Origin of the sequence: Streptomyces sp. Ru62, from assembly GCF_002920615.1 — a bacterium.
In the GTDB taxonomy this organism is placed as follows: Bacteria; Actinomycetota; Actinomycetes; order Streptomycetales; family Streptomycetaceae; genus Streptomyces.
In genome coordinates this window covers 1-57,671 of sequence record NZ_PQSU01000005.1, presented here as the reverse complement: position 1 = coordinate 57,671, position 57,671 = coordinate 1, and the positions used below count along the sequence as shown (strand labels likewise).

Below are 57,671 nucleotides of genomic sequence, written 5' to 3'. Positions count from 1 at the left end.
CCTCGGTGTCGGTGGCGGGCTGAGTTTCCGACACCAGCGGGACCGCGCCCCGAAGGGGGCGCGGTCCCGCTGTGCGGCTCCGCCGCGTGGGCGCGAGCGACCACGACCGGCCCGCAGTCGCCGACGATTCCGGCCTCCCGGCCTCGGAGGCGCACCGCAAAGCCGGCGCAGCTATAGTGCGGAGATCAGCAGACCCCCAGCGTGAGGCCCCGCACGTGTTGACCCAGACCACCTCACGAGTGCTCGAACCGGGCGACCTGGACGCCGCGCTCGCCGTCCTCGACCGCGAGCCGGTCGCGAACGCCTTCGTGACCTCGCGGGTCCAGGTCGCGGGCCTCGACCCCTGGCGGCTCGGCGGCGAGATGTGGGGCTGGTACGAGGACGGCATGCTCACGTCCCTGTGCTACGCGGGCGCCAACCTCGTGCCGATCTGCGCCACCCCCCGCGCCGTCCGCGCCTTCGCCGACCGTGCCCGGCGGGCCGGCCGGCGCTGCTCCTCCATCGTCGGCCCCGCCGACGCCACCGCCGCGCTGTGGCGGCTGCTGGAGCCGCACTGGGGCCCGGCCCGCGAGGTCCGCGCCCACCAGCCGCTGATGGTCACCGACCGCATGCCGGCCGACATCACCCCGGACCCCTACGTCCGCCGCGTCCGCAAGGACGAGATGGAGACGATCATGCCGGCGTGCGTCGCGATGTTCACCGAGGAGGTCGGCGTCTCGCCCCTCGCCGGCGACGGCGGCCTGCTCTACCAGGCCCGGGTCGCCGAACTCGTCGGCTCCGGCCGCTCCTTCGCCCGCGTCGACGACCAGGGCCGGGTCGTGTTCAAGGCCGAGATCGGCGCGGCCACCCCCCAGGCCTGCCAGATCCAGGGCGTGTGGGTGGCCCCCGAGTACCGGGGCAGGGGCCTGGCGGCCCCCGGCATGGCGGCCGTACTGCGCTACGCCCTGGCCGATGTGGCCCCGGTGGTCAGCCTGTACGTGAACGACTTCAACACCGCGGCGCGCAGGACGTACCGCAGGGTGGGCTTCCATGAGGTGGGTGCCTTCATGAGCGTGCTGTTCTGACCGCCCTGTACGCTCCCGGCATGGACCTCGTGATCGGCCCCCTGGACCTCACTGCCCACGTGGACGAGGCCCTGGCCGTCCAAGCCGTCGCCTTCGGGCTCGGCCCGGACGAAGTCGCCGTACGCCGCCAGATCGTCCAGCGGCACATGCAGTACCGCGGTGCGCGCGCCTACGGCGCCACCGTACGGGGACGGCTCGTCGGTTTCGTCTACGGCATGCCCAACAGCCGTACGCACTGGTGGTCCACCGTCGTCGAGCCCTACCTGCGCGCGGGCGGCAACGACTTCTGGCTGGACGACTCCTTCGTCATCACCGAACTGCACGTCCACCCCGACCACCAGAACCGCGGCATCGGCCGGCGTCTGATCACCACCATCACCGACACCGCCGACGAACCCCGCTCGATCCTCTCCGCGATCGACACCGACAGCCCCGCCCGCGGCCTCTACCACTCCCTCGGCTACGTCGACCTCGCCCGCCGGGTCCACTTCCCGAGCGCGGCGAGGCCGTACGCCGTGATGGGCGCCCCCCTGCCGCTGCGCCGGCGATAACCGATTTCCACCGGCACAGGCGGCCCGGCTAACCTCCATGCCATCACCCTTTCCCGGCAGGAGTACGAGAACCATGGCCAACGCACCGGTCCAGCGCATGTCCCAGTTGATGGCGAAGACGCTGCGCGACGACCCGGCGGACGCCGAGGTCCTCAGCCACAAGCTCCTCGTCCGCGCCGGCTACGTCCGCCGCACGGCCGCCGGCATCTGGAGCTGGCTGCCCCTCGGCAAGAAGGTCCTCGCCAACATCGAGCGCGTCGTCCGCGAGGAGATGGACGCCATCGGCGCCCAGGAGGTCACGCTGCCCGCCCTGCTGCCGCGTGAGCCCTACGAGGCCACCGGCCGCTGGGACGAGTACGGCCAGGAGCTGTTCCGGCTCAAGGACCGCAAGGGCGGCGACTACCTCCTCGGCCCCACCCACGAGGAGATCTTCACCCTCCTGGTCAAGGACCAGTGCACGTCCTACAAGGACCTGCCGGTGATCCTCTACCAGATCCAGACCAAGTTCCGTGACGAGGCCCGGCCCCGCGCCGGCATCCTGCGCGGCCGCGAGTTCCTGATGAAGGACTCGTACTCCTTCGACCTGGACGACGAGGGCCTCGGCCGGTCCTACGCCCTGCACCGCGAGGCCTACCAGCGCGTCTTCGCGCGACTCGGCCTCGACTACCGCATCGTCGCGGCCACCGCCGGCGCCATGGGCGGCTCCAAGTCCGAGGAGTTCCTCGCCCCGGCCGAGGCGGGCGAGGACACCTTCGCCGACTGCCCGAACTGCGACTTCGCCGCCAACACCGAAGCGATCACGTACGAGCTGAAGCCGGTGGACGCCTCCGGCGTGCCCGCCGCCGAGGACATCCCGACCCCCGACACCCCGACCATCGAGACGCTGGCCGCCTCGCTCGGCGTCCCGGCCTCCGCCACGCTGAAGAACCTGCTGGTCAAGGTGGACGGCGAGATCGTCGCCGTGGGCGTGCCCGGAGACCGCGAGGTGGACCTGGGCAAGGTCGAGGCGCACTTCGCCCCGGCCACCGTCGAGATGGTCACCGAGGCGGACTTCGCCGAGCGCACCGACCTGGTCCGCGGCTACGTCGGCCCGCAGGGCCTGGGTGAGAAGGTGAAGTACATCGCCGACCCGCGCGTGGCCCCCGGCACCGCCTGGATCACCGGCGCCAACAAGGAGCACACGCACGCCAAGAACGTCGTCGCCGGCCGGGACTTCGAGGTCGACGAGTACGTGGACGTCGTGGTGGTCCAGGAGGGCGACCCCTGCCCCAGGTGCGGCACCGGTCTGAAGCTGGACCGCGCCATCGAGATCGGCCACATCTTCCAGCTCGGCCGCAAGTACACCGACGCCCTCAAGCTGGACGTCCTCGGCCAGAACGGCAAGCCGGTCCGCGTGACCATGGGCTCCTACGGCATCGGTGTCTCCCGTGCCGTCGCCGCGCTCGCCGAGCAGACCGCCGACGAGCACGGCCTGGTGTGGCCCAAGGAGATCGCCCCGGCCGACGTGCACGTCGTCGCCGCCGGCAAGGCGCTCCAGACCGAGCTGGCCCTCGACGTCTCCGACAAGCTCGCCGCCGCGGGCGTCCGTGTCCTGGTGGACGACCGGGCCGGGGTCTCCCCGGGCGTGAAGTTCACCGACGCCGAGCTGATCGGCGTCCCGCAGATCCTGGTCGCCGGCCGCCGCTCCGGCGAGGGCGTCCTGGAGCTGAAGGACCGCAAGACCGGCGAGCGCGAGGAACTGACCGTCGAGGACGCGATCGTCCGCCTGACCGCACAGTGAGCGACGAGCAGCGGTAGGGGAACACCCCGGGTCCTCCCGGGGTGTTCGGAGGTGGCGCCAGTCGTCCGGGGGCGGCTCGCGCAGTGGCCGGGCTCACTCGGGGTTGGTTCGTGAAGTGGCCATGGTCGTCCGGGGGCGGCCCGCGCAGCGGCCGGGCTCGCTTGGGGCCGGGCTCGCTTGGGGCCGGGGTCGTGAAGTGGCCGCCCTCACCTGGGGCCCGGCCAGCGACATGGCCACGCGCACCTCTCGCGACATGGCCACACTCACCTAGAGCCAGCTCGCGAACTCCAGCAGGAGTTCCGCGTCCTTCTCGCGGCCGACCCGGCGCGCCCGCACCCCGGACTCCACCGCCCGGAACAGCGTCCAGCCCCGCAGCCGTTCCTGGTCGACCTCCAGCGACTCGGCGAGCCGCTTGATCCGGCGCCGGGTGGTGGACGGCCCGGACGGTGTCGCGATCAGATCCTCCACCCGGTCCCGCACCAGCCGCGCCAGATCGAAGGCGCTCTCGCCGACCACCGGGTCCGGGCCCACCGCCAGCCAGGGCATCCGCTCCCCGGAGAGCACCTTGCTCTGCCGGAACGTGCCGTGCAGCAGCAACTGCTCGGGCGGCGCGGCCAGCAGCTCCGCACGGGCCGCGAGGGCCGCCTCCACCAGCGGGGCCGCCTCCGGATCGGTCCCGGCGCCCGCCCGTATCGCCACCGCCTGCCGCCCGGTCCGCTCGGCGACGGTCTCGAAGACATGGCCGGCCGGCGGCGCCACCCACAGCCTGCGCAGCGTCCCCGCCGCCTCCAGCAGCGCCTTCGCCTCCGGCAACGACCGCACCGACACGTCCGGGTGCAGCCGCTCCAGCAGCAGCGCCCCGTCCTCCGCCTCGGCTTCCAGCAGCTGTACGGCACCCAGCCCGCCCCAGTGCGCCAGCGCCGCCCGCTCGCTCTCCGGGCGGGCCCGGGGCGGCGCCAGCTTCAGTACGGCCGGGGTGCCGTCCGCCCGCCGCACCAGCACCACCAGACTGCTGCGCCCGCCCGGCACCTGCACCCGCTCGACGGTCAACTCGCGCCGGGCGACGGCCCGCTCGGCCGCCGCGGGCAGCCGCGCCAGCCAGTCGTCCCCGGCCGGTGCCGTCTCACCGAGCGCCCGCACCAGGCGCTGCGGCGGTTCGAAAGCCATGCGCGAGTCGTTCCCTTCGTCTCCTGTGCTGCCGGGACCCCGCCCGAGTCTCCCGTCCTGATCCTGCTCCCGATCGTGACCGGTGCCTGCCCGCCGTCCTGCCGTCCTTCCGTTCCGCCCTCGCGCCGTCACGGGCCGTCCGGGGAACGGCCCCGGGCGGCCGTGCCGGCGGTCAACGCGCCGGCGACCCGGACGGCGACGGTGCCGTGCCGGCCGCGCCCGTCCGTTCGCCGGACCGCTCGGCCAGACCAGGGAAGGCTACGCTCCCCCCGCTCCAGCGCACCGCCCGCACCGCGGCTTCCCGCAGCGCGCCGGCCGCGTCGGTCCGCCGGGCGCCGCTCGTGGCCCGCACCAGGTCCGCGTACACCCCGGCCAGCCGCTCCTCCAGCCGTGCGGCCAGCCGCAGCGCGGCCGCCCCGTCCTCGACCGGGAACGGCAACGCGTACGCGGCGCTCGCGGCGACCGGCGCGCCGCCCAGGTCGCGCACGGCGCGCACCAGCGCGTCCCGGCGCGCGCGGTGGGCGTCGTACGCCGACCGCGCCTCCGCCCGGCGCCGCTCGCCGATCCGTCCGCCCACGACGCCGTACCCGTACACGGCCGCGTGCTCCGCCGCCAGCGCGGCCTGCAGTGCGGTCAGCTCGGCCTTCCCGGCCTGCTCGGTCCCGTCGCTCACCTGGCCCCCTCCGTCAGCAGGTACGCGTGCGCCGCCCCGGCCGCCGCGACCGACGCCAGCAGCCGCGCCAGCTCGCCCGGCGCCTCCAGCAGGTCCTTGGCACGCTGGTCGGCGAGGGCGCGCTCGGCGGCGGCCAGCCCGGCGACGGCGTCCTTCTCGCCCGCCGGCACGGGAGCGGCGGAGGCGGTGGCCGTCGCGGAAGGCGTGGGCGCCGTACGGTCCGTGAAGGCCGCCGCGTGCGCCGCGACCTGGGCCCGCAGCGGGTGCAGCCGCTCCGCCAGCCCGGGATGCGCGGCGAGCACGGCGTCGTACCGCGCCAGCAGCACCCGGCTGTCCCGCGCCGCACGCGCGCGTGCCCGCTGCGTGGCCGACGGGCCGTCGTCGCCGGACTCCGGCCCGGCCGAGCAGCCCGTCAGCAGGGCGCCGCCGGCGGCCGAGGCGAGCAGGGTTCTTCTGCGCGGCCCCGAGGGCACGCGCGAGGGCGGGGGGTACGGCACGGCTGACGTCCTCGGGGGCTCGTACGAACATACGGGCGGGAACGCCGGCCCGCCGTTGATCACGGTACCCGCGAGTCCCTCCGCCTCGCGTCACCGGCTCGACGGCCGACCCGTGCACGGCGGCACCCCGGGCCTCTCGTGCGAACCGGCCCCCGTCGGAGGCAGTACCCTTTGATCAGACACGCGACCCATCCCACAACAGCACACGCGGCCGAGGAGTCACCCGGATGAGCACCACCCAGAGCGAGAGGCTGCGAGAGCTGCTGGAACCGCTCGTCACCTCCCAGGGGCTGGATCTCGAAGAGATCGCCGTGGACTCCGTCGGACGCAAGCGGGTGCTGCGCGTGGTCGTCGACTCCGACACCGGGGCGGACCTGGACGCCATCGCCGATGTGAGCCGCGCGCTCTCGGCGAAGCTGGACGAGACGAACGCGATGGGTGACGCCGCGTACGACCTGGAGGTCGGAACCCCCGGCGCGGAGCGCCTCCTCACCGAGCACCGGCACTTCGTGCGCGCCACCGACCGGCTCGTGAGGTTCCAGCTCACGGAGGGCGGCGAGCTGGTCGCGCGGATCCTGAAGGTCGACGACGAGGGGATCGACGTCGAGGTGCCCGGCGTGAAGGGCCGCAAGGCCACCGCCCGCAGACTCGGCTTCCCGGAGATCGCCAAGGCGCGCGTGCAGGTCGAGTTCAACCGCAAGGACAGCGCCGGCCCGGCCGGCGAGAAGGACATGAAGGAAGAGGAGGAGGCGTAGCCGTGGACATCGACATGAGCGCCCTGCGGGGCTTGGTTCGGGAGAAGGAGATCTCCTTCGACCTGCTGGTCGAGGCGATCGAGTCGGCCCTCCTCATCGCCTACCACCGCACCGAGGGAAGCCGCCGACACGCGCGCGTGGAGCTCAACCGGGAGACCGGGCATGTGACCGTGTGGGCGAAGGAGGACCCCGAGGACCTCGCCGAGGGGCAGGAGCCCCGCGAGTTCGACGACACCCCGTCCGGCTTCGGCCGCATCGCCGCCACCACCGCCAAGCAGGTCATCCTGCAGCGGCTGCGCGACGCCGAGGACGACGCGACGCTCGGCGAGTACGCCGGCCGCGAGGGCGACATCGTCACCGGTGTGGTCCAGCAGGGCCGCGACCCGAAGAACGTGCTCGTGGACATCGGCAAGCTGGAGGCCATCCTGCCGGTGCAGGAGCAGGTGCCCGGCGAGACCTACCCGCACGGCATGCGCCTGAGGTCGTACGTCGTCCGGGTGGCCAAGGGCGTGCGCGGGCCGTCCGTCACCCTCTCCCGCACGCACCCGAACCTGGTGAAGAAGCTCTTCGCCCTGGAGGTGCCGGAGATCGCCGACGGCTCGGTGGAGATCGCCGCGATCGCCCGTGAGGCCGGTCACCGCACCAAGATCGCCGTACGGTCCACCCGTTCGGGCCTGAACGCCAAGGGCGCCTGCATCGGCCCCATGGGCGGCCGCGTGCGCAACGTGATGGGCGAACTGAACGGCGAGAAGATCGACATCGTCGACTGGTCGGACGACCCGGCGGAGATGGTCGCGAACGCCCTGTCACCCGCTCGGGTGAGCAAGGTGGAGGTCGTCGACATGGCCGCCCGGTCCGCCCGGGTGACCGTGCCGGACTACCAGCTGTCGCTGGCGATCGGCAAGGAGGGGCAGAACGCCCGCCTGGCGGCCCGGCTGACCGGCTGGCGGATCGACATCCGGCCCGACACCGAGCAGGCCGGGGAGTAGACCGGGGAGCAGATCGGGGCGCCGGGGGAATAGATCCAGGCCGCCCGGCGCTGAGATCACGACAACAGCCGTTCGATTCTTGCCCCGAAGGGGTGAGGTCGGTACGGGGAGGTAGACTTAACTGTGTCTGGCCGGACGCACGCCCGAGCATGCCCTGAACGCACCTGTGTGGGGTGCCGGGAGCGGGCGGCCAAGAACGATCTCCTGCGGATCGTGGAGATCGAGGACGCCTGCGTCCCCGATCCTCGCGGTACGCTGCCCGGCCGGGGTGCCTATGTACACCCCGCCCTGGTCTGTCTCGACCAGGCGGTACGCCGCCGGGCGTTCCCGCGGGCACTGCGCGTCCCGGGACCGCTCGACACAAAGGCGTTGCGCCGATACGTCGAGCAGACAACAGTTGCCGAGCAGGCAACGCCGTAAGACAAGCCGCACGGAACCCCGTGCGGTCTGGTACCTCGCGAGTCGAAAGCAGGTCGAGATTGCGATGAGCACTCGATGAGTACGCGATGAGTACGCCCATGAACTAGCGACGGTCCGGCTTCAACCCGGACCTCAAAGGAGCGAAGTGGCTAAGGTCCGGGTCTACGAACTCGCCAAGGAGTTCGGTGTCGAGAGCAAGGTCGTCATGGCCAAGCTCCAGGAACTCGGTGAATTCGTCCGTTCGGCGTCTTCGACCATCGAAGCGCCGGTTGTACGCAAGCTGACCGACGCCTTCCAGGGCGGTGGCAACGGCAAGTCCGCCGGCAAGCCCGCCCCGCGCAAGGCTGCCCCCAGGCCCGCCGCGCCCTCTCCGGCGCAGGCGGCACGTCCGGCTGCCCCGGCCCCGAGGCCGGCGGCCCCCAAGCCTCCGACGGCGCCCGCTGCCCAGCAGCCGGCCGCCCCGTCGGCCCCCTCGGCGCCCGCCCAGGCCCCGACCCCGGGCCCGCGCCCGGTGCCGGGTCCCAAGCCCGCGCCGCGTCCGGCCCCGGCCGCCCCGGAGTTCACCGCTCCGCCGGCCCCGGCCGCGCAGACCCCGCAGGCTCCGGCCGCCCAGGGTCCGCGTCCCGGCGCCCGTCCCGGCGCCCCGAAGCCCGGTGGCGCCCGTCCGGCCGCCGGCCAGGGCCAGGGTGCCCGTCCGGGTCAGGGCGGCGCCCGCCCCGGTGGCCAGGCCGCGCGTCCCGGTGCCCGTCCGGCCGGTCCGCGCCCGGGCAACAACCCCTTCACCTCCGGCGGCAACGCCGGTATGGCCCGTCCGCAGGCCCCGCGCCCGCAGGGCGGCCCGCGTCCCGGCCCCGGCGGTGCCCCCGGCGCCGGTCCCCGTCCGCAGGCGCCCGGCGCCCAGGGCGGCGGTCCGCGTCCGCAGGCTCCGGGCGGTCCCCGTCCGTCGCCGGCCGGCATGCCCCGGCCGCAGGGCGGTCCGCGTCCCGGCCCGGCCGGTCCGCGTCCGAACCCCGGCATGATGCCGCAGCGTCCCGCTGCCGGTCCGCGTCCCGGCCCCGGCGGCGGTCGCGGCCCGGCCGGTGCCGGTCGTCCCGGCGGCGGCGGTCGTCCCGGTGGCGGCGGCTTCGCCGGCCGTCCCGGTGGCGGCGGCGGTGCCCGTCCGGGCGGTGGCGGCGGTTTCGCCGGCCGTCCCGGTGGTGGCGGCGGCTTCGGCGGCGGTCCCGGTGGTGGCGGCGGTGGCCGTCCCGGCTTCGGTGGCCGTCCCGGCGGTCCCGGTGGCCGCGGTGGCACGCAGGGCGCCTTCGGCCGTCCCGGCGGTCCGGCGCGTCGTGGCCGCAAGTCGAAGCGGCAGCGTCGCCAGGAGTACGAGGCCATGCAGGCCCCGAGCGTCGGCGGCGTGATGCTGCCGCGCGGCAACGGTGAGACCATCCGTCTCTCCCGCGGCGCGTCGCTCACCGACTTCGCGGAGAAGATCAACGCCAACCCGGCGTCCCTCGTCGCGGTCATGATGAACCTCGGCGAGATGGTCACCGCGACCCAGTCCGTCTCCGACGAGACCCTCCAGCTCCTCGCCGACGAGATGAACTACACGGTTCAGATCGTCAGCCCGGAGGAGGAGGACCGCGAGCTGCTCGAGTCCTTCGACATCGAGTTCGGCGAGGACGAGGGCTCCGACGAGGACCTGGTGGTCCGTCCGCCGGTCGTGACCGTCATGGGTCACGTCGACCACGGTAAGACGCGACTGCTCGACGCCATCCGCAAGACGAACGTCATCGCGGGCGAGGCCGGCGGCATCACCCAGCACATCGGTGCCTACCAGGTCGCGACCGAGGTCAACGACGAAGAGCGCAAGATCACCTTCATCGACACCCCGGGTCACGAGGCGTTCACCGCCATGCGTGCCCGTGGTGCGAAGTCGACCGACATCGCCATCCTGGTCGTCGCGGCCAACGACGGCGTCATGCCGCAGACGGTCGAGGCGCTCAACCACGCCAAGGCGGCCGACGTGCCGATCGTCGTCGCGGTCAACAAGATCGACGTCGAGGGCGCGGACCCGACCAAGGTGCGCGGTCAGCTGACCGAGTACGGCCTGGTGGCCGAGGAGTACGGCGGCGACACCATGTTCGTCGACATCTCCGCCAAGCAGGGTCTGCACATCGACTCGCTGCTGGAGGCCGTGATCCTCACGGCCGACGCCTCGCTCGACCTGCGGGCCAACCCGAACCAGGACGCGCAGGGCATCTCGATCGAGTCCCGTCTCGACCGCGGCCGTGGTGCCGTGGCGACGGTCCTCGTCCAGCGAGGCACGCTGCGGGTCGGCGACACGATGGTCGTGGGCGACGCCTACGGTCGTGTGCGCGCCATGCTCGACGACAACGGCAACAACGTCGCCGAGGCCGGCCCGTCGACGCCGGTCCAGGTCCTGGGCCTGACCAACGTCCCGGGTGCGGGTGACAACTTCCTGGTGGTCGACGAGGACCGTACGGCCCGTCAGATCGCCGAGAAGCGTGCCGCCCGTGAGCGCAACGCGGCCTTCGCGAAGCGCACGCGCCGCGTGTCCCTGGAGGACCTGGACAAGGTGCTCAAGGCCGGCGAGGTCCAGCAGCTGAACCTGATCATCAAGGGTGACGCTTCTGGTTCGGTCGAGGCCCTGGAGTCCTCCCTGCTCCAGCTGGACGTCGGCGAAGAGGTCGACATCCGCGTCCTGCACCGCGGCGTCGGTGCGGTCACGGAGTCCGACATCGACCTGGCGATGGGCTCGGACGCCATCGTGATCGGCTTCAACGTCCGCGCGGCCGGCCGCGCGGCGCAGATGGCCGAGCGCGAGGGCGTGGACGTCCGGTACTACTCGGTCATCTACCAGGCGATCGAGGAGATCGAGGCGGCCCTCAAGGGCATGCTCAAGCCGGAGTACGAAGAGGTCGAGCTCGGCACGGCGGAGATCCGCGAGGTCTTCCGTTCGTCCAAGCTGGGCAACATCGCGGGTGTGCTCATCCGCTCCGGCGAGGTCCGCCGCAACACCAAGGCGCGCCTCATCCGCGACGGCAAGGTCATCGCGGAGAACCTCACCATCGAGGGCCTGCGTCGCTTCAAGGACGACGTCACCGAGATCCGCGAAGGCTACGAGGGTGGTATCAACCTCGGGAACTTCAACGACATCAAGGTCGACGACGTCATCGCGACGTACGAGATGCGGGAGAAGCCGCGGGCGTAACGCCTGTGGTTCGTGCTGGCCGGCGGGACTGCGGTCCCGTCGGCCAGCGCGCCGTTTTCCGCCCGGGTGCCGGCCCGGCCGACCGCACCGAAACCCTGTCGAGCCACCGGCGGGTACGCGGTACGGTTCTTGATGTCCCCGGCCACACGGACCCGGGGCCATCGATCCCGTACCGGCGGGTGAACCGGTTGCACACATGTACGTGGGGACTCTGTCCTTCGACCTCCTCCTCGGCGACGTCCACTCGCTGAAGGAGAAGCGCTCCGTCGTCCGCCCGATCGTCGCCGAACTCCAGCGGAAGTACGCCGTGAGCGCGGCCGAGGTGGACCACATGAACCTCCACCGGCGGGCGATCATCGGCCTCGCCGCGGTCTCCGGCGACGCCGCGCACCTCACCGACGTACTGGACCGGTGCGAGCGGCTGGTCGCCGGCCGCCCAGAGGTGGAGCTGCTGTCCGTGCGACGGCGCTTCCACGGCGACGACGACTGACCACGAAACGCAAGCAAGAGAAAGAACGGGAGACGGACCAGTGGCCGACAACGCGCGGGCTAAAAGGCTGGCGGACCTCATCCGGGAGGTGGTGGCCCAGAAGCTGCAGCGCGGGATCAAGGACCCGCGGCTCGGCTCACACGTCACCATCACGGACACCCGGGTCACGGGTGACCTCCGGGAGGCGACCGTCTTCTACACGGTCTACGGCGACGAGGAGGAGCGGAAGGCGGCGGCCGCGGGCCTGGAGAGCGCCAAGGGCATCCTGCGCTCCGAGGTGGGCCGCGCGGCCGGGGTGAAGTTCACGCCCACCCTGACCTTCGTGGCGGACGCCCTGCCGGACACCGCCCGGACCATCGAGGACCTCCTCGACAAGGCCCGGCAGTCCGACGAGAAGGTGCGCGAGGCGGCCACGGGCGCCACGTACGCCGGCGGCGCCGACCCGTACCGCAAGCCGGCGGACGACGACAGCGACACGGACGGCGACGCCACCGAATGACCCAGAAGCACACCACGCCCGACGGCCTCGTCATCGTCGACAAGCCGTCGGGCTTCACTTCGCACGACGTGGTCGCCAAGATGCGCGGGATCGCCAGGACCCGCCGCGTCGGCCACGCCGGCACCCTCGACCCGATGGCGACCGGTGTCCTGGTCCTCGGGGTCGAGCGCGCCACCAAACTCCTCGGACACCTGGCGCTCACCGAGAAGGAGTACCTGGGCACGGTCCGCCTGGGCCAGAACACCCTCACCGACGACGCCGAGGGCGAGATCACCTCGTCGACCGACGCCTCCAAGGTGACCCGGGACGCCATCGACGCGGGCATCGCCAAGCTGACCGGCGACATCATGCAGGTGCCGTCCAAGGTCAGCGCCATCAAGATCGACGGCGTACGGTCGTACAAGCGGGCCCGTGAGGGCGAGGACTTCGAGATCCCCGCCCGGCCGGTGACCATCTCCTCCTTCGCGGTGTACGACGTCCGGGACGCGGTCGCCGAGGACGGCACGCCCGTGCTCGACCTGGTGGTGTCGGTGGTCTGCTCCTCCGGCACCTACATCCGCGCCCTCGCCCGCGACCTGGGCGCCGACCTGGGAGTCGGCGGCCACCTCACCGCGCTGCGCCGCACCCGCGTCGGCCCGTACAAGCTGGACGCGGCCAAGACGCTGGACCAGCTCCAGCAGGAGCTGACCGTGATGCCGATCGCCGAGGCCGCCACCGCCGCGTTCCCGCGCTGGGAGGTCGACGCCAAGCGGGCCCGGCTGCTGCTCAACGGTGTCCGGCTGGAGATCCCCGAGGAGTACGCGGGAGCCGGTCCCGTCGCCGTGTTCGACGCCGAGGGCCGCTTCCTCGCACTGGTCGAGGAACACCGGGGGAAGGCGAAGAGCCTCGCCGTGTTCGGCTGAGGCGTGGAGGCGCGGAGGCGCGGAGGCGTTCAGGTCTGAGGCCTGAGCCGTCGGCCCTGAGATCGGGCCCGCACGGATCGGCGTCCGTTGTGGAGTGGCTGTCTGCCGGGGACTGGCTCTCCGCTGTGGAGTGGCTGTCTGCCGTGGAGCGGCGGCCGGCGGCCACACGGGCCCGGTCCTGCCGCCGCTCCACGGTCCCCCCTCGGTTCCCCCACCCCTAGGGTTATCCAGCAACTTCCGCCTATTCACCCGTCCGGGCAGGCGCTCGGAGTGAACCGGGGGAGCGGAAGGGGGCGCGTTCATCACGCGATCTGTCCCGCCGATCATCCCGCGCCTACCGTCGGAACCAGGGCACGGGGACGGGCGGGGAGGTACGACCATGACGGAACGGGGCCCGCGGGGCGGAAGCGGGCGCCGGGGGCACGACTGCGCGGAGCCGCCGTTCGAGGGACGCGCCGAGGGGGAGCGCGCGGGCGGGGGCGGCGCACACGGGGAACGGCCGTCCGGAGCGCGCGCGTACGAGGAGTGCGCCGGCGGTGGGCCGGGCGAGGGCCCGGGAGACCCTGCCCCGGCCACCACCCCGGCCGACGGCACGGGCGCAGGCGCCGGAACCGGCCGCCTCGACGCCGCCCTCGTACGCATCCGGGACCTGGCCGGCCGCCCGCGCGGACTCGGCTTCCTCGCCGATCACGAGGGCACCCTGCTCACCAGCCACGAGGCTGTCGACGGCCTGCCCCGGCTGGTGCTGCACGCCGGCGACCGTACCTGCGTGGTCGGCCCCGACGCGGTCACGGCACTGCCCGGTCTCGACCTCGCCCTGGTGCGCACGGAGGGGCTCGGCGTGGAGCCGCTGCCGCTGACCGTGCGGGAGCGGATCGACGCCGGCACCTACGTCCAGGTCGCCGCCGGCTGCTGGCGCGAGGCGCGGGTGCTGGCCGCCACGCAGGTGACGTACACCGCCACGGACCGCTTCCACCTGCTGGACGAGGCGCTGGAACTGGCCATCGGCACGGCCGGCCGGGACGCGCTCCGGCTGGGCGGCGGCGCGGCCGGCGGACCGGTGCTCGACGCACGCACCGGCGCGGTCGTCGGCGTCCTCGGCACCGCCCTGCACAGCGCTCAGCGCGACGCGGGATTCGCGGTGCCGCTGCGGCCCGCCGACGGCGCGCTCGCCGACTTGCTCGCCCGCAACGCGGCCACCGTGCCCGCGTACGGCGCCGACCTCAACCTCGCCGGCACCCTCCAGCTCACCATGACCCCGGTCGGGCAGAACGTCCCCCCGGGCGCCGTCGAACCGGTCGAACGCCCCGGCATCGTCCGGGAGTTGGCCGCCTTCACCGTCGGTGACCGGCCCGTGCTCGGCCTCGTCGGCGCGCCGGGCAGCGGTCGTACGACGGAACTCGCGGCGCTCGCCGCCCGCCGTGCCCGGGGTGAGCGGCCGGCCCCCACGCTGTGGCTGCGCGGTGCCGATCTGAGGGGCACCGACGACTCGGTGGCCGACGTGGTCCGCCGCACCTTGGCGCGTGCCGCCCGGATCATCGCCGCGTCCCGCTCCGGACGACCCGAAGACCTCGGCGACATCACGCCCGAACGCGTGGCCCGCCTCGCCGCCCGGGCCGGCCGCCCGTTGCTGCTCCTCCTGGACTGCCCCGAGGAGATGCCTCCCGCCCTCGCCGACCGCCTGCCCACCTGGGCCCAGGGCACGGCCACCTGGCTGACCGAGACGGGAACCCGCCTGGTGCTGGCCTGCCGGGAGGAACACTGGGAACACACCGGCCGGGCCTTCCCACCGGCCGTCCTCCACATGCCGGGCGACCCGGGCGACCCGGGAGAGCAGGTGCGAACACCGCCGGACCACGGGGTGCGTACGCCGGCCGACTCCGCGGTCGAAGCCGGCGGTGCCGGTGCGGTGTGTGCGTCGACTGGGTGTGCCGTTGAGGCAGAGGCTTCCGCCGTACCCGCCGAGTCGGTCCCCGGCGAAGCGCCCGGTATCCCCTCCACCGACCCCCTTCCGCCCTGTCTGCGGATCGGGGGCCTCACGTCCGGTGAGGCGCGGTGGGCTCGGGTGCGGTACGGGATTCCGGAGGGGGCGCTCGGTGAGCGGGACGCACGGCATCCGCTCGTACTGCGGCTGTTGTCCGAGGTGCGGGCCGCCGTACCGGACGCGCCGGTCGCCGGGCCCGTCGACCGGCACGACGTGTTCGCCGCCTACCTCGATCTGATGTGCCTGCGCGTCGCCGTCCGCCTCGCCGCCGTCGGCGGTCTGCGCGGAACGGCCGTGCGGCGGCTGGCGGCGCGGGTGGCCGGGCAGGTGCACGAGGCCGCCCGGCGCTGCCTCGGGCCGGGGCAGGGGGAGCTGGACGGGGAGTCGTTCGAGGCGGTGTTCCCCCGGGGTCCGGCCCCGGCCCGGCTCGGCGGCGGTACCGGCTGGGCCTCCGCCGTGCTGGCCGAGGGTCTCCTCGTGCCGGCCGGTACCGGCTACCGCTTCGCCCACGAGGAACTGGCCGACTGGATCCAGGGCACGCACCTGGACCTGGACGCGGCGCTGCTGGCCCTGGTGCACCACGTCGGCGAGCCGGGCGCGCCCCGCCCGGTGCCGCACCATCGCGTCGGCCCCGTCGTCCAGGCGCTGCTGCTCCTCGCCCGCCAGCAGGGAACCGGGCAACTCGCCCTCCGGCTGCGGGAGCTGGTCGACGCCCTGGACCGTGACACCGGCTCCTGGTGGGCCGCCCGGCTCCTCGCCCGGACCCTGCTCCAGGTCCCGGACGCGACGCCGTACACCGAGGTGCTGCGCCTGCTCGCCGACCGTGTCGTCGCCTGGCACGGCGCCCAGCGGCCCGTACCGGCCGACTTCCGCCCCGCCTTCTGGACCGGCCTGCCCGTCCCCGACACCGAGCGCCTGGACCTGCTGCGCCGCCTCGTCCTGGCGGACCCGGCGCCACCCGCGGCAGGCGACCGGTACCTGGACGCCGTCGCCGGACTGCTCGCCGCCGCCCCCACCGTCGTACAGCCCCTGCTCACCCAGTGGTTCGCGGACGAGCGGCCGCTGCCCGCGACCCCGCACGCCACCGTGGCCACCGCCGCGCAGGCGCTGCTGCATACCCACCGGCACGGTGCCCTGGACGTTCTCATCGAGGTACTGGTGGCCAGCGCGCACCGGCGTGCCGACGAACTGCTGGCCGTCCTCGCCGAGGAGGAGCCGTCCGCCCTCTGCCGGGCGGTGGACCGCTGGGCGCACGACGAGCGCACCGCCCGCCGGGTCGCGGCCGTGGCCTTCGCCCTGCGCGCGGCCCCCCACGCCCGCTCGGACGCCGACCGCGAGCTGCTGCGCTACGCCGCCCTCACCCTGCTCGCCCGCCCCGCCGACCGCACCCTGCACGGCGCCGCCCTGGCCCTGCTGGTCCGTGACCCGCGCTCCCGGGACCGGCACCTGCCCGCGGCCCTGCGCCACTTCGCCGACGGCGACCCGCAGTTCCCGCCCAGCGCCCTCGTCCCGGCCCTGACCACGCACCCGGAACCGGTCCTGGAGGCCTTCCGCGCCCGCCTGTGCGCCCCGGGCGCCGGCGGCCCGGACACCGCAGCGGTCCTGCGCAGCCTCACCCAGGTCGCTACCCCGGCCCTGACCCGCCGGGTCGCCGCCCTCGTCCGGGAGGCGCTGCGGCTGCGCCCGGAGACCGCCGGACCCGTCGCGGGCCAGGTCGCCGACCAGGTCGAGCGCCGCCTCGAAGAGGGCCCCACCGCCCGCCCGGTCGTGCTGCCCCTCGTCACCGGCCTGCTCGACGGCGGCCCCGAACCGCTCCGGGCGGCCCTCGCCACCGTCCTCGCCGCCCCCGGCAGCCCCGCCTCCCGCCCGCTCCGCCGCGAACTGCTGGAGTTCCTCCTCGCCCGCGAAGAGGACCCGTCCGTCCTGCTCGCCGTCCTGCATGCGGCCACGGAACACGGCGGCCGGGCGGAGGAGGCCCGCGGCCTGGTCCACCGCACCGGCCTGCTCCTCGTCCGCACGCCCGAGGGCGCCACCCGTTTCGACCGCGCCCTGGTCGACATCGCACGGCACGTGCCCGGCTTCGCCGCCCGCATGGCCCGCTGGCTGACCGAGGCCCCGGACGACTGGGCGGCCGTGGTCGGCCCCAGCACCCGCCGCATGATCGAGAGCATCGCGGGCGTACGCGTACCGGCCTGAGCCGCGGTGGGAACGTGCGCCCCGTCACAGCCCCCATGCCGATGCCGGCCCGGGGCACCCGGCATGGCACCCTTAGACCTGCACGACGAGGTCAAGGTAGACACGGACAAGGGTTCGAGGAGCGGTCACAGTGCAGCGCTGGCGTGGCTTGGAGGACATCCCCGAGGACTGGGGGCGCAGCGTCGTCACCATCGGTTCCTACGACGGCGTCCACCGCGGCCACCAGCTGATCATCCAGCACGCCGTCGACCGGGCCCGCGAGCTCGGCGTACCGGCCGTCGTGGTCACCTTCGACCCGCACCCCAGCGAGGTCGTCCGCCCGGGCAGCCACCCGCCGCTGCTCGCCCCGCACCACCGCCGTGCCGAACTCATGGCCGAGCTGGGCGTCGACGCGTGCCTCATCCTGCCCTTCACCACCGAGTTCTCCAAGCTCTCGCCCGCCGACTTCGTGGTGAAGGTCCTGGTGGACAAGCTGCACGCCAAGGCGGTCGTGGAGGGCCCCAACTTCCGCTTCGGCCACAAGGCGGCCGGCAACGTCGAGTTCCTCGTCGAGCAGGGCAAGATCTACGACTTCGAGGTCGAGGTCGTCGACCTGTACGTCAGCGGTGAGGCGGGCGGCGGCGAGCCGTTCTCCTCCACGCTGACCCGCCGCCTGGTCGCCGAGGGCGATGTCGCGGGCGCCCGCGAGATCCTGGGCCGCCCGCACCGCGTGGAGGGCGTCGTCGTCCGCGGCGCCCAGCGCGGCCGGGAGCTGGGCTTCCCGACGGCCAACGTCGAGACGCTCCCGCACACCGCCATCCCCGCCGACGGCGTGTACGCCGGGTACCTGCACGCCCAGGGCGAGGCCATGCCGGCCGCGATCTCTGTCGGCACGAATCCGCAGTTCGACGGCACCGAGCGCACGGTGGAGGCGTACGCGATCGACCGCGTCGGCCTCGACCTGTACGGCCTGCACGTCGCCGTCGACTTCCTCGCGTACGTGCGCGGGCAGGCGAAGTTCCAGTCGCTGGAGGCCCTGCTGGAGCAGATGGCCGCGGATGTGAAGCGGTGCCGGGAGATCGTGGCGGCGGAGGAGTAGTCGCCGTTCCGGCGGGAGTCGTTTCAGCGAGGCTCCTCACAGCGAGAAAGGGCGGCCGGTGCGGTGAGCACCGGCCGCCCTTTTCCGTGACCCCCTACTGCTGGGGCGGGGCCGGAGGAGCCTGCGGAGGCTGCTGCGGCTGCTGTCCCGGCTCGGGCTGCTGTCCCGGCTGCGGTTGCGGCTGTGACGAGGGCTGGGGCTGAGGCTGCGGCTGTCCGGCCTGCGGGTGGCCCGGCTGCTGCGGCGCCCCCGGATGCGGCTGCGGCTGGCCCTGCTGAGGCGGGTACGGCTGCTGCGCGGGGGCGTACGCCTGACCGGCGGCCGGGGCGTACGGCTGACCGGGGGCCGGGGGATACGGCTGACCGGGGGCCGGGGGATACGGCTGACCCGGGGCCTGGGGATACGGCTGCCCGGCGCCGTACAGCTGTTCCGGCATGGGCTGGCCCGGCATGGGCTGTCCGGGCACGGGCTGGCCCGGCATCGGCGTTCCCGGCACGGACGCTCCCGGCATGGGCGGGGCGGCCACCGGCGGCGGGTTGCCGTCGCTCGTCCACAGCCCGTGCGCCTGCTGGTGACGGGTGAAGTCCTCGGCGACCATCGCGGCGAGGTTGAAGTACGCCTCGCGCGTCTTCGGCCGCATCATGTCGAGGTCCACCTCGGCGCCGGCCGCCAGATGCTCGTCGAAGGGCACGACGATGACGCCGCGGGTGCGGGTCTCGAAGTGCGCCACGATGTCCTCGACCTTGATCATCTTGCCGGTCTCGCGGACCCCGGAGATCACGGTGAGGGAGCGGGAGACCAGATCGGCGTACCCGTGCGCGGACAGCCAGTCCAGCGTCGTACTGGCGCTGCTCGCGCCGTCCACGGACGGCGTGGAGATGATGATGAGCTGGTCGGCGAGGTCGAGCACCCCGCGCATGGCGCTGTAGAGCAGACCGGTGCCCGAGTCGGTCAGGATGACCGGGTACTGCCGGCCGAGCACATCGATCGCACGCCGGTAGTCCTCGTCGTTGAACGTGGTCGAGACGGCCGGGTCCACGTCGTTGGCGATGATCTCCAGACCGGAGGGCGCCTGGGAGGTGAACCGCCGGATGTCCATGTAGGAGTTGAGGTACGGGATGGCCTGGACGAGGTCACGGATGGTGGCCCCGGTCTCCCGGCGCACCCGCCGCCCGAGCGTACCGGCGTCCGGGTTGGCGTCGATGGCGAGGATCTTGTCCTGCCGCTCGGTGGCGAGGGTGGAGCCGAGCGCGGTGGTGGTCGTGGTCTTCCCGACACCGCCCTTGAGGCTGATGACCGCGATCCGGTAGCAGGACAGCACCGGCGTACGGATCAGCTCCAGCTTGCGCTGCCGCTCGGCCTCCTCCTTCTTGCCACCGAGCTTGAACCGGCCGCCCGCCGCCGCGGGCCGTCCGCTCTTCGCCTTCTGCTTCTTGTTGTTGAGCAGCCGGTCCGAGGACAGCTCCACGGCGGCGGTGTAACCGAGCGGCGCGGCACCGGGGTTGGTCGGCTGCCGCTGATCGTGCTGAACGGGCTGCGGCCACGCGGCGCCGGAGCGGGGGTCGACCGGGGCGTGCGGGGGCTGCGGGGCGCCGGGGGCACCGTCCGGATTCTGAGGCGGCTGCGGGAAGCCGTAACCACCGGGCTGCGGCTGCGGGTTGTGATTCCCCGGCTGCGGGAAACCGTATCCGCCCGCCTGAGCGGTGGAGTTGGGCAGGCCCGGCTGCGGGAAGCCGTAACCGCTCGGCGGTGTGGGGCCGTTGGGGTGCGGCTGGGGCGCCGGGGGTTGCGGGAAGCCGTAAGCGCCGGGCTGGACCGGGGGGTTGGGAGCGCCGGGCACCGGGGCGCCGGGCTGGGGGAAGCCGTAGCCGCTCGGAGGCGGGGTGGGGCCGGGAGCGGGGCTGTGGGGAGCCGGCTGCGGGCCGGGCGCCGGCGCGCTGGTCGCGCCCGGCTGCCCCGGTTGGCCGGCGGGGTTGGCCTGGCCGGCGTGGTTCGGCTGGTTCCACCCGGAGGGCGCGGGCTGCGGTGCCTGCGGCTGGAACGGCGGCTGCTGACCGGGCATGCCGGCGGGGCCCTGGCTGCCGGTCGCCTGCGGCTGCCGGCCGGGCATCGGACCGGGCTGCTGCGGGGCGGCGGCCGGCTGCTGCCCGGGCTGTGCGGGCCACTGGGCGGCGGCGGCCGGGGCGGCGGGCTGGTACGAGGGCGGCAGCGAGGGCAGCCCGTTCTGCGACGCGGACGGCGTCCAACCAGGCTGGGCACCCTGCGGGGCCGGGGGAGCGGGCGGTACGGCGCCGTAGGGGGCGCCGGGGGCGGGCTGAGCCGCGTGCGGCTGGGCGCCGGGGTGGGCGGCGTCCGGCTGTGGGAAGCCGTATCCGCCGGGCTGCCCGGGGGCGGGCTGAGCCGCGTGGGGCTGCGGGGCACCGGATGCCGGGTCACCGGGATGGGCCGCGTCGGCGTGCGGGGCCGCGCTGGCCGACGCACCGCTGTCCGCAGCACCGTCACCCGGTGATGCGCTGTCTTCCGCCGCACCGGGCCGGGGCACACCGCCCGGGGTGGTCACGCCCGCTGCCCCGGCGTCCGCGGGCTTCGGCGCATCGGACCGTGCCGAGTCGGCGGAGCCCTCCGACAGGGCGGGACGCACGGCGTCGGCCGCGCCCCCGTCAGCGCGGCTCTCCTCGGCGCCCCCCTTCTCGGGGTCACCCTCCCCGGTGCCGCCCTGCTCGGCGGCGGCCTGCTCGGCGACGCTCGATTCCGTCGCGGTCTTCTCGTCGGCGGTTGCGTCGGTGGCGGAACCCGCCGGAACGACGGCCTCCGCGACCGAGCCGTCCTGTGTGGCGGCCTCGCCACCAGATTCCTCGGCGCCGTCCTCGTCACCGGACTTCCCGGCGCGTTGGGCGTCGCCCTCCGCAGCGACGAACCCCTCGGCAGCGACGGACCCCTCGGCAGCGGTGGACCCCTCGGCAGCGGTGGGCCCTTCGGCAGCGACGGACCCGTCGGCGCCCGAGGCACCGAGAGAACCCTGCGAACCGCCGGCACCTTCCGCACCGGCGGAGCCCTCCGCAGCGCCGGAACCCTCCGCACCCGATGACTCGTCGGCACCGGCGGAACCCTCGGAACCGGCGGAGCCCTCATGGCCGGCCTCGGCCGGCTCCCCGGCGGCACCAGCGCGCTCGGCGATCTCCGCCATCTGCCGCTTCAGCGCGACGGCGGAGAACCGCATGGTCGCCCCGCTCTCCAGATCCCCGTTGTCCGTCTCCGGCTCGACCACACCGGAAGCGGCCGGCGCCTCCGACTGGGCAGACTGGGCCTTCTGTGGCTCGAAGCCCTCGGGCAGCCGTGGCATCGGAACGGGGTCACCGGTCGGCGGCGCGGGGTGCGCGGGCCCGGCCGGGGGAGCGTACGCAGTCCCCTGGGGCGGAGTGAACGAAGCGCCCTGCGCCGGACCGTACGGAGTGCCCTGCGCCGGACCGTACGAAGCCCCCTGCGCCGGAATGAACGGAGTTCCCTGCGGTGGCGTACCCACCGGCGGGCCGGCCACCGGCGGAGTGGCCGGCGGGGGCGGCGTCGGACCCGGAACCGGCGTGCCCGTGGGGAACGGCAGTCCAGGAGCCGCCGGAGTGCCCGAGTCACCGGCAGCAGCGGACCCGGTGGACCCGGTCGACCCGGCGAAACCGCCGGCACCGCTCGTACCGCCCGCGCCACCGGCACCCGTACCGCCCGCCCCCGACGCGTTCTGCGTGTACCAGGCGGGGGGAGCGTAGTCGATGGTGAACTCGCCGGTGGTCTCGACGGCCTCCGCGTCGGGCTGGTCATCGCCGGGTGTGCCCCAGCCCCCGCGCATCCCGTCCCGATCGCTGCTCACAGTTCCTCCTGGTGTGGTCGAGCACCCTCATGCCGTGCCGGGGCGACCATGTCGTGTCGTACCGAGTCGTCCGTAGTCGTTCGGGGGCGGTCCGAAGCACCGGCTCTCCCCCCGGGACACCGACGCCGGTTCACGGGTCCTGTCATCGCGCCCGCTCCCAGCCTAATCACCAGGAGCCACACCTCGGCAGGCCCGCCCACCTCTCCGTGCCCGCACACCAGGCCACGGCACGCGCACAGACACCGGTCCGCGCTGTGCGACCGCGTACGACGTCCTGAACAAAAGGGACGGAAAAGGGTAGTTCAGTCCATCCGCCGGGGTGTGCCCAACAATCCGATCTCGGCGTCGGTGGGTTGCGTCAGCACGTACTGCCGGTCACGGTCGGTACACCACAGGGTGACGCCGTCGGGCAGCCCCGGCAGCGACTCCACCTCGGTCCGCGACAGCCCCATCGTGCGCCCCAGTTCGGCCGCCTCGTCCGGCGAGACCCGCTGGATACCGGCGAGCCGCGCCTGCCGCAGCAGCCGGGGCGCGACGGGACTGAGATACGGCAGCAGGGTCAGCACGGACTGCCAGGGACCGGACACCACCCGGCCGCGCGGGGGCCGCATCCCGCAGTCCCGCACCACCAGCACCGGCGTACCGGCGGAGGCACCCTGCGGCGGCACCCGCCCGACGTCGTACACGGACAACCCGTTCTGCCCACCGCCCATGGCATGCACCATCTGCATCCAGGCCTGCGGCCGCCCGGTCTCCACCGCGACCCGGGCACCGGTGGCGGCGGAGCGCAGTGCCATGACCTGCGCGGTCCACAGGCCGCCGATGAGCACGATGTCGTACGGCGTCGGGCGGTTCACCCCGAGGATGGCGGGCTGTCCCTCGTTGTTGACGCCGACCACCACGCCGTCGTCGCCGATGGGCAGGTTCAGCGCGTCCAGCTGCTCCACGGGCAGAGTGTGCCTGGGGTGACGGGGACCGAGCAGGCCGAAGCCGGTGCGCAGCCGCTCACCGAGCCCCGGACCGGACGGGGTGGGCGAGGTCGTCGTGGTCATCAGCGGGCACCTCCGAGCGGCAAGGTCGCCAGAACGCCGGGGAGTTGTTCACGGTCCAGGCGCGCCAGCCCGGTGCGCGCCTGCTGTGCCGCACGCTCCAGATCGCGCCGCGCGTCGGTCAGTTCCTGCTTGCTGCGGCCGGTGATCCGCACATGGCCGGTGACGGTCACGTCCTGCTGCGCGCCCTTGGCCAGCGTCAGGCTGAAGGTCGTCGCGAGCGCGGGCACCGCGGTCAGCTGTGCCACCAGCTGGGCCAGCGAGCCGCCGGAGCCGCCGAGCTGGGGCCAGCGCCGCACCCAGTAGGTGGTGTGCCGGCGGTTGTCGCAGCGCCAGCTGCGACTGGACTCCTCGGTCCGTCGCTGCGGTGCCTCGCCCCGCCCGGCCTGGGCGGTCACCATCGGGTTGGCACACGCGGAGGTGGCGATGGCGGCCGTCAGCTCCTCCTCGGTGAGCACGTTCGCCCGGAACCCGGCGCCGGTCAGCCGGCTCGACAGGTGTTCGGCCGAGCGGGCCAGGCACTTCTGTGCCCCCAGCAGCCCGCCGCCGCGCGCGGCCACCGCCTCCGGGCACAGCTCGGGGTCGAGCTTCAATGCGATCCAGGTGATGCGGACCGCGGGGGAGCCGGTCTGGGCCTGCAGCGGCGCGTAATTGCTGACGACGACGGACTGCTGGGGCAGGTGCAGCGCGGGCGCGGGCTGGGTGTGCACCACGATCTGCGCCGACTCCAACTGGATGCCGTCGACTTCGAGGACGTCGCGGACGAGCGCCATCGGCAGCGGTCGCCTCCCGTGCTCCGCGCGCAGCGCGTCGACGTCCGACTCCACCTGGAGCACCGCGGTCAGGAAGCCGCCGTCGCCCACCATGCCGATCGGCCGCTGATCGCGGTCGTCACCGCGGTTGAAGCTGAACGTGCGCAGGGTCGGGTCGCACTCCACGGCGGGCGCGAGACCGGAGTCGGTCCCCGGCGGCACCGGAGTGCCGGCGGCCCGCCGTATGCGGGCCCGCATGGCCAGCAGGGTGCCGAGCCATTCCGGCAGGGAGCGTCCCCGGCGCCGTACGACGGCGAGCACCACGAACACCAGGGAGACGGGGGCGACGGCGATCAGCGCGACCGTGCCGATGAGCCAGCCGCACAGGGCGAGGGCGCCCGCGATCTCCAGCAGCACCAGCCGCTGCACCGCGAACGAACCGCCACGGCCCGAGCGGGACTCCGGACGCGGGGCGAAGGCGCCCTGGTAGGGCGTGGGCGCCTGCTGGGCGCCGCCCCGCCCGGAGGAAGAGCCGCGGGCACCCGACCGGCGCGCGCCACCCGATCGTGATCCCGATTGCGATCGCGACCGGGTCCGCGTTGCGGAAGCCATCACTTCAAAACCCCCGAACTCTCCCGAAATCCCTTGCGCTCCGGTCCCTTCAAGCCCTGAGCACCCTACCCGTGCCACCAGCACGTCCTCGCAACAGGCATAGTAGGGGCCGGGTCTGACAGTCGAGGCACCAGAGGAAAACCGAGGACGGGGGACGGATCTTCACAGGTCCCCCACGGCTCCGCAACGGGGAGAGAGCGGACACAGATGGCATCACGGCGGGACGAACTCAACGCCTACACCTTCGCGAAGCGCCGCACGCTCGCGTCCTTCCTGCAGCCTTCCCCCTCCGGCTCGGAGGAGGGCGCTCCCAAGCCGCTGGGCGCACTGGTCCCCGGCGTCGTCGTCGGTGTGGTGATCCTCGCGGTGTTCGGCGCGATCGGCATGTTCAGCCCGACGGCACCCAAGGGCTGGGACACCCCCGAGGAACACGTCATCGTCGCCAGCAAGTCGACCACCCGGTACGTCGTCCTCAAGACGGGCAAGCAGAAGCAGCTCCACCCCGTCCTCAACATGGCCTCCGCCAAGCTGCTCCTGGACCCCAGCAAGGCCAGCGTCATCACCGTCGACGAGAAGATCCTGGACAGCGGCAGGCCTCCGCACGGCGCCACCATCGGCATCCCGTACGCGCCCGACCGCCTGCCCTCCCCGGACGAGGCCGAGGCCGCCAAGCGCTGGGCGGTCTGCGAGCGCCCCGCCGACGGCGGCCGGGCCATCCAGAAGGCGGCGTTCGTCCTCGCGAAGAAGGAGTGGTCCAAGACGGAGGGGCCCGACCGGCTCACCCGCGGCGACCTGATGTACGTCGTCGGTCCGGACGGCAAGACCCAGTACGTCGTCGACGGCCAGGGCAAGGCGTACAAGCTCGCCGACCCGGGCGACAAGGAACTCCTCAAAGCCCTTGACACCCGGGGCCGTGCCCCGCAGCGCGTCTCCCAGGAATGGCTCGACACCCTCCGCAAGGGCGCCCCGATCGCGATCCCGCCGATCGAGGGCACACCCGGCGCGAAGGCCGACGCCGGGATCATGCCCGCGCAGTACGACAAGGTCGGCGAGGTCATCAAGGCCTACGACGGACAGGTGTTGCGGTACTACGTCGTCCTGCGGGGCAAGGTGGCCCGCATCTCCGAGTTCACCGCCACGCTCCTGCTCAACAGCGGTCAGCTCGTCGGCGTCGGCCAGGCCGGTGAGGCGCAGCAGGTCAGCCCCGGCGCGGTCGCCGACAGCACGGCCTTCGACGACGACAAGGACTGGCCGACGTACAAGCCGAGGACGGTGAACGACGGCTCCAGCGCCACCAGCGGCCGCAACACGGTCTGCAACGTGCTGCGGTCGGTCGGCGCGAAGGGAGCGACGACCCTGTCCACCTGGGTCGGCAAGGACTTCCCCGCGCAGCTGCCCACGGGTTCCTCCAGCGCCTACGTCACCGCCGGTTCCGGTCAGCTCTACCGTCAGTTCCAGGGCACGGAGACCACGGCCGGCGGCGTCTTCCTGGTCACCGACACGGGCCTGCGCTACGCCTTGCAGTCCAACAGCGACAGCGCCACCGACGACAAGGGCATCGGCACCTCCGCCAAGAAGCGCAAGGAGGAACTGGCCGAGGCGAAGATCGCCCAGACCCGCCTCGGTTACGAGAAACTGACGCCCACGCCCATCCCGCTCACGTGGTCGACGTTCCTGCCGACGGGCCCGCGCCTGTCGGAGGCGGCGGCGCGGCAGCCGCAGGGTTCGTAGCGGCGCGCGGAGGAGAACGGACTCATGCTGAAGGCAAGGACGTCGGGAGCCGCGACCCGAGCGGTGGTCGTGGCCGCCGCCGTGGCCCTCACCGCCACGAGCACCGTGCTCGCCCTGCCCGCTTCCCCGGCCCGGGCGGACGACGGTCAGTGCACGTTCCCGTCGAAGCCGTACGCGGGCCGGCCGTGGGCGCTGCAGCGCGTCAACCTGGACGAGCTGTGGGCGCGGTCCACGGGCAAGGGCGTCCAGGTGGCCGTGATCGACACGGGTGTGGACGTCAAGAACCCGCAGCTCACCAAGGCCGTGGACGCGTCCAGGGGCAAGAACCTGCTGCCCGAGAAGAACCGCAAGGGCGAGAAGATAGACCGCGGCAACAAGTCGGGCACCACCGACACGGTCGGCCACGGCACGCGCGTGGCAGGCATCATCGCGGCCCGCCCGGCGAAGGGCACGGGCTTCGTGGGCCTGGCCCCGGACGCCACGATCATCCCGATCAAGCAGAACGACGCCGAGGGCGACGGCACGGCCGACTCACTGGCCCAGGCCATCACCTACGCGGTCCAGGCGGGCGCCGACGTCATCAACATCTCCCAGGACACGGCCGAGGCGCTCGACCCGAAGACCACGAAGCTGAAGGACGCCGTCGACTACGCACTCAACCGGAAGGTCGTCGTCGTGGCCTCCGCCGGCAACGACGGCCTGGGCGGCAACGTCAAGGTCACGTACCCCGCGTCGTACGAAGGCGTCCTGGCGGTGGCGGCCTCCGACCGCAACAACGAACGCGCCGCGTTCTCACAGTCGGGAGACTTCGTGGGGGTCGCCGCCCCCGGCGTCGACATGATCTCCACGGTCCCGGGCAACGGCCACTGCTCGGACAACGGTACGAGCTTCTCGGCACCCTATGTCGCGGGCGTGGCCGCCCTGTTGAAGTCCAAGTACCCCGACTGGACGGCCCAGCAGGTCGTCGCCCAGATCGAACAGACCGCGGAACGCTCGATCCCCGGACGTGACCGGCTGGTGGGCTGGGGCGTGGTAGACCCCGTGAAGGCACTCACGGAGGTGGACCCGGCGCACCCCGTCGAGTCCCCGAAACCCGAGAACGGCATGGCCAGGGGAGAGGCCCCGTCGGTCACCCCCCTGCACTTCGGCGAGACGGCCGAGGAACGCGACAACCGCCTGGCCACGTACACGGTCGTGGGAGGCCTGGTGCTGGTGGCGGGCCTGACGGGCACGGCGGTGGCGATCCGGGACGCGCGGCGCAGACGCGGGGGCCGTCCGCGCACCTCCTGACGGCGGCTCTCCGGCGCCGTCGGTGACGGAGCCATGGTGCGGCGGCGGTGCCTCGGGGACACCGCCGCCGGACGTCGTACCGCCTTGTTCGCTGTGAAGAGGTCCGCGTCAGCTCGCCGGCGGGGAGGCCTTGTCGTCGGCCTTGAAATCGAAGTTGATCTGGCTCCCCTTCACCGAGGAGACCGTCACCGTCACGCCCAGCGTGCTGCCGTCGTCGGCAGTGAGCGTGCAACGGGTGGTGGTGCCGACCTTGCCCGCGAGGTCCTCCGGACAGGTGATGTCCGGCTTCGGCCGACCCGTCTGGGCCGCGAGCTTCTCGGAAACCGTGTCGGCCAGCTTGCCGGCGGAGATCTTCGGCTCGGACTTCTCCACGGTGACCGACCCCGAACAGCCGACAAGCAGCACACCGGCGGCCACAGCCGAAAGACTCCATGCTGCTGCGGACGTGCTGACTATCGCCATGGGGGCTCCATTCCGGGTATCAGGATGAGAGAACGCCCGAAGCATACTGGCACCCAGGAAGCTTCATAAATCCTCCATCCCGCGTACGCGTCCCTTCACTTGACCCGCCGGACATCCTCACCGGGAATCAAACGCGCGGTCGAGGACATCACAAAGGTAATTGAGCTTGGGCACAACGTCTTCTTCCCGGAGCCGACCCTTGGCCCAGGTGATGAGTTCGCCCCTGTTGAACCGGAGCGGGCTTTCGGCGTCCGCCGCGCGGAGCACGGAACGCGGGACGGCGTTCGGAGCGGTGACCGAGAAGACGGCGTAGTACGACGTCTTCGTGAGGGAGTGCCCGGGGCCCGCCGACTGGACGGTCCGCGCGTCGCGGTACTCGAAGCAGCGAACAGTACGGCCGCGATGCCGGCCTTCGACGCAGTCCCAGACGCTCAGTCCCGATGACACGTCAGGAAAGGGCGTGGCGCCCTCGTAACGGTCGGCGCCACCAGCGACGCGCGCCCGGTACGTCCATCCACGCCGCTGCGCGAGGGCGACGAGGGCGGAGACCTCCTCGTCGTCGCGGGAGTCCTCCTGGGCGTCGGACCAACTGGCCCAGACGATGCCACCGAAAGCGCCACCGAAGAGAACGAGGACACCGGCGGCGGCCATGAGAAAGTAACGACGCGGTATTTCCCGGTCGTTGACGATGACCACGTCCCGTTGCTTCGTCGGATGCGGCAGGTCGTCGAAGTTCATCGTTGAGTTCGCCTTCTGATGCTCGTAGGTGCCGATGCTACACTTCGCGCGCCGATCATTAAGTGCGTCAATGAGCGTTGTTTCGGCTGGAGTTGAGGAAGGCGAGGGCAGCCATGGCTGATCCTGATCTGGGTGCGGATTCGCAGGCCCTCAAAAAGGGCGCGAAAGACGTTGTCGAGGCCCTACGCCCCACCGAGGGTTTCGATTTGGAGGAGTCGGCGGGACGCAGTGCGTCCTTCGGGCATTCGTCCGCGTCCTCGTCATTCGCGGCGTTCTGCGCGACCTGGCAGGCGGGCGCGCAGATCCTCAGTGGCAGCACGGCCCGGCGCGCGGCGGGGCTGATCTCGGCATCGGGCATCCTGACGGACACGGACGGGCAGGTCCGGGACGCGGCCGACTCCGTCAAGACGAACCAGGGCAAGTGAGGCAGGAGCGGGGAAGCAGTGGCAGCCGCACTCGGGTCGACGAAGGACCCCAAGGAGCTCGTTCCCGGTGACGTACACGCGCTGACCGAGCTCGCGGACACCATGCAGCACTGGTCGGACAAGTTCGACAAGGTCGGGTCCAATCTGCGGGACGTGAAGGTCCCCGGCTGGCACGGAGAGGCCAGCGACGCGTTCTGGAAGAGCCTGAACGGCGAGAAGGGCAACTGGTACATCGCCTCTGACCACATGGCAGGTGCGGCCGGCGCGATCAAGTCGTACACCAGCATGCTGCACTGGGCACAGGGGCAGGCGGCCGACGCGATTGAGAAGTGGGACAAGGGCGACCACGCGGGAGCGCAGCAGGTGCTCAACACCGCACGCACCCAGCTGGAGCACGAGGCCGGAACGCTGTCGTCCAAGCTGGAGAAGCTGTCCGGCGGAGCCAAGGACAGCCCGAGCTGGCTGACCCAGGCCCGGCAGCTCGCCAAGGAGCTCGGGCTCGGTCAGACCACCATCAAAGAAGACGAACTCTGGCAGTACGGGAACAACCCAGCTGACAAGCGGAAGCGGCAATGGGGCTACCAGGATCCCAACGCCACGTCGGAAGACCCCAACGCGCCGAAGAAGGTCAGCTGGTCGGTGAAGATCGCCGAGTTCAGCGGCGGTGCCAATGTCTGGTCCGCGGATGCCAAGGGCGAGACCACGGTGGGTGGCGTCAAGCTGTCCGGCAACGCGGGCGTCTCGCTGCTCGGCTATGACGCCTCCGCGGTCGCCGGCATCACCGACGGAAACCTGGAGCTGAAGGGGACGGCCAGCGCGTACCTCGCCAAGGCCGAGGCCGGCGGCAAGGCCGAGTACGGCATTCTCGGCCTCCAGGCCCAGGGCAGCGCCCTGGTGGGTGCCAACGCCGAAGTGAAGGGCACCATCGGCAAGGACGGCCTGCACGGGGGCGCGGAGGCTTTCGCCGGTGCGAAAGCCGAGGGATCGGCCGCCGCGGACGTGGGCGGTGTGGGTGCCGGTGTGACCGGCGAGGCGTGGGCCGGCGCGGGGGCCTCGGCCAGCGTTGACGTGGGCAAGGGCGACGACGGCAAGTACCACGTGGGCGGCGAGGTCGGTGTCGGACTCGGGCTCGGCGGGAAGGTGGGCTTCCAGGTCACCGTCGATCCGGGCGAGGTCGTCGACACCGTCGGTGACGCCGCTGACGCGATCGGCGATGCCGCGGGTTCGGCGTACGACCACACGCTCGGCAAGTGGTTCTAGGCTTGCGATGAGGCTCAGCAAGGAAGTGGGTTCACGATGACGGGCACGCTGCCGGTCAAGATCTCGTTCTCGTTGCCGGACGGCTGGCGGTCGGCGCCGCCGGACGAGGTGGGGGCGCCCGACGCGGCCTTCGTCGCGCTGCACCCCGCCTCCATCGACGGGTTCACAGCGAACATCACCATCGCCGGCGGGATGCGCAACGACAGCGCCACCATGCGGCAGATCGCCGACGAGTCGGTACGGCGGCTCGGGCAGGCCGGCAGCGTGGAGGTCACCAAGCAGGAAGAGGTGGGGACCCCCGACATCCCGGGGCTGACCGACTCACCCGGAGTCGTCCAGAACCTGCGCCTGTCGACCACCCTGCACGGAGCACCGCTCGAACTGGTGCAGAGCCAGGTCTACCTCGGCCTGGAGGATGTGGACCGTCCGTCGCAGCGGGCCGTGATCGAGCTGGTGCTCACGGCGAAGCCGGAACAGCTGGCGGCGGTGCTGGACGACTTCAAGCAGTTCGTCCGCTCGGTGCGGGCGGACCAAGCCGCCTGATCCCCGGGTCGGCGGTCTCAGACCGCCGACCAGACCTGCGGCGGAATCCGGTCCAGCACGTCGCACAGGTAGTCGAGCCGCTCGTCGAAGTCCTGCGGGCTCAGCCGGCCGCGGCGCCAGGTGAGCAGCTCGCCGTTGTGCAGCCGGATCGGGGAGTCCTGCACGGTCTGTGGCCGCGCGGTCAGGAAGGGCACCACGTCGCCCGTCAGGGCGTCGCGGGCGAACGACTCGTCGTCCGTGATCACCCGGAACGCCTCGTCGAACTCCGGCACGCCGAGCTGCACCACACGGCCACGCTGCGTCACCCCGTCGAGCGCCTGCGGCCGTCGCACCACCAGCTCGGGCCCGGGGCCCGGCGCCACGACCGCGAACACCGTCCAGAAGACGGGCTGGTTCCGTCCCGGGCCGTCGTGGACGTCGAGGGTGCCGGTCACATACTCGAAGCAGCGGAAGCCGCGCCCTCGGAACTCCCCGGTGATGTAGTGCTCCGCTCGCAGGTTGTGCCCCCTGTCAGGCAGCGGCGCCATGCCGCAGAGCCCGTCGATCAGCCCGTATGTGGCTTGCTGGTAGCCGTAACCGCGTCCCTGCGCGAGCCGGATCGCCGCGGCTCTCTCCTGCACGCCGCGCGCCCGGTTCCGCTGGGCGCGCACCATCATGGTGATGACGAGGGCGAAGATCCCTCCCACGACCAGGATCATGAGCACGGGCATCAGTACGGTCATGGGACGCGATTATGTCTGATGACGCGCACCGCGGGCCGGGCGCCGGCCCCGACCGTTCCGCGGGTGGGCGGTTCGCCTCGTGCGACCGATGGCTCATGACCTCTCTGCCGGGATGGTCTCGCGCTGGAGTTCCGTACCGTGAAGACAGAGGTGGAACGTGGTCGTCCCGAGCGCGCCCGTGCCAGATGACGTCTTTCGAGTGGATTTGCCGGAGAGCGGCATCGATACCGCGTAAAGGTTTGATGCAGATCGCATGAGACTGACGCGCTTGTGCCTTCAGGCGCGCCCATCGTTGGTCGACGGAGTGGCGGCGCACGACTGCGTCGCCGTACGCATTCGCTCGTTACAAACCGGCAATTCCGACGAAGTGTGCCACCTGGGCCGGTGCCGACGCGCAGTCAACACCCCTGCCCGGTTGGACCGGTTGGACGGGTTGACTAGAGTGGTAAACGCGTTGTGAGACGCGGCTCGCTTTGCGATCGTACGGCGAGCGGCTGGTCGGCCCTCGCTCCGGAGGAGCCGATGAACGTACGGGGAAACGGGGAGGAGCGTCGTGCTTCCGTCAGACATGGTGGGGGGCGTGTCGGCGACCAGGGCGGCGAACCTGGAGGCCAGTGGTGAGGCGCTGGACAAGTTCGTGGGGCAGGTGGACTCGGTGCTCCGTGCTCTGGAGGAGTCCGCGGGCAATCCCACGAAGGTCGGTGCACAGGGGATCAGGGCCACGTCGCTGACGTCGGGTGGGGAGAGCGAGTTCCCCGAGGCGCATGGTCTGTACAAGCAGTACACGAGGGTTCACCACGAACTGACGACCCTCTCCAAGAGCTTGCATCTGCAGATCGAGGCTATCGGCATCGCGGTCACCGGTGCGCGCAATGGCTTCGACAGTCTCGAAGAGGAGCAGCGGCAGCGGTTCTGGGCGATCCAGGCGGAGATCAAAAAACTTCAGCCCAAGGTGGACGACCAGCAGCACGCCAGCAGCGGCACCAAGACGAAGGCGTGACGATGACGGACAAGCAGCACAAGGACGATCTGCATCGCGTCTCTCAGCAGAACTCCGTGACGGACATCGTCCGCGGAATCGAGGACGGTCCGCGCGGCGGCTTCCTCAATGGCATGGTGCGGTCCGTGGTCGAAACCACGCCCTTCGGGCGGGCCGTCGCCGCCAGGACGGACTTCGACAAGCGCGACCTCGACCTGAACCAGATGATCGATCTGGTCGAGCAGACCGACCCGGCGGATCTCGAATCCTCCGGCAAGGCGCTCTGGGACGCGCGCGATGCCATCAAGAAGGCCGCCGACGATCTCAAGGCCCACATCGACAAGGTCCCCTGGGTGGGAGTGTCGGGCGACCAGTTCCGCACGTGGGGCGACAACCTCGTGACCAACACCCACCATCTGAGCGAGTTCGCCGGGGCTGCGGGCGACCAGATCACCGCTGCCGCGGTGGGCCTCGCGGCCGTACGTGGTGGCATGCCGGCCCGTGACACCAGGGCGAACCCGAAGCGGCCCGACAAGTTCACCGATGCCGAGAAGGCGGCGAACAAGACGGAGTACGACCACGCCGTCCGGGTGGAGAAGGACCGTCAAGAGGCGATCAACCAGATGAATCGGTTGGCGTCCTACTACGCGGTCTCGGAAGAGGTGCTGTCGGCGCTGCCCGCCAAGGACAAGACGCCGAACTTCACTTCTATGCCCGACGTGGGCGTGCCTCGGCCTTCGCAGCGGTTCAGGGAAAGTCCTCCCACGTCCGGCACTGGCTCGCACACGGGTACCGGCTCGGCCCCCGCCATCGGTCATCACTCAACTGCGGTAGGGGCGGACAATGTTGCCCACCATGTCACCGGCGACACCATCCCACACCACGTCACCGGCGACACCATCCCGCACCACGTCCCGACGACGCACAACAACCACACGGTCCAGCTCCCTGAGCAGCCGCCCGTCGGTACGAACATCGACAGCACCGGCACGCTGCCTCCGCCCACGACCACACACACGACGGGTCCCACCCCGCCGGTCACAGGCGGGCCCCCGGCAGGCGGCGGTCAGCCCGATCCATTGGGTGGCGCCGGCTACCGGGCTCCGTTGCCCAATTCGACGTCCGGCCGAAACCTGAGTGGTTCGGCTGGGTACCGTACCCCTCCTTTTGCTCAGGGGCGTGCGGGCACGGCCGGGCTGGGCAATCCCCAGAGTCCCGGACGCACCGCAGCACAAGGACCCACCAACCAGATGGGGCGTGCCACGTCGACGGGACAGCCCGCCGGCAGGGGTACTGCGTCCCCGATGGGCCGTGCGGTCACAGGTGGTACGCCGCGGCCCGGCGGCACGGCGACGCCCCGGGCGAACGCCACGCCGGCCACCGGCGCCGGCCGTTCCAATGGGGTCGTCGGGGGGCGCCCCACGGCCACAGGCAATCCGGCCAAGGGCGGGGCAAGGATTCCCCGTGGCACGGTCATCGGGGCTGAGGGACAGGCCAATTCGCAGTCCACAGCCGGTCGACTCGGTCAGCGTGGCGTCTTCGGAGCGCCCGAGTCCGCAGCGCGGCCCGCTGCGAAGCCGACTGGCTCTTCCGGGTCTCGTACCGGTGTCGGCACGTCCGAGGCTGTCACCGGCAGGCCGACCGGGCGGAACTCTGCTGCGGGTGCCGAGCGGAACGGTATGACGCGTGGTGGTTCCGGTCTCGTACGCGGTGCCGGCCGCAAGGGGAAGGCCGAAGACGCGGACGAACAGACAGAGCTGCCCGAGAAGCCGCGGCGTGATGTGCCGCCGACGGCGAACTGACCGCGAGCGAGGACACGGAAGACGATGAAGTCAGGGATGGGCCGACGAGTCGAGCGGGCTTCGCTCCACGGGACGCGTAGCGGTAGACGAGTGCGTGCTGTGGCCGCAGCCGTCGGAGCCCTGTTGGCCGCAACCGTGGGGTTTGCGCCGAGTGCTGTTGCCGACGATGTTCAGGCGAAGCAGTGGTACCTGGGCCCAATGCAGGCCGAGAAGATGTGGAAGGTCAGCACGGGCAAGGGTGTGAAGGTCGCTGTTATTGACAGCGGAGTGAACGCGAACACGTCGTCGCTCAAGGGGCAGGTGCTGACCGACGAGGTTCCGGAGTCGGTTGCCTACCGCGCCACGGATGATTACGACGGTCACGGGACGACCACTGCTGAGTTGATCGCGGGAACGGGTGCGGGCGGCGGGCTGAAGGGCCTGGCTCCCGGTGCGAAAATCGTTCCGTATCGGGTCAAGTTCGACGACTTGAAGGGCAGCGCGGCTGAGCTGAGCAGGACGCCGGAGCCTGCTGAGGCGATCAGGGCGGCTGCGGACACCGACGCCAAGATTATCAATATGTCATTCGGCGCGCTGGGACCGAGCTCGAAGGAGGAAGAGGCTGTTCAGTACGCCGCTTCGAAGGGGAAGCTGCTGATAGCAGCTGTCGGTAACGACGGCCGGAAGGCAGGAGACACCATCGGTTACCCGGCCGCTTATTCGTACGTCATCGGCATCGCATCGGTCGACAAGTCCCTCACGGTCTCGAAGTTCTCCTCGTCTGGTAATTACGTTGACCTTTCGGCCCCGGGGCAGGGCTTTCCAGGCTGGTGCGACGGCAACTTCCGTTCCTACTGCGACGATGTGAACGGTACGAGTTCGGCAGCCGCGATCGCCTCGGGTGCTGCCGCGCTGATCTGGTCCGCACACCCTGACTGGACGGTGAACCAGGTTGCCCGCGCTCTGATCGACACGGCCGGCCGTACGTGGGCGAAGAACGACCCGAGCAAGTACGCCGGCTATGGGCTCATTCGCCCTCGTCTCGTTCTTGCGAACCGGAACTACGACGCGGGCCCGGCCAACGTGGACCCGCTCGCCAAGGAGAACGGCGGCGACCTGCTGGCCAAGTCCGCGGCGTCCTCCACGTCTTCCTCGCCGTCCCCGTCCGCCCCTTCCTCTTCCGCATCAACCCCGTCACAAGCCCCGGAAAAGGGTTCTACCGGCGGGACTTCGGCGGCAGGATCAAGCACGGAGTCGTCGAACGACAACACCACCCTCTGGGTCGTACTCGGCGCCGCGGCCGCCGTCGTCGTGGTCGGCGGTGGGGGCCTGGCCGTCGCGCGGGCGCGGCGTGCCAGGTGATGTCGTCAGCCGTCTGTAGCCCTGTGCTCTTCGGATAGGGCGCGCAGTACGCGCCCGCCGCCGTACTGCACGGTGCGGTAGTGGGCCGAGACAGTTGGACCAACGAGACAGACAGAGAAAGGGCTGAGATGGCCGAGAACAAGCAGAAGCTCGAAGATGCCGCAGTAATCCACCTGCAGAAGCAGATGCTGGAGAAGTACGACGGCATCCGGAAGCGGGTGCACGGGCTGCAGGGCGTCATCGACGGCCTGGAGGGCCAGTGGCACGGTATCGGTCGTGCCGCCTTCGACTCGAAGCAGTACGAGATCAACCAGTCGCTCCAGGCCATCGGCGGCATCCTCGGTGACGTCATCGAGGCCATGACCGCGACCCGCAACATCAAGGACAGCAAGGAAGACGAGGTCCGCGCGGCCGTCAACAAGATCGACGTGCGAGACGGCGCTCCCACCGTGTCTCCGCTCAGCTCCTACTGACCGAGCGGCACCCAGGACTTTCAGCCGGGCATCCCGGCGCATCCACCGGATACACATCAGCGAGACGAGGTAACAGGTATGGCCAACAACGCTGACGGCCTGTCAGTCACTTATGACGGGCTCGACGTCGCGGCGACCAAGATCGGCAACGAGGCGAGCCAGCTCGAACAGGACCTGCAGGAGCTGCGCCGGCTGGTCGTGAGCAGCCTGCAGTACTGGGAAGGCCAGGCCCAGGACACCTTCCACGAGAAGCTGAACCGCTGGGACAAGGAAGCGAACGACATCCACCAGGCGCTGAGCGGCATCGGCCACGTCGTCGCCCAGTCCGGCGGTACGTACATGGAAGGCGACAAGAAGGCGGCCAGCTACTTCCGCTAGGCCGACGCTCGCAGGAGCGACGAAGCAACCGCAGGGTGGGCGCGCACGGGAGGCGCCCACCCTGTTGTTGTGTCGGGCCGGAGAAGCCGATCCGACGCCAGCGACATGCCCGGTTGCCGCAAGGTCGAAGACGGGCAGATGGGCAGATGGCCCTGAAGGATGCCGGCTGCCGAGGCTGTCCTCCTGGCTGCCGGATTGACATCCAGCCGGCGTTCCCCGCGTCGCCCATCGGGTTCGGTCACGGATTGGGCACCGCGGTCGGCAGGCCGGCTTGCGCAGCGCAGCCTGCCTCCCGGGCCACCTCCCGGGAGACGGAATTCAGGATCACCATGCGGTCCTTGTCGATGCTGTCCCCGCGCAACTGGGCTTTGGAGGCAGACAGTTCCGCCTTCACATACTTCGTATCGCCGATGTACGCGTCTTTGGAAGCTGCGATGGTGGGGCACTGAAAGAACAGGTCAGCGCCGTCGCGGCCCACTTGGGCATACAGTCCGACGGGGTATCTGACCGTGCTTCCGTTGGCGTCCTTGTCGGATGGCGCAGGGTACCTTTGGGATGCCGAAAAACGAATCTCAAGAAGCGGCTTCCCGCTGTCGTCGCCGGCCTTGTACACCCAGCATGCCGTGCGCTCACGATATTCGTCGTGCAGATGTCTCACTGCGTTCCGTACAGTGAACGTATGGGGCTGTCCCGCCTCGCCGGCGCCCGTGGATTCGTCGAACTGATCAGTACCGGCCAGGTTTTGCAAGGCTTTCCTGGCGGAAGCGTCGAGTGTCCCGTCGCAGACCTTGCTCGCAGCCGTCCCAGATGCTGTCCCTTGCTCTTGCTCGGAGTTACTGCTGCAACTCCCGACGAGGAGCGCTGCAGCCGTAAGTGAGAGAGCCGTCCCGTATCTACCGTTCCTTGCGATTCGCAGCACTTTACGCCCCTGCTCAGTCCTTGTAGGGAGGCCGACCCCGGTAGTCGTTCTCGTGGGAGCCGGTGCCCAGGTAGCTGCTCTTGGTTTCTTCGACCCATTGCTGCTGGTCAGCGACAGCCCTGGCGTTTGGGTGGTCCTTGAAGTACGCATCGTAGGTCGATCCGAGATCGTCGACCCCTTTGCCGTAGAATTGACGGCTCGTCATCTGTGACGGGACCAGGGGATCGGATTCCGCGTCATCCGTCGCCTTGTCGATCTCGTGACCGAGCAGCGTATTGGCCGCATTGGTGATCGTGTCGGCGGCGACCGGGGCGATGACCACTGCGGCAGCCGTGGATCCAGGGAGTGGGATGGAGGCGACGCCGCCTGCGACTACTGCTCCGACCAGCAGTTTCTTCCAGTCGCCCGACCGACCCAGTGCCTTGTTGGCTTCCTCCGAATTCTCGCCGTACGTCGTTGCCGCCTGCTCCACGCGGGAATTGTCCAGAATGCCGCGGGCTTCCGCGCCCACCGACATGATGTCCCGAGCCTGGTTCATATGTGCATCACTGGTCGGCGGGTGGGCGTCGAGCATGCTCAAGGTATAAACATGCTGGGCTGCTGTCACGGCCTTGTGCGAATTTTCGTCCTGGCCGAGGACGCTCAGGAAATCGATGGCTCCCTGGTTGCCGAAGTGGGCGCGTCCGGCATATCGAGCAGGGAAGTCGCCGGCGTCCTTGCCGTGGTCCCCGATACCGGACAGCTCGTAATCGATGTCATCGATGTACGCACCAGCCATCTTGCCCAGGCTGTCGGCCAGCTCAGGCTGGTCGTGCAACATCTTCGGGCCGTCCTCTCCACCGTAGAGGTAGGCGACCTGTTCCATGACACCTGCCGTGGCCGCGGTGCGTCGGTCGCCCGTGGCGATGTCCTTCGGGGAGGCATCGGCAGAGTAGCCGGTCGTGGCCGCCTCCAGTGCGCGGCCGAGGGAGTTGCGCGCCGCAACGTAGTCGTGGTTGCCCTCCATCGTGGCGTCGGAGACCCAGACGCGTTCCTTCGTCAGGTACTTCAGGTGCTCGTTGACCTGGGCGTCCTTGCGGACCGCGTCACCGCTGCCGTCGGGCTGGGCGAAGAACTGCGTCGATGCGTCCGGATTATGACCGAGCGCTTCCAAGAATCCGGTCATCGGGTCGCGGCCACGATCGTTCTTGTAGCCCCAGTAGTTGAGGTCGCCCTGGTTGAAGTTGTTGACCCAGGCGTTGATGCCCTGGCCGTTCACCTTCTTGTCGTACGCGACGAGCTTGTCGCCGTAGTCGTTGAGGAACTGGTCGTCATAGTCACCGAAACGCATGAGGTTGCTCATGACCGCGTAACCGGTCGGGTTGCCCGCGTCGTCGATCCCGAGCTGGTCGGGACCCAGCCGGATCATCTGCCGCTCCCAGTTCTGCATCTTGTCGCTGTCCGAGAGGGTGGCTTGACCGATGACGACGCCGAGGTTCTTCTGGAGCTGTTTGGCTTGCTTGGCGCGGTCGGGGTCGTAAGTCCCCTGGTAGGGATCGGCGATGCCGGCCCAGAAAGTGAGTACCTTCCTCGGGCCGACCTGCGTGGCGAACTCTTCGGCGAACAGTGGGTCGTTCTTGTACTTGGCCAGGGTCGAGTTGAGTGCGGCGAGCTCCGTACTCGTCACGTCGTGCGGGTTCTTCGCAAGGATCTTGGCCATCCGGTCGGCGTCCGCGACCGCCTCGGCGGCTTGGTCCCGGTTTTCGTAGTGGGCGCCGGAGAATCCGTACTTCGCCTGGTCGACGAGGAGTCGGAGCGCCTTGGCCGCAGTACTGTCGCTCTCGGTCGCCTTGTTGAGAATGCGCTGAACCTCGTTGCGCAGGTTCTCGACGTCTTGCTGGCTGACCGCGCTTGTGCTGCCGCTCGGGTCGGAAGCCCAGTCAGGACGAGGATTACCGGCGACGGTGAAGGTCCCGCCGCCGGTGTCGATCACGGTGCAGTACTTGTACGGTGCGCGTTCGAGGGTCTCGTTCAGCTCGTCGCGGTACTTGACGAGTTCGCCGCGGGTGTCCTTGAGGATCTTCGTGATGGAGTCCGCCTGCGTGTGGGCGTCCGCGAACTCCTCCGCGGTCTTGCCGACGAACTCCCGGCTCACCTGTGCGTTGACACCGGCCCAGTGCGCCTTGTCCGCGCGACTCTTCAGGTTGTTCTGGGCGTCTTCCTTCAGCGTCGCCAGGTTCTTGGTCATCTCCTCCCAGTCGGTGATGGCCTCACCGAGCTGCGAGAAGTTCCCGTGGCGCAATGCATCGAGATCCATGGCCCTCAGCTGCCCTTCCGCTCGTCAAAGCCCTGGTCCAGCTGGGAGATGCTGCTGAGAGTGCCGGCGATGTAGGACTCGTCGGCGGCGTGCTGGTTCTTGGTGTAGCGGAGGTGGTTGGAGATGTGGGCGCAGGCGTCGAGGAGGCTTTGCACCTGGTCCACCCAGCGCTCGGCCACATGATCGAGGGCAGCCCCGATGTCGAACCCCTCGGTCTTCAGTCCCCCGGCCGCCTTGATGGAGGACATGCGGGCATGGTCGCTGAACCGGCTGAAGTCCTGGAACAGTTCGTGGGCAGCGGAACCGATCGCGGAGAGATCCTCCTGGTGCACGGTGAGATCACCACGCGTACTCTCGCCGCCTCCGTTGTCGGGAGTCACATGGTTGAGCTGCATACGGGCTGACTGGTTCTGCGCTGCCTTCGCCTTCAGCTGCTCCCACTCGTCCCACGCCATGCGCGGCCCCTCCCCTCTCTGCGCTCCAGCCGATGAGCGGGAGCGGCCTCAGACCAGCAGTGTCTACGTGCCTCAGTTCTCCGCATCCACCAATCCCACCTGAACCATGGGCTTCCCCCGCTTCCGAGACACGAAGATCCCCCGCCCCGCCGGCATCGGCCGCGGTCGGACTCCGCCCAGCAGGTCGCCCTCGGCCGGGTCGCCCGCGAGGACCACGCCCTGGGCGCCGAGTTCCTTGATGCGCTGCATGAAGGACTCGTAACCGGCACGGCCCGCGCCCGCCGTGGAGCGGGCGATGATGAAGCGGACGCCGACGTCGCGGGCGAACGGCAGCAGTTCCGTCAGGCCCGCCAGCGGGTTGCCGCTCGACGTGGACACGAGGTCGTAGTCGTCGATGACGACGTACACCGTGGGACCCCGCCACCAGCTGCGGTTGCGCAGCTGCTCCGGGGTGACATCGGCGGTCGGGGTGCGGCGCTGCATCAGGTCGGCCAGTGCGTCCATGTGGTGCTGCATCTGGTTCGACATGGGGATGTACTCGGCCAGGTGCGACTTCGGGGTCACCCCGAGCAGCGAGCGGCGGTTGTCGACGACGAAGAGCTTGCAGGTGTTGCCGTCGTACCGCTCGGTCAGGCGCTTGATCAGCAGCTTCAGCAGGTTCGACTTGCCGGACTCGCTCTCCCCGAACACCAGGAAGAACGGGTCCTGTTCGAAGTCCACGAACACCGGCTCCAGGTTGTCCTCGTCGAGGGCGAAGGAGATGCCGCGGCTCGGGAAACGGTCGCCCGGCGGTAGCTGCGTGGCCGGGAACTCGCGGGGGAGCAGGCGCACCTCGGGCGCGCCCGGCTCCTGCCAGTGGCGGGTGACCTCGGCCGCGAGGGCGGTCGTCGCCTCCGCGAGGTCCGTGTCGGACGAGAGACCGTCGATGCGCGGGACCGCCGCCATGAAGTGCTGCTTCTGCGGGGTCTGACCGCGGCCCGGCACACCGGTGGGGACGTTCGCCGCGACCTTGCGGTCGATCTCGGAGTCCATGGGGTCACCCAGCCGCAGCTCAAGGCGGTTCATCAGGTGGTCCTTGAGGTTCGCGCGGACCTCCATCGAGCGCGAGGCGGTCAGGACGAGGTGGATGCCGTAGCCCAGGCCACGCGCGGCGATGTCCAGTACCAGCGGTTCAAGGGCCTCGTAGTCCGTGCGGAAGTTGCCCCAGCCGTCGATGACCAGGAAGACGTCACCCCAGGGCTGGTCGGTCACCGAGATGTCCCCGCGCGCGCGACGGGTACGGAACTCCGCGATGGAGGAGATGCCCGCCGAGCGGAAGTACTCCTCCCGCCGGGTCATGACGCCGTACACCTCGGCCGCCGTGCGCCGGACCTTCTCCGGGTCCAGACGGGACGCGACACCGCCCACATGCGGCAGGCCGGCCACCGAGGCCATACCGCCACCGCCGAAGTCCAGGCCGTAGAACTGGACTTCCCACGGGGTGTGGGTCAGCGCGAACGACGCGATGATCGAGCGCAGCAGCGTCGACTTGCCGGACTGCGGGCCGCCGATGATCTGCATATGGCCGGCCGCGCCGCCGAAGTCCAGCCACAGCGGGTCGCGCCGCTGCTCGTACGGCTTGTCGATCAGGCCGGCCGGGACGACCAGCCTGCCCGCGCCCTCGTAGCCCGGCTGGGTCATACCGCGGCCGGGCACCGGGGCGAGTCCCGGCAGCAGCGCGTCGAGCGAGGGCGGACTGTCCAGCGGGGGCAGCCACACCTGGTGGGCGGCCGGGCCCTGCGCCTCCAGACGCCGCACGATCACGTCGAGGACGGTGTCGGCGAGCGCGTCGTCCTGCCGCTTGCCGGTCTCCTCCTCCTGCCGCTGCTGCGGGATGGGCACGTACTGCACCGGGACCTCGGCCGCCGTGAACAGGACCGGCCTGCGGTCGACGGGCAGCGGGCCGCCGAGCGCCGCGGCCTGCTGGGAGCTGGTGCGGTACACCCCGGATACGTACGCGGCCTTGAAGCGGACCATCTCGTCCGTGCCGAACTTCAGGAAGCCGGAACCCGGGACGTTCGGGAGCTCGTAGGCGTCCGGGACGCCGAGCGCGGCGCGGGACTCGGCCGCCGAGAACGTCCGCAGACCGATCCGGTAGGAGAGGTACGTCTCCAGGCCCCTCAGACGGCCCTCCTCCAGGCGCTGCGAGGCCAGCAGCAGGTGCACGCCCAGCGATCGGCCGATGCGGCCGATCTGCACGAACATCTCGATGAAGTCGGGCTTGGCGGTCAGCAGCTCGCTGAACTCGTCGATCACCAGGACGAGGGACGGGATCGGCTGCAGCGGGGCACCCGCCGCGCGCGCCTTCTCGTAGTCGTGGATGTTGGCGTAGTTGCCCGCGTCGCGGAGCATCTCCTGGCGGCGGTTCAGCTCACCGCGGATGGAGTCGCCCATGCGGTCGACGAGGGTGAGGTCGTCCGCGAGGTTGGTGATCACAGCCGCCACGTGCGGCAGCTGGGCCATGCCCGCGAACGTGGCACCGCCCTTGAAGTCGGCGAGGACGAAGTTCAGCGTCTCGGAGGAGTGGGTCACGGCGAGGCCGAGGACCAGGGTGCGCAGCAGCTCGGACTTGCCGGAACCGGTCGCACCGACGCACAGGCCGTGCGGGCCCATGCCCTCCTGCGCCGCCTCCTTGAGGTCGAGCATCACGGGCCGGCCGTCCTCACCGACACCGATCGGCACGCGCAGCCGCTCCGACTGCGAGCGGGGCCGCCAGGTCCGCTTGGGGTCGACCGACGCCGCGTCGCCCAGGTTCAGCAGGTCGGTGAACTCCAGGTTGGCGAGCAGCGGTTCGTCGTCGTCACCGCCCGACGCCATGCGCAGCGGCGCCAACTGACGCGCCAACGCCTCCGCCGCCTCGTACGAAAGGACGTCCGGGGTCCCCTCGTAGACCATGCCGTGGGCGGACTCCAGGCGCAGTTCCTTCGGCTGCACGACGACCGAGAGGTCGCCGCGCCCGATGGTGAGGTCGCCCGGTACGACTTCCAGGACCGTCACGCCCTGCAGGCCCTCGGGGCCGGCCAGCAACGAGGTGGGCGGAAGGGAGATGCCGTCGAGCACCACCACCAGATGGGGCTGTTCGGCAACGGGCGGCCCGGACGGGTGGAAACGCGGGCGGCCCTCCAGGCGGGAGGCGAGCCGGTCCTCCAGCTCCACCGGGTCGGTGCTGATCAGACGCATGCTGCCGGCGCCGTCGGTGACGCCCGGAGCCTGCACGTGCGGCAGCCACTTGGCCCACTCCCATTCGGGTGCCGACTCGCGCGCGGTGACGACGGCGATGACCAGGTCCTCGGGGGAGTGCAGGGAAGCGAGGGAGGCGGTGACGGCCCGGGCGGTGCCGCGCACGGTGCCCGGCTCGCCGCTGATCGTCACGTGGTAGAAGGCGCGCAGCGACACCGCCATCGGCAGGTCGTCGAGGGTGCTGTGCGTCGCCAGGAAGCGCTGCATGGCGCCGGCGGTCAGCGGCTCCAGCTCGTCGACCGGGGCGGTCTGGGGCGGGATCAGGGGCGTGGCCAGGGCCTGCGGACCGAGTCCGACGCGCACCTGCCCGAAGTCCTCGTCGGCGGTGCGCCGTTCCCACACCCGGCTGCCCTCGGCGACCAGGGCCCACAGTTGCTCCGGCGAAGGGTGCAGGTAGTACTGGGTGTCGCGCTGGGACCGCGCGGTCTCCACGGCGGCGCGGCGGGTCTGCGACAGGTAACGCAGGTAGTCACGGCGCAGGTCGGCCATCTGTCCCTGATTGCCGCGGCGGTAGCGGACGAGCATCGAGATGCCCATGGCGATCGTCGAGGCCACCATCACCAGGCCCATGATCTTCATGAAGGGCTGGGCCTGCGGGTTGAAGAAGAACACCACGGATCCGCCCATGCCCAGCATGGGCAGAAGCTGCATCAGTGCGCCTTCCTGCTGACCGCGCGGCAGTTCCGGCGGAGCCTGCAGTACGACCTCGTCCGTGGGCACTTCCTTCGGCAGTGCCCGCGGTGGGCGCTTGACGACGATGTGGCTCACTACGCACCAATTCCCTTGCCGGACCGAGATGTTTCATCCGCCGCCCCGTGTCAGGCGGACGTCGATCGCGAACCGCGATCCTACTGACAACCACGGACGACGGCGGGCGGTAGGGTGCCGGTGAAGCGCGTGAGCAGTTGCGAATCGTTCCGGGAAAACCCGGGCAATCCGCACCTGTTCGAAGCAGGTGTCTCCCGCGGACCCCGGCCAGAACCGCTCGGTCGGCCGGTGGGGCGGGAAGGCGTCGCACAACCTACACAGCATCTTTACGGGCGGAAGGTGCGCGGTGGCACCCTGGGCCGCCCCACCACCGACGAGGGGGAACAGCAGGTGAGCATGACGGCCTCCGCGCCGGCCGGCGCGACCGGTGGACCGGGCACCGGAGCCCCTTCCGGGGCGGGCATGGGCTTCGGCTTCTGCCGCGTCACCATCGTGGCGCCCGACAGCCGCATCGACGTCGCGCTGCCCGACGACGTACCGGTCGCCGACCTCTACCCGGAGATCCTGCGCCTGTCCCAGCAGAGCCCCGCCGAAGGCGCTCCGGTCGGCTACCACCTCGTACGCCGTGACGGCACCGTCCTCGACGGCGCCCGGTCCTTCACGGCCCAGCGCATCCTCGACGGCGAGCTGCTCACCCTGCGCCCGTTCGCCGAGTCGCTGCCCCCGGCCGTCCTCGACGACGTCTCCGAGGCCGTGGCCGCAGCCGTCACCCGCGACCGCACCCTGTGGAGCGGCGACCTCACCCGCGCCGCCGGTCTCGTCGCGGGCGGCATCCTGCCCGCGCTGCTCGCGTTCGTGGCCTGGAGCTCGCAGATCCGGCACGACATGCACAGCCTGCAGGGCATCATCGCGGGCGTCTGCGGCATCCTGCTCGTCACGATCGCGTGCGTACGCGCGCGTGTGTACGACGACCGGGGCTCCGCCGTCGCGCTGGGACTCGGCGCCCTGCCCAACGTGGCCGTGGCCGGCTCGGGTCTGCTGTCGCTGTCCGCCGGTGAGGGCATCGGGCGGCTGCAGTTCCTGCTCGCCTGCACGGCCGTCCTGGTCGCCTCCCTGGTCCTCACCCTGGTGTCGCCGGGCGGCGACGGACCCTTCGTGGCGTTCCTCTTCGCCTCCGCCGTCGGTCTGCTCACGACCTTCGTCGCGATCCTCACCGAGCTGAAGCCCATCGAGACGGCCGCCGTCTGCGCCCCGCTCTCCGTCGTGGCGCTGGCCTTCCTCCCCGGCCTGTCCATGCGTTTCGCGCGGCTGCCCATCGGCTTCGAACCGCCCAACCCCTCCCGCGGCGGCTACGACACCGGCGAGCCCGCGCCCCAGGAGCCCGTGGACGCCGAGCGCGTGGCCGCACAGGCCCGGCGCGGCCACGAACTCCTCGTTGGCCTCGTCGGCGGCTGCGCTCTCGTCGCCGTGGGAGCGTCCATCGTCCTCGGCTTCTCCAGCAACCTCTGGGCCCAGCTGCTGGCTCTCGCGACCGGCGTGGCGATGCTCATGCGGGCGCACCTGTTCCGTTACACCGCACAGGTCGGCGCCACCCTGGCCGCGGGCCTCGCCGCCATCGTCTTCCTCGGCCTGGGGCTGGCCCTGAACCCGCCGCGGGACTACCTGATCGACGCCCTCCGGGGTGACAGCCTGGCCCTCGACATCCGGAGCGTCTGGCTCGCCGCCGCCGTCGCCGCGGCCACCGCCCTGGTCACCGCGATCGCCCTGATCACCCCACGGCGTGGTGTCACCCCCTTCTGGGGGCGCTTCCTGGAGATCGCCGAGAGCTTCGTCCTGCTCACGTTGATCCCGCTGGCCCTGGCCGTCTTCGACGTGTACGCGCAGGCGCGGGCCATGACCAGCTAGGAGCCGGACGGCGCAAGCGGGCCGGCACCGGCGGGGAGCCGGACGGCGAAAAGGGCGGCACGCGCGCGTGCCGCCCTTTCTCATGCACGGCTCACTGCACGTCCAACCCCCCGTTGTGAGCCGTGGGCGTCAGATCGAACTCCCCGTCCCGAGCCCCCAGCACGAACGCCCGCCACTCCGCCTCGGTGTAGCGCAGCACCGTGTCCGGGTCGAGCGAGGACCGCATCGCCACCGCCCCGCCGGGCAGGTACGCGATCTCGACCCGCTCCTCGTGCTCCTCCGTGCCCGGCGCGCAGTGCCACTCGACGCCCGAGATGTCGAGGGCGTACAGCTCGTCCCGCTCCCGCTCCTTGCGCGCCTTGATCTCCGCTTCCGTTTCCGCCATCGTGCAGCGACCCCTTCCCGAGGTAGGTACGGTCCCGGCGCTCACCCTAGTGGCCGCGACCGCCCCACCAGGGCGGTTCGCCGACCGGGCGCAAGGTGCCCGCCATCGCCTGGTACCCTGAGTGACGGCCGTTTGTGTACGCACCCCCGGAACCGCCCCGTGCTCGTTCTGGAGGCCGCGCCCAGCGGATCCCCGCCTCCCGAGTAACGGAAGCTCCCCCGAGACGTAGACCGGGGGCACTCGGTGGCACTCAACAGACTATGAGGAGTACGCGTGTCGCTCGACGCCGCTACGAAGAAGCAGATCATCGCCGAGTTCGGTACCAAGGAGGGTGACACCGGCTCCCCCGAGGTCCAGGTCGCTCTGCTCTCCCGTCGGATCTCCGACCTGACCGAGCACCTCAAGACCCACAAGCACGACCACCACTCCCGCCGTGGCCTGCTGATCCTCGTCGGTCAGCGCCGCCGCCTTCTGCAGTACCTGGCGAAGAAGGACATCCAGCGCTTCCGTGCGCTGGTCGACCGCCTCGGCATCCGCCGCGGTGCGGCGGGCGCCCGGTAAGACGCCATGAGGGGAGCGGTTCCCGAACGTACTCGGGGGCCGCTCCCTTTGCCGTATGCGGGGCTCCGCCGCGCACACGGAAGCCTCCGCGGTATGTGCGGAGACATGCGGAGTGTCACTCACGCTTTGTAGTGTGGTAGCACAACGCAATACGCACGACACGGAACGACGTACGCCACAGCACGACGGGGTACGTGACAGAACGAGGAGGAGCGCACCCAGCCGCCGCCGGTCCTCGGTAGTGGCCCCCGGGGGGAAGCGAGCCCCGGGTGCTTCGATCGAAGACCGGCCCGCACCGCACGGAGCGCTTCTCCGCCACCGTCCCCCTGCCACACGGGCAGCCAAGGGACGAAAGACGATACGTAACGGAGAAAACGCTAGTGGAGAACGAGACCCACTACGCCGAGGCCGTCATTGACAACGGTCCCTTCGGCACCCGCACCATCCGCTTCGAGACGGGCCGCCTGGCCAAGCAGGCCGCCGGCTCCGCCGTGGCGTACCTGGACGACGACACCATGGTGCTGTCGGCCACCACCGCCTCCAAGAACCCCAAGGACCAGCTCGACTTCTTCCCGCTGACGGTGGACGTCGAGGAGCGGATGTACGCCGCCGGCAAGATCCCCGGCAGCTTCTTCCGCCGTGAGGGCCGGCCGTCCGAGGACGCCATCCTCACCTGCCGCCTCATCGACCGTCCGCTGCGCCCGTCCTTCAAGAAGGGCCTGCGCAACGAGATCCAGGTCGTCGCCACGATCATGGCCCTCAACCCCGACCACCTGTACGACGTCGTGGCGATCAACGCCGCGTCCGCGTCCACGCAGCTGGCCGGTCTGCCCTTCTCCGGCCCGATCGGCGGCGTCCGCGTCGCGCTGATTCGCGGCCAGTGGGTGGCGTTCCCGACGCACACCGAGCTGGAGGACGCCGTCTTCGACATGGTCGTCGCCGGTCGCGTCCTGGAGGACGGCGACGTCGCGATCATGATGGTCGAGGCCGAGGCCACCGAGAAGACCATCAAGCTGGTCGAGGGCGGTGCCGAGGCGCCGACCGAGGAGGTCGTCGCCGCCGGTCTGGAGGCCGCCAAGCCCTTCATCAAGGTCCTGTGCCGCGCGCAGGCCGACCTCGCCGCCAAGGCCGCCAAGCCGACCGCCGAGTTCCCGATCTTCCTGGACTACCAGGACGACGTGTTCGAGGCGCTGACCGCCGCGGTCCGCCCCGAGCTGGCCCAGGCGCTCACCATCGCCGGCAAGCAGGAGCGCGAGGCCGAGCTGGACCGCGTCAAGGGTCTGGCCGCCGAGAAGCTCCTGCCGGAGTTCGAGGGCCGGGAGAAGGAGATCTCCGCCGCGTACCGCTCGCTCACCAAGCAGCTGGTCCGCGAGCGCGTGATCAAGGAGAAGAAGCGCATCGACGGCCGCGGTGTCACCGACATCCGCACCCTGGCCGCCGAGGTCGAGGCCATCCCGCGGGTGCACGGCTCCGCGCTGTTCGAGCGTGGCGAGACCCAGATCCTGGGCGTCACCACCCTCAACATGCTCCGCATGGAGCAGCAGCTGGACACCCTCTCCCCGGTGACCCGCAAGCGCTACATGCACAACTACAACTTCCCGCCGTACTCCACCGGTGAGACCGGTCGCGTCGGCTCCCCGAAGCGCCGCGAGATCGGCCACGGCGCCCTCGCAGAGCGCGCCCTCGTCCCGGTGCTGCCGACGCGCGAGGAGTTCCCGTACGCGATCCGTCAGGTGTCCGAGGCCCTCGGCTCCAACGGCTCGACGTCCATGGGCTCGGTCTGCGCCTCCACCATGTCGCTGCTGAACGCCGGTGTGCCGCTGAAGGCCCCGGTCGCCGGCATCGCCATGGGCCTGATCTCCCAGGAGATCGAGGGCGAGACGCACTACGTCACCCTCACCGACATCCTCGGTGCGGAGGACGCCTTCGGCGACATGGACTTCAAGGTCGCCGGCACCAAGGAGTTCGTGACCGCCCTCCAGCTCGACACCAAGCTGGACGGCATCCCGGCCTCCGTCCTGGCCGCGGCCCTCAAGCAGGCCCGCGACGCCCGCCTCCACATCCTCGACGTGATGATGGAGGCCATCGACCGGCCCGACGAGATGAGCCCGCACGCTCCGCGGATCATCACCGTCAAGATCCCGGTCGACAAGATCGGTGAGGTCATCGGCCCCAAGGGCAAGATGATCAACCAGATCCAGGAGGACACGGGCGCCGAGATCACCATCGAGGACGACGGCACGATCTACATCGGCGCCGCCGACGGCCCCTCCGCCGAGGCCGCCCGCACCACGATCAACGGCATCGCCAACCCGACGATGCCCGAGGTCGGCGAGCGGTACCTGGGTACGGTCGTCAAGACGACCACCTTCGGTGCGTTCGTCTCCCTGCTGCCCGGCAAGGACGGTCTGCTGCACATCTCGCAGATCCGCAAGCTCGCCGGCGGCAAGCGCGTGGAGAACGTCGAGGACGTGCTCGGCGTGGGCCAGAAGGTCCAGGTCGAGATCGCCGAGATCGACTCCCGCGGCAAGCTCTCCCTCGTTCCGGTGATCGAGGGCGAGGAAGGCAACGAGCAGGACAAGGACGACGCCGAGCAGTGACGTCCCGTGGCTCCAAGGTGACGGCCCGCCCCTCTTCGGAGGCGCGGGCCGTCGCCCGTACCCAAACCCTCATCAAGGGCACAGGCGGCATCGGAACGGTCCGCAGGACCACCCTCCCCGGCGGCCTGCGCATCGTCACCGAGACCCTGCCCTCGGTCCGCTCCGCCACCTTCGGCATCTGGGCGCACGTCGGCTCCCGCGACGAGACCCCGTCCCTGAACGGCGCGACGCACTACCTGGAGCACCTGCTCTTCAAGGGCACGGCCCGCCGCAGCGCGCTCGACATCTCCTCCGCGCTCGACGCGGTCGGCGGTGAGATGAACGCGTTCACGGCCAAGGAGTACACGTGCTACTACGCGCGCGTGCTCGACACCGACCTGCCCCTCGCCATCGACGTCGTCTGCGACATGCTGACCGGCTCGCTGATCCTCGAAGAGGACGTCGACGTCGAGCGCGGCGCGATCCTCGAAGAGATCGCCATGACCGAGGACGACCCGGGCGACTGTGTGCACGACCTGTTCGCGCACACCATGTTCGGCGACAACGCCCTCGGCCGCCCCGTGCTCGGCACGGTCGACACGGTCAACGCCCTCACCGCCGACCGCATCCGCCGCTTCTACCGGAAGCACTACGACCCGACCCACCTCGTGGTCGCCTGCGCGGGCAACATCGACCACAACAAGGTCGTCCGACAGGTCCGCGCGGCCTTCGAGAAGGCGGGCGCCCTCCGCGACCCGGACGCGCAGCCCATCGCCCCGCGCGAGGGCCGCCGTACGATCCGCACCTCCGGCAAGGTCGAACTGCTCGCCCGCAAGACCGAGCAGGCGCACGTCGTCCTCGGCATGCCGGGCATCGCCCGCGCCGACGACCGCCGCTGGGCCATGGGCGTGCTCAACACCGCCCTCGGCGGCGGCATGTCCTCCCGCCTCTTCCAGGAGGTCAGGGAGAAGCGCGGCCTCGCCTACAGCGTGTACTCGTACACCTCCGCCTTCGCGGACTGCGGCCTGTTCGGCGTCTACGCCGGCTGCCGGCCCAGCCAGGTGTACGACGTCCTGCGGATCTGCCGCGACGAACTCGACCACGTCGCGCAGAACGGCCTCTCCGACGACGAGATCGCCCGCGCCATCGGCCAGCTGCGGGGCTCCACGGTCCTGGGCCTGGAGGACACCGGCGCGCTGATGAACCGTATCGGCAAGAGCGAGCTGTGCTGGGGCGAGCAGATGTCCGTGGACGACATGCTCGCGAAGATGGAGGCGGTCACCCCGGACGAGGTCCGCGCGGTCGCCCGCGACATCCTGGGACAGCGCCCGTCGCTGTCGGTCATCGGCCCGCTCAAGGACAAGCAGGCCTCCCGGCTGCACGACGCGGTCGCCTGAAACACCACCGGTTAGGAAGCAGGAACATGAGCAAGCTGCGCGTGGCGGTCCTCGGTGCCAAGGGCCGGATCGGGGCGGAGGCGGCCAAGGCTGTCGAGGCCGCCGAGGACATGGAGCTGGTCGCCGCCCTCGGCCGCGGCGACAAGCTGGAGACGCTGGCGGAGACCGGCGCCCAGGTCGCCGTCGAGCTGACCACCCCCGCCTCGGTCATGGGCAACCTGGACTTCTGCGTGCGCCACGGCATCCACGCCGTCGTCGGCACGACGGGCTGGACCGAGGACCGCCTCGCGCAGCTGAAGGGCTGGCTCGCCCAGTCCCCGGAGACCGGCGTGCTCATCGCGCCGAACTTCTCCATCGGAGCCGTGCTGACGATGAAGTTCGCACAGATCGCCGCGCCGTACTTCGAGTCGGTCGAGGTGGTCGAGCTGCACCACCCGAACAAGGTGGACGCACCGAGCGGTACGGCCACGCGCACGGCCCAGCTCATCGCCGAGGCCCGCCGGGCGGCCGGGACGGCACCGGCGCCGGACGCCACCGTCACGGCTCTGGAGGGCGCGCGGGGCGCCAGCGTCGACGGCGTCCCCGTGCACGCGGTCCGCCTGCGCGGCCTGCTGGCCCACCAGGAGGTGCTGCTCGGCGGCGAGGGCGAGACCCTCACCATCCGCCACGACTCCCTGCACCACAGCAGCTTCATGCCGGGCATCCTGCTCGGCGCACGCCGCGTGGTGACCACTCCGGGCCTGACCTTCGGCCTGGAGAACTTCCTGGACCTGAGCTGAGACGACCGAGCCGAGACAGACGCCTCCGATGCGCGCGAAGATCACCTACCTCATCACGGCCGCCGTCCTGGTCTTCTATTTCGTCCTGGTCGGCAGCCGTGGCGTGATGCTCATCCAGTCCGGCACGGTCGTCACCGTCACCTTCGGCGTGGCGGTGCTGGTCCTGCCGCTCATCGGCCTGTGGTTCCTGTGGAAGAACACCCAGTTCGTCCGCAAGGCGAACCAGCTCGCCGCGGAACTCGACGCCGAGGGCGGCCTGCCGGTCGACGAGCTCAAGCGCCTGCCCAGCGGCCGGATCGACCGCGACTCGGCCGACGAGGTGTTCGCCAAGCGCAAGTCGGAGACGGAGGCGTCCCCGGACGACTGGCGCTGCTGGTTCCGCCTGGCCGTCGCCTACCACGACGCCCGCGACACCCCCCGTGCCCGCAAGGCGATGCAGAGGGCCATCGCCCTGCACGACGGAAAGCCGGTCCAGGCGGCCTGACGGCGCGCCCTCGCCGGACCGCGTCACCGCACCGTTCGCTCAGCGGCCCCCGTACTCCGCCGCCCACGCCTCCACCGCGTCGGCCGCCCGGTCGAAGGCCATCGGCCGGCCGAGGAAGTCCAGGCCGTGCGTGGTGAGCAGCGGCGGGGTGTCCTCCGGACGCCGGTCCTTGCGGACGAGCGCCAGCGCCTGCCCCTGCACCGTGCGCGGCAGACCCAGCCAGCGCACCGGCTGCTGCACCGTCCGCACCGAGACCACCCGCGCCCACGGCGCCGTCCGCGTGACCAGGAAGCCGGTCCGGCGCAGTCCGCGCCGGCTCACCCACACTCCCATGCGCAGCAGCCGCAGCGCGCCGACGACGATCGCCAGGCCCACGCCGAGGACCACCCCGGCGTCGGCAGGCGAGCCGGTGAGCGCGGTGAGCACGGCGGCGAACAGGACGAACGAGGCGAGCAGCAGCACGAGCGCGGCCACACCCACGCGCCAGGGACCGGGCCGGTACGGCCGCCGCCAGCGGTCCGGGTCGTCGTACGGCAGCGCACTCTCGGCCGTCGTCTCGAAGGTGCGGTCGGCCGTCAGGAAGGGCAGGGGCACGGCTGGTCCTCACTCGGTCCTCACGGGGGCTGTGCCGGTGAGGCTATCCGGCCCCGTTCCCGCTCACCAGCCTTGAGCGTCCGGAAGGGGCAGTGCCCGCGCTCAGTGCCCCTGGGACGCCTGGGACTGCTGAGCCGGTGTGTCCGACGGCGTGGAGAGCGCCGGCATGCCCAGAACCAGGGCACCTATGAGCCCGGCGACGATGGTGAGGCCCAGCAGCCAGCGCCCGGCCATCTCGCCGAACGACGCACGCCGGCGGGGCGGGGGAGTGACATTGCTGCGGAACCTGTCCGCCTCGGCCAGGAAGGCGAAGGGTACGGGCTCGCGCCGACCGAACATCGTGGGTGCCGTTCCTTTCAGGGTTGGTGATCGAATGTACGGACCTCACCCATACAGACGATCGAGTGACACAAAAGGTGCCCATGTCCGAAAAAATCGCGGCGGCGTTCTTTGAGGTGAGGTGATGCCAGGCCCCGCCGGGTGCCCCCGTAAGGTGGTCGCAACCACCGAAGTGATGGGAAGGACCCCAACCCCCGTGACCACCCCCGAGTCGCTCACGTTCCGCAGTGACGTCACCGTCGAGCTGGTGAAGTCCAGCGCTTCGGACGCCGACGTGCTCTTCGCCGCCCGTGTCTCCACCGCCGGCGAGCAGTCCCTGGACGAACTGAAGAAGGACCCCGAGCGCTCCAAGGGCCTGATCAACTACCTGATGCGCGACCGGCACGGCAGCCCGTTCGAGCACAACTCGATGACGTTCTTCGTCAGCGCCCCGATCTTCGTCTTCCGCGAGTTCATGCGGCACCGGGTCGGCTGGTCGTACAACGAGGAATCGGGCCGCTACCGCGAGCTCCAGCCGGTCTTCTACGTCCCCGGCTCCGACCGCAAGCTCGTCCAGCAGGGCCGCCCCGGCAAGTACGTCTTCGTCGAGGGCACCCCGGCCCAGCACGAGGCCGTGAGCGGCACCCTGCGGGAGTCGTACGAGCAGGCGTACGCGGCCTACCAGAAGCTGCTCGCCGAGGGCGTCGCGCGCGAGGTGGCCCGCGCGGCCCTCCCTGTCGGCCTCTACTCCTCGATGTACGCCACCTGCAACGCGCGCTCCCTGATGCACTTCCTCGGCCTGCGCACCCAGCACGAGCTGGCCAAGGTGCCGTCCTTCCCGCAGCGGGAGATCGAGATGGTGGGCGAGAAGATGGAGGCGGAGTGGGCGAAGCTCATGCCGCTGACGTACGCCGCCTTCAACGCGAACGGGCGTGTGGCCCCGTAACGAAGCCTTGTTCCCCTGTCGAGAACGGATGTACGGGTCAGCCTGGCGAAGTGTCCGTATTGCGGCATTTAGAGAAGTTCATCTAGCCTGATCAAACGGACCCGGCACTGCTTGAACCCCCGAGCAGGCAGTGCCGGGCTCCATCTTTGTCCTGACTTTCCCGACACCCCGAGGGCACATCCCGCATCGAGCACCGAGTAGCGTGTTACCCATGGCTCCGACCTCGACTCCGCAGACCCCCTTCGGGCGGGTCCTCACCGCCATGGTCACGCCCTTCACGGCGGACGGCGCACTCGACCTCGACGGCGCGCAGCGACTCGCCGCCCACCTGGTGGACGCAGGCAACGACGGCCTGATCATCAACGGCACCACCGGCGAGTCCCCCACCACCAGTGACGCGGAGAAATCGGACCTCGTACGAGCCGTCCTGGAGGCCGTCGGCGACCGCGCCCACGTGGTGGCCGGAGTCGGCACCAACGACACCCACCACAGCATCGAGCTGGCCCGCGAAGCGGAGCGGATCGGCGCCCACGGCCTCCTGGTCGTCACGCCGTACTACAACAAGCCCCCGCAGGAGGGCCTGTACCGGCACTTCACGGCCGTCGCCGACGCCACCGGCCTGCCGGTCATGCTCTACGACATCCCCGGCCGCAGCGGCGTCCCGATCAACACCGAGACCCTCGTCCGGCTCGCCGAGCACCCCCGGATCGTCGCCAACAAGGACGCCAAGGGCGACCTCGGCCGCGCCAGCTGGGCCATCGCCCAGTCCGGCCTCGCCTGGTACTCCGGCGACGACATGCTCAACCTCCCGCTGCTCTCCGTGGGCGCGGTCGGCTTCGTCTCCGTCGTCGGCCACCTGGTCACCCCCGACCTGCGCGCCCTGGTGGACGCCTACACCTCGGGTGACGTCGTCAAGGCCACGGAGATCCACCAGAAGCTGCTCCCGGTCTACACCGGCATGTTCCGCACCCAGGGAGTCATGACCACCAAGGCCGCCCTGGCCCTCCAGGGACTGCCGGCCGGACCGCTGCGTTCGCCGATGGTCGAGTGTTCGCCCGAGGAGATCGCACAGCTCAAGATCGATCTTGCCGCCGGCGGGGTACAGCTCTGACAACAGACTTGGCACCACAGGGGCTTCACAACTGAAGAACAACAGAAGACGCAGGCCACCGGTGCCTGCAACCGACAACGACAACTGCTTCAGCACGAACGTCACGCGCGCCACGTGCCATACCGGTACGTGGCGCGCGTGGTGAGGAGAGTCTTTTGAGTCATCCGCACCCTGAACTCGGCCCGCCCCCGCCGCTCCCCGAGGGGGGCCTGCGGGTCACCCCGCTCGGCGGCCTCGGCGAGATCGGCCGAAACATGACGGTCTTCGAGTACGGCGGTCGCCTGCTGATCGTCGACTGCGGAGTGCTCTTCCCCGAGGAGGAGCAGCCCGGAATCGACCTGATCCTGCCGGACTTCTCGTCCATCCGCGACCGCCTCGACGACATCGAGGGCATCGTCCTCACGCACGGCCACGAGGACCACATCGGCGGTGTCCCCTTCCTGCTGCGCGAGAAGCCGGACATCCCGCTGATCGGCTCCAAGCTCACCCTCGCGCTGATCGAGGCCAAGCTCCAGGAGCACCGGATCCGCCCGTACACCCTGGAGGTGGCGGAGGGGAACCGTGAGCGCATCGGCCCCTTCGACTGCGAGTTCGTCGCCGTCAACCACTCCATCCCGGACGCACTGGCCGTCGCCATCCGCACCCCCGCCGGCATGGTGGTGCACACCGGCGACTTCAAGATGGACCAGCTCCCGCTGGACAACCGCCTCACGGACCTGCACGCCTTCGCGCGGCTGAGCGAAGAGGGCATCGACCTCCTCCTCTCCGACTCGACGAACGCCGAGGTCCCTGGCTTCACCCCGCACGAGCGCGACATCTCCAACGTCCTGCGACAGGTCTTCGCCGGCGCCCGTAAGCGGATCATCGTGGCGAGCTTCGCCAGCCATGTCCACCGCATCCAGCAGATTCTGGACGCGGCCCACGAGTACGGCCGCCGGGTCGCCTTCGTCGGCCGCTCCATGGTCCGCAACATGGGCATCGCCCGCGACCTCGGCTACCTGAAGGTGCCGCCGGGCCTGGTGGTCGACGTCAAGACGCTGGACGACCTGCCCGACCACGAGGTGGTCCTCGTCTGCACGGGCTCCCAAGGCGAACCGATGGCGGCGCTGTCCCGCATGGCCAACCGGGACCACCAGATCCGCATCGTCGAGGGCGACACGGTCATCCTCGCGTCCTCGCTGATCCCCGGGAACGAGAACGCGGTCTACCGCGTGATCAACGGCCTGACCCGCTGGGGCGCCAACGTCGTCCACAAGGGCAACGCCAAGGTGCACGTTTCCGGCCACGCGTCCGCGGGCGAGCTGCTGTACTTCTACAACATCTGCCGCCCGAAGAACCTGATGCCGGTACACGGCGAGTGGCGCCACCTGAGGGCGAACGCCGAGCTGGGCGCCCTGACCGGCGTCCCGCACGACCGGATCGTCATCGCCGAGGACGGCGTGGCCGTCGACCTGGTCGAGGGCAAGGCGAAGATCGCCGGCAAGGTCCAGGCGGGTTACGTCTACGTCGACGGGCTCTCGGTCGGCGACGTCGGCGAGCCGGCGCTCAAGGACCGGAAGATCCTCGGCGACGAGGGCATCATCTCGGTGTTCGTGGTCGTGGACGCCTCCACCGGCAAGATCACCGGTGGCCCGCACGTCCAGGCCCGCGGCTCCGGCATCGAGGACTCGGCCTTCGCCGACGTCCTCCCGAAGATCACTGAGGTCCTGGAGCGGTCCGCCCAGGACGGCGTCGTGGAGCCCCACCAGCTCCAGCAACTGGTCCGCCGGACCCTCGGCAAGTGGGTCTCGGACACCTATCGCCGCAGGCCGATGATCCTGCCGGTGGTCGTGGAGGTCTGACGCCTCGTCGGTCCGAACCAGGAGCGGGGCGCCTCGATTTGCATCGGGGCGCCCCGCTCCAGTACGTTTACGGCTCCGCCCAACCGGGAACCCCAGCACTTCACGCGCTGGACACGGATGACCGGAGCGGGTGGGAAAACCGACTCAGAACTTCTGATAAAGTCGGAACCGCCGGAAAGGGAAACGCGAGAGCGGAAACCTGGAAAGCGCCGAGGAAATCGGATCGCGAAACGGTCTGATAGAGTCGGAAACGCAAGACCGAAGGGAAGCGCCCGGAGGAAAGCCCGAGAGGGTGAGTACAAAGGAAGCGACCGTTCCTTGAGAACTCAACAGCGTGCCAAAAATCAACGCCAGATATGTTGATATCCCGTCTCCGGTCGTCATGACTGGGACGAGGTTCCTTTGAAAAAACACAGCGAGGACGCTGTGAACGGTT

At 70.8% G+C, this 57,671-nt stretch carries 48 protein-coding genes (1 of these 48 running past the window's edge); 32 read left to right on the top strand and 16 right to left on the bottom strand.

The genetic code is table 11. The features are described 5' to 3' along the window. The 4 genes from ispG to C3492_RS08290 form a co-directional block, all read left to right on the top strand. On the top strand, positions 1-23 hold the end of the coding sequence (gene ispG, locus C3492_RS08305; protein ID WP_058082097.1) for a flavodoxin-dependent (E)-4-hydroxy-3-methylbut-2-enyl-diphosphate synthase. It extends 1,135 nt beyond the left edge of the window; only the last 23 of its 1,158 coding nucleotides appear in the window; its start codon lies beyond the left edge, outside the window; the stop codon is at positions 21-23. Positions 24-215: 192 nt separating this feature from the next. After that, positions 216-1,064: a GNAT family N-acetyltransferase gene (locus C3492_RS08300; protein WP_103811105.1), complete on the top strand. Its 849-nt coding sequence runs from the start codon at positions 216-218 to the stop codon at positions 1,062-1,064. A 20-nt stretch (positions 1,065-1,084) separates the two neighbouring features. Then, a complete protein-coding gene (locus C3492_RS08295) occupies positions 1,085-1,615 on the top strand; it encodes a GNAT family N-acetyltransferase (RefSeq protein ID WP_103811104.1) in 531 nt (176 codons plus the stop codon). A gap of 73 nt (positions 1,616-1,688) precedes the next feature. Then, entirely contained in the window at positions 1,689-3,395 is a 1,707-nt protein-coding gene (locus C3492_RS08290) for a proline--tRNA ligase (protein ID WP_103811103.1), read from the top strand. A 267-nt stretch (positions 3,396-3,662) separates the two neighbouring features. Here C3492_RS08290 and C3492_RS08285 read toward each other — a convergent pair whose 3' ends face one another. From C3492_RS08285 to C3492_RS08275, 3 genes are all read right to left on the bottom strand, one after another. Then, a complete protein-coding gene (locus C3492_RS08285) occupies positions 3,663-4,562 on the bottom strand; it encodes an aminoglycoside phosphotransferase family protein (RefSeq protein ID WP_103811102.1) in 900 nt (299 codons plus the stop codon). 172 nt (positions 4,563-4,734) lie between these two features. Beyond that, the gene (locus C3492_RS08280) at positions 4,735-5,235 is read right to left on the bottom strand and encodes a ferritin-like domain-containing protein (protein WP_103811101.1); all 501 of its coding nucleotides are present in this window, start codon (positions 5,233-5,235) and stop codon (positions 4,735-4,737) included. Further along, positions 5,232-5,732: a hypothetical protein gene (locus C3492_RS08275; protein ID WP_103811100.1), complete on the bottom strand. Its 501-nt coding sequence runs from the start codon at positions 5,730-5,732 to the stop codon at positions 5,232-5,234. Before C3492_RS08275 ends, C3492_RS08280 begins: the two co-directional genes overlap by 4 nt. A 227-nt stretch (positions 5,733-5,959) precedes the next feature. Between C3492_RS08275 and rimP the strand changes: the two genes are divergently transcribed. The 9 genes from rimP to C3492_RS08225 all read left to right on the top strand — a co-directional run bounded on the left by rimP (position 5,960) and on the right by C3492_RS08225 (position 18,259). After that, positions 5,960-6,487, top strand: coding sequence for a ribosome maturation factor RimP (gene rimP / locus C3492_RS08265; RefSeq protein WP_103811099.1), 528 nt, complete (start codon positions 5,960-5,962; stop codon positions 6,485-6,487). A 2-nt stretch (positions 6,488-6,489) separates the two neighbouring features. Next, positions 6,490-7,476, top strand: coding sequence for a transcription termination factor NusA (gene nusA / locus C3492_RS08260; RefSeq protein ID WP_103811098.1), 987 nt, complete (start codon positions 6,490-6,492; stop codon positions 7,474-7,476). Positions 7,477-7,599: 123 nt separating this feature from the next. Next, a complete protein-coding gene (locus C3492_RS08255) occupies positions 7,600-7,896 on the top strand; it encodes a YlxR family protein (RefSeq protein WP_103811097.1) in 297 nt (98 codons plus the stop codon). Positions 7,897-8,041: 145 nt separating this feature from the next. Then, positions 8,042-11,110 carry a translation initiation factor IF-2 gene (gene infB / locus C3492_RS08250; RefSeq protein ID WP_103811096.1) on the top strand — a complete coding sequence of 1,023 codons (3,069 nt, stop codon included), beginning with the start codon at positions 8,042-8,044 and terminating at the stop codon, positions 11,108-11,110. A gap of 196 nt (positions 11,111-11,306) precedes the next feature. Then, entirely contained in the window at positions 11,307-11,600 is a 294-nt protein-coding gene (locus C3492_RS08245) for a DUF503 domain-containing protein (protein ID WP_030656066.1), read from the top strand. Positions 11,601-11,640: 40 nt separating this feature from the next. Beyond that, positions 11,641-12,099: a 30S ribosome-binding factor RbfA gene (gene rbfA / locus C3492_RS08240; protein ID WP_014675351.1), complete on the top strand. Its 459-nt coding sequence runs from the start codon at positions 11,641-11,643 to the stop codon at positions 12,097-12,099. After that, positions 12,096-13,001 (top strand): tRNA pseudouridine(55) synthase TruB, encoded by a 906-nt coding sequence (truB, locus tag C3492_RS08235; protein WP_103811095.1) that lies wholly within the window; start codon positions 12,096-12,098, stop codon positions 12,999-13,001. The genes rbfA and truB overlap by 4 nt, the downstream gene beginning before the upstream one ends. 379 nt (positions 13,002-13,380) lie before the next feature. Next, a complete protein-coding gene (locus C3492_RS08230) occupies positions 13,381-17,181 on the top strand; it encodes a trypsin-like peptidase domain-containing protein (RefSeq protein WP_103811094.1) in 3,801 nt (1,266 codons plus the stop codon). A gap of 130 nt (positions 17,182-17,311) precedes the next feature. After that, positions 17,312-18,259 (top strand): bifunctional riboflavin kinase/FAD synthetase, encoded by a 948-nt coding sequence (locus C3492_RS08225; RefSeq protein WP_103811093.1) that lies wholly within the window; start codon positions 17,312-17,314, stop codon positions 18,257-18,259. 94 nt (positions 18,260-18,353) lie between these two features. Here C3492_RS08225 and C3492_RS08220 read toward each other — a convergent pair whose 3' ends face one another. The 3 genes from C3492_RS08220 to eccE all read right to left on the bottom strand — a co-directional run bounded on the left by C3492_RS08220 (position 18,354) and on the right by eccE (position 24,534). Then, positions 18,354-22,100 carry an SCO5717 family growth-regulating ATPase gene (locus C3492_RS08220; protein ID WP_308461132.1) on the bottom strand — a complete coding sequence of 1,249 codons (3,747 nt, stop codon included), beginning with the start codon at positions 22,098-22,100 and terminating at the stop codon, positions 18,354-18,356. A 323-nt stretch (positions 22,101-22,423) separates the two neighbouring features. Continuing rightward, the gene (locus tag C3492_RS08215) at positions 22,424-23,173 is read right to left on the bottom strand and encodes a hypothetical protein (RefSeq protein WP_103811091.1); all 750 of its coding nucleotides are present in this window, start codon (positions 23,171-23,173) and stop codon (positions 22,424-22,426) included. Beyond that, complete coding sequence (eccE, locus tag C3492_RS08210; protein ID WP_103811090.1) at positions 23,173-24,534, bottom strand: type VII secretion protein EccE; 1,362 nt, start codon at positions 24,532-24,534, stop codon at positions 23,173-23,175. The genes C3492_RS08215 and eccE overlap by 1 nt, the downstream gene beginning before the upstream one ends. 207 nt (positions 24,535-24,741) lie before the next feature. Here eccE and eccB point away from each other — a divergent pair, with 207 nt between their 5' ends. Together eccB and mycP are read left to right on the top strand one after the other, a co-directional pair. Further along, positions 24,742-26,265, top strand: a complete 1,524-nt coding sequence (eccB, locus tag C3492_RS08205; protein ID WP_103811089.1) for a type VII secretion protein EccB — start codon at positions 24,742-24,744, stop codon at positions 26,263-26,265. Between the two features lie 24 nt (positions 26,266-26,289). Beyond that, positions 26,290-27,555: a type VII secretion-associated serine protease mycosin gene (mycP, locus tag C3492_RS08200; RefSeq protein WP_103811088.1), complete on the top strand. Its 1,266-nt coding sequence runs from the start codon at positions 26,290-26,292 to the stop codon at positions 27,553-27,555. A 108-nt stretch (positions 27,556-27,663) separates the two neighbouring features. On the opposite strand, the gene C3492_RS08195 is transcribed toward mycP, so the two are convergent. Next, positions 27,664-28,017, bottom strand: a complete 354-nt coding sequence (locus tag C3492_RS08195) for a DUF4333 domain-containing protein (protein WP_103811087.1) — start codon at positions 28,015-28,017, stop codon at positions 27,664-27,666. 117 nt (positions 28,018-28,134) lie between these two features. Next, positions 28,135-28,755 (bottom strand): hypothetical protein, encoded by a 621-nt coding sequence (locus tag C3492_RS08190; RefSeq protein ID WP_103811086.1) that lies wholly within the window; start codon positions 28,753-28,755, stop codon positions 28,135-28,137. Positions 28,756-28,868: 113 nt separating this feature from the next. On the opposite strand from C3492_RS08190, the gene C3492_RS08185 reads away from it, so the two are divergent. The 3 genes from C3492_RS08185 to C3492_RS08175 are packed head-to-tail and all read left to right on the top strand — an operon-like array spanning position 28,869 to position 30,983. Next, positions 28,869-29,180, top strand: a complete 312-nt coding sequence (locus C3492_RS08185) for a hypothetical protein (protein ID WP_146075660.1) — start codon at positions 28,869-28,871, stop codon at positions 29,178-29,180. 18 nt (positions 29,181-29,198) lie between these two features. After that, positions 29,199-30,440, top strand: a complete 1,242-nt coding sequence (locus tag C3492_RS08180; RefSeq protein ID WP_103811084.1) for a putative T7SS-secreted protein — start codon at positions 29,199-29,201, stop codon at positions 30,438-30,440. A gap of 36 nt (positions 30,441-30,476) precedes the next feature. Beyond that, on the top strand, positions 30,477-30,983 hold the full coding sequence (locus C3492_RS08175; protein WP_181140263.1) for a hypothetical protein: 507 nt from the start codon (positions 30,477-30,479) through the stop codon (positions 30,981-30,983). Positions 30,984-31,000: 17 nt separating this feature from the next. Here C3492_RS08175 and C3492_RS08170 read toward each other — a convergent pair whose 3' ends face one another. Continuing rightward, positions 31,001-31,705 (bottom strand): hypothetical protein, encoded by a 705-nt coding sequence (locus tag C3492_RS08170; RefSeq protein ID WP_103811083.1) that lies wholly within the window; start codon positions 31,703-31,705, stop codon positions 31,001-31,003. Positions 31,706-32,285: 580 nt separating this feature from the next. On the opposite strand from C3492_RS08170, the gene C3492_RS08165 reads away from it, so the two are divergent. The 5 genes from C3492_RS08165 to C3492_RS08145 all read left to right on the top strand — a co-directional run bounded on the left by C3492_RS08165 (position 32,286) and on the right by C3492_RS08145 (position 36,678). After that, positions 32,286-32,705 (top strand): hypothetical protein, encoded by a 420-nt coding sequence (locus C3492_RS08165; RefSeq protein ID WP_308461130.1) that lies wholly within the window; start codon positions 32,286-32,288, stop codon positions 32,703-32,705. Between the two features lie 2 nt (positions 32,706-32,707). After that, entirely contained in the window at positions 32,708-34,486 is a 1,779-nt protein-coding gene (locus C3492_RS08160; RefSeq protein ID WP_103811081.1) for a hypothetical protein, read from the top strand. Positions 34,487-34,576: 90 nt separating this feature from the next. Then, positions 34,577-35,827, top strand: coding sequence for a S8 family serine peptidase (locus C3492_RS08155; protein ID WP_374938332.1), 1,251 nt, complete (start codon positions 34,577-34,579; stop codon positions 35,825-35,827). Positions 35,828-35,955: 128 nt separating this feature from the next. Beyond that, positions 35,956-36,300: a WXG100 family type VII secretion target gene (locus C3492_RS08150; RefSeq protein WP_030657588.1), complete on the top strand. Its 345-nt coding sequence runs from the start codon at positions 35,956-35,958 to the stop codon at positions 36,298-36,300. A 78-nt stretch (positions 36,301-36,378) separates the two neighbouring features. Next, positions 36,379-36,678, top strand: coding sequence for a WXG100 family type VII secretion target (locus tag C3492_RS08145; protein ID WP_103811079.1), 300 nt, complete (start codon positions 36,379-36,381; stop codon positions 36,676-36,678). Between the two features lie 238 nt (positions 36,679-36,916). On the opposite strand, the gene C3492_RS44135 is transcribed toward C3492_RS08145, so the two are convergent. The 4 genes from C3492_RS44135 to eccCa all read right to left on the bottom strand — a co-directional run bounded on the left by C3492_RS44135 (position 36,917) and on the right by eccCa (position 44,395). Then, positions 36,917-37,426, bottom strand: a complete 510-nt coding sequence (locus tag C3492_RS44135; RefSeq protein WP_146075659.1) for a hypothetical protein — start codon at positions 37,424-37,426, stop codon at positions 36,917-36,919. Positions 37,427-37,610: 184 nt separating this feature from the next. Next, positions 37,611-39,893 carry a DUF6571 family protein gene (locus tag C3492_RS08135; protein WP_103811077.1) on the bottom strand — a complete coding sequence of 761 codons (2,283 nt, stop codon included), beginning with the start codon at positions 39,891-39,893 and terminating at the stop codon, positions 37,611-37,613. 5 nt (positions 39,894-39,898) lie between these two features. Continuing rightward, the gene (locus tag C3492_RS08130; protein ID WP_103811076.1) at positions 39,899-40,348 is read right to left on the bottom strand and encodes a hypothetical protein; all 450 of its coding nucleotides are present in this window, start codon (positions 40,346-40,348) and stop codon (positions 39,899-39,901) included. 72 nt (positions 40,349-40,420) lie between these two features. Next, entirely contained in the window at positions 40,421-44,395 is a 3,975-nt protein-coding gene (gene eccCa / locus C3492_RS08125; RefSeq protein ID WP_103811075.1) for a type VII secretion protein EccCa, read from the bottom strand. Positions 44,396-44,731: 336 nt separating this feature from the next. Between eccCa and eccD the strand changes: the two genes are divergently transcribed. After that, entirely contained in the window at positions 44,732-46,240 is a 1,509-nt protein-coding gene (gene eccD, locus C3492_RS08120; RefSeq protein ID WP_103811310.1) for a type VII secretion integral membrane protein EccD, read from the top strand. A gap of 91 nt (positions 46,241-46,331) precedes the next feature. Here the strand turns inward: eccD and C3492_RS08115 are convergent, their stop codons facing one another. Continuing rightward, complete coding sequence (locus tag C3492_RS08115; protein ID WP_103811074.1) at positions 46,332-46,625, bottom strand: DUF397 domain-containing protein; 294 nt, start codon at positions 46,623-46,625, stop codon at positions 46,332-46,334. Positions 46,626-46,898: 273 nt separating this feature from the next. Between C3492_RS08115 and rpsO the strand changes: the two genes are divergently transcribed. The 5 genes from rpsO to C3492_RS08090 all read left to right on the top strand — a co-directional run bounded on the left by rpsO (position 46,899) and on the right by C3492_RS08090 (position 52,425). Beyond that, a complete protein-coding gene (rpsO, locus tag C3492_RS08110; protein WP_103811073.1) occupies positions 46,899-47,186 on the top strand; it encodes a 30S ribosomal protein S15 in 288 nt (95 codons plus the stop codon). A 380-nt stretch (positions 47,187-47,566) separates the two neighbouring features. Then, positions 47,567-49,786 (top strand): polyribonucleotide nucleotidyltransferase, encoded by a 2,220-nt coding sequence (locus C3492_RS08105; RefSeq protein ID WP_103811072.1) that lies wholly within the window; start codon positions 47,567-47,569, stop codon positions 49,784-49,786. Continuing rightward, positions 49,783-51,162: a pitrilysin family protein gene (locus C3492_RS08100; RefSeq protein ID WP_103811071.1), complete on the top strand. Its 1,380-nt coding sequence runs from the start codon at positions 49,783-49,785 to the stop codon at positions 51,160-51,162. Before C3492_RS08105 ends, C3492_RS08100 begins: the two co-directional genes overlap by 4 nt. Positions 51,163-51,188: 26 nt before the next feature. Next, positions 51,189-51,941, top strand: a complete 753-nt coding sequence (dapB, locus tag C3492_RS08095; RefSeq protein ID WP_103811070.1) for a 4-hydroxy-tetrahydrodipicolinate reductase — start codon at positions 51,189-51,191, stop codon at positions 51,939-51,941. 28 nt (positions 51,942-51,969) lie between these two features. Then, a complete protein-coding gene (locus C3492_RS08090; RefSeq protein ID WP_103811069.1) occupies positions 51,970-52,425 on the top strand; it encodes a tetratricopeptide repeat protein in 456 nt (151 codons plus the stop codon). A 39-nt stretch (positions 52,426-52,464) separates the two neighbouring features. Here C3492_RS08090 and C3492_RS08085 read toward each other — a convergent pair whose 3' ends face one another. Beyond that, the gene (locus tag C3492_RS08085) at positions 52,465-53,019 is read right to left on the bottom strand and encodes a hypothetical protein (protein WP_103811068.1); all 555 of its coding nucleotides are present in this window, start codon (positions 53,017-53,019) and stop codon (positions 52,465-52,467) included. Between the two features lie 102 nt (positions 53,020-53,121). Further along, positions 53,122-53,358: a hypothetical protein gene (locus C3492_RS08080; RefSeq protein ID WP_103811067.1), complete on the bottom strand. Its 237-nt coding sequence runs from the start codon at positions 53,356-53,358 to the stop codon at positions 53,122-53,124. 175 nt (positions 53,359-53,533) lie between these two features. Between C3492_RS08080 and thyX the strand changes: the two genes are divergently transcribed. The 3 genes from thyX to C3492_RS08065 all read left to right on the top strand — a co-directional run bounded on the left by thyX (position 53,534) and on the right by C3492_RS08065 (position 57,235). Next, positions 53,534-54,283, top strand: a complete 750-nt coding sequence (gene thyX / locus C3492_RS08075; RefSeq protein ID WP_103811066.1) for an FAD-dependent thymidylate synthase — start codon at positions 53,534-53,536, stop codon at positions 54,281-54,283. Between the two features lie 211 nt (positions 54,284-54,494). Beyond that, on the top strand, positions 54,495-55,394 hold the full coding sequence (gene dapA / locus C3492_RS08070; RefSeq protein ID WP_103811065.1) for a 4-hydroxy-tetrahydrodipicolinate synthase: 900 nt from the start codon (positions 54,495-54,497) through the stop codon (positions 55,392-55,394). Positions 55,395-55,549: 155 nt separating this feature from the next. Continuing rightward, entirely contained in the window at positions 55,550-57,235 is a 1,686-nt protein-coding gene (locus C3492_RS08065; protein WP_103811064.1) for a ribonuclease J, read from the top strand. Positions 57,236-57,671 lie beyond the last annotated feature (436 nt).

Bases quoted from the DNA above. Each gene is read 5' to 3' on its own strand.
- C3492_RS08295 (WP_103811104.1), top strand. From the start codon at position 1,085: ATGGACCTCGTGATCGGCCCCCTGGACCTCACTGCCCACGTGGACGAG.
- C3492_RS08290 (WP_103811103.1), top strand. From the start codon at position 1,689: ATGGCCAACGCACCGGTCCAGCGCATGTCCCAGTTGATGGCGAAGACG.
- C3492_RS08285 (WP_103811102.1), bottom strand. From the start codon at position 4,562: ATGGCTTTCGAACCGCCGCAGCGCCTGGTGCGGGCGCTCGGTGAGACG.
- rimP (WP_103811099.1), top strand. From the start codon at position 5,960: ATGAGCACCACCCAGAGCGAGAGGCTGCGAGAGCTGCTGGAACCGCTC.
- C3492_RS08245 (WP_030656066.1), top strand. From the start codon at position 11,307: ATGTACGTGGGGACTCTGTCCTTCGACCTCCTCCTCGGCGACGTCCAC.
- truB (WP_103811095.1), top strand. From the start codon at position 12,096: ATGACCCAGAAGCACACCACGCCCGACGGCCTCGTCATCGTCGACAAG.
- C3492_RS08230 (WP_103811094.1), top strand. From the start codon at position 13,381: ATGACGGAACGGGGCCCGCGGGGCGGAAGCGGGCGCCGGGGGCACGAC.
- C3492_RS08220 (WP_308461132.1), bottom strand. From the start codon at position 22,100: ATGCGCGGGGGCTGGGGCACACCCGGCGATGACCAGCCCGACGCGGAG.
- C3492_RS08215 (WP_103811091.1), bottom strand. From the start codon at position 23,173: ATGACCACGACGACCTCGCCCACCCCGTCCGGTCCGGGGCTCGGTGAG.
- eccE (WP_103811090.1), bottom strand. From the start codon at position 24,534: ATGGCTTCCGCAACGCGGACCCGGTCGCGATCGCAATCGGGATCACGA.
- eccB (WP_103811089.1), top strand. From the start codon at position 24,742: ATGGCATCACGGCGGGACGAACTCAACGCCTACACCTTCGCGAAGCGC.
- mycP (WP_103811088.1), top strand. From the start codon at position 26,290: ATGCTGAAGGCAAGGACGTCGGGAGCCGCGACCCGAGCGGTGGTCGTG.
- C3492_RS08195 (WP_103811087.1), bottom strand. From the start codon at position 28,017: ATGGCGATAGTCAGCACGTCCGCAGCAGCATGGAGTCTTTCGGCTGTG.
- C3492_RS08190 (WP_103811086.1), bottom strand. From the start codon at position 28,755: ATGAACTTCGACGACCTGCCGCATCCGACGAAGCAACGGGACGTGGTC.
- C3492_RS08185 (WP_146075660.1), top strand. From the start codon at position 28,869: ATGGCTGATCCTGATCTGGGTGCGGATTCGCAGGCCCTCAAAAAGGGC.
- C3492_RS08175 (WP_181140263.1), top strand. From the start codon at position 30,477: ATGACGGGCACGCTGCCGGTCAAGATCTCGTTCTCGTTGCCGGACGGC.
- C3492_RS08170 (WP_103811083.1), bottom strand. From the start codon at position 31,705: ATGACCGTACTGATGCCCGTGCTCATGATCCTGGTCGTGGGAGGGATC.
- C3492_RS08160 (WP_103811081.1), top strand. From the start codon at position 32,708: ATGACGGACAAGCAGCACAAGGACGATCTGCATCGCGTCTCTCAGCAG.
- C3492_RS08150 (WP_030657588.1), top strand. From the start codon at position 35,956: ATGGCCGAGAACAAGCAGAAGCTCGAAGATGCCGCAGTAATCCACCTG.
- C3492_RS08145 (WP_103811079.1), top strand. From the start codon at position 36,379: ATGGCCAACAACGCTGACGGCCTGTCAGTCACTTATGACGGGCTCGAC.
- C3492_RS08135 (WP_103811077.1), bottom strand. From the start codon at position 39,893: ATGGATCTCGATGCATTGCGCCACGGGAACTTCTCGCAGCTCGGTGAG.
- C3492_RS08130 (WP_103811076.1), bottom strand. From the start codon at position 40,348: ATGGCGTGGGACGAGTGGGAGCAGCTGAAGGCGAAGGCAGCGCAGAAC.
- eccD (WP_103811310.1), top strand. From the start codon at position 44,732: ATGACGGCCTCCGCGCCGGCCGGCGCGACCGGTGGACCGGGCACCGGA.
- C3492_RS08115 (WP_103811074.1), bottom strand. From the start codon at position 46,625: ATGGCGGAAACGGAAGCGGAGATCAAGGCGCGCAAGGAGCGGGAGCGG.
- dapB (WP_103811070.1), top strand. From the start codon at position 51,189: ATGAGCAAGCTGCGCGTGGCGGTCCTCGGTGCCAAGGGCCGGATCGGG.
- C3492_RS08090 (WP_103811069.1), top strand. From the start codon at position 51,970: ATGCGCGCGAAGATCACCTACCTCATCACGGCCGCCGTCCTGGTCTTC.
- C3492_RS08080 (WP_103811067.1), bottom strand. From the start codon at position 53,358: ATGTTCGGTCGGCGCGAGCCCGTACCCTTCGCCTTCCTGGCCGAGGCG.
- thyX (WP_103811066.1), top strand. From the start codon at position 53,534: ATGGGAAGGACCCCAACCCCCGTGACCACCCCCGAGTCGCTCACGTTC.
- dapA (WP_103811065.1), top strand. From the start codon at position 54,495: ATGGCTCCGACCTCGACTCCGCAGACCCCCTTCGGGCGGGTCCTCACC.